Origin of the sequence: Pseudomonas sp. NPDC089392, assembly GCF_044749595.1 — a bacterium.
Classification (GTDB): domain Bacteria; phylum Pseudomonadota; class Gammaproteobacteria; order Pseudomonadales; family Pseudomonadaceae; genus Aquipseudomonas.
Genome location: NZ_JBIVIF010000031.1, coordinates 1 through 56,818 on the forward strand (window position 1 = coordinate 1; position 56,818 = coordinate 56,818).

A 56,818-nucleotide genomic window follows, 5' to 3' on the forward strand; every position below is an offset into this window, starting at 1 on the left:
GGCCCGAAACAAACGTAGGAGCGGCTTTAGCCGCGAAGCGCCGCGCGGGCGGCGCTCGATCTTGCAGGCGCTGAAAATGTTTCGGTGAACACCTGCGGCGCTCGATCTTGCAGGCGCTGAAAATGTTTCGGTGAACACCTGCGGCGCTCGATCTCACAGGCGCTGAAAATGTTTCGGTGGACACCTTGCGGCGCTCGATCTCACAGGCGCTACAAATCTCCAGCCAGGCCCACCCGCCTCACCCCGCAATCAGCTGCCGCAACACATAATGCAGAATCCCCCCCGCCTTGAAGTACTCCACCTCATTCAGGGTATCAATCCGGCACAGCACCTCGATCTGCTCCTGCTGCCCATCCTCGCGGGTGATGCGCAAGGGCAAGCTCATGCCTGGGCGGATTTGCGCGCCGTTCAAACCCAGCACATCGATCTGTTCCTTGCCGGTCAACCCCAGTTGCTTGCGGTTGTGCCCGGCCGTGAACTGCAGCGGCAGCACGCCCATGCCCACCAGGTTGGAACGGTGAATGCGCTCGAAGCTTTCCGCCAGCACCGCCTTGATGCCGAGCAGGTTGGTGCCCTTGGCTGCCCAGTCGCGGCTCGAGCCAGTGCCGTATTCCTGGCCGGCGATCACCACCAGCGGCGTACCTTCCTGCTGGTAACGCATGGCCGCATCGTAGATCGACAGCTTGTCGCCGCTGGGCACGTGCAGGGTGTTGCCGCCTTCTTCACCCGCCAGCATTTCGTTGCGGATACGGATGTTGGCGAAAGTCCCGCGCATCATCACTTCATGGTTGCCACGCCGTGAGCCGTAGGAGTTGAAGTCGCGTGGCTCCACGCCCTGTTCACGCAGGTAGCGCCCGGCGGGGCTGTCGGCCTTGATGTTGCCGGCCGGGGAGATGTGGTCGGTGGTCACCGAGTCGCCCAGTAGCGCCAGGATCCGAGCGCTCTGGATGTCGATGATTTGGGGTGGCGGCCCGTCGATCTCATCGAAGAACGGTGGGTGCTGGATGTAGGTGGAGTCAGCCTGCCACACGTAGGTGGCTGCCTGTGGCACCTCGATGGCCTGCCATTGCGCATCGCCGGCGAATACTTCGGCATATTCCTTGTGGAACATCGCGGTATCGACCTTGGCCACGGCCGCGGCGATTTCCTGCTGGCTGGGCCAGATATCGCGCAGGTATACCGGTTGGCCGTCCTTGCCGGTGCCCAGTGGGTCACAGGTCAGGTCCAGGCGCACGCTACCGGCCAGGGCGTAGGCCACCACCAGCGGCGGCGAGGCCAGCCAGTTGGTCTTGACCAGCGGGTGCACGCGGCCTTCGAAGTTGCGGTTGCCTGACAGCACCGAGGCCACGGTGAGGTCGGCGCTGCCGATGGCTTTCTCGATCGCATCATCCAGCGGGCCGGAGTTGCCGATACAGGTGGTGCAGCCATAGCCGACCAGGTCGAAGCCCAATTGGTCCAGATAAGTGGTGAGCCCGGCTGCCTTGAAGTAGTCGGTGACCACCTTGGAGCCCGGTGCCAGCGAGCTCTTGACCCACGGTTGGCGTTGCAGGCCTTTCTCCAGGGCCTTTTTCGCCACCAGCCCGGCCGCCATCATCACGCTGGGGTTGGAGGTGTTGGTGCACGAGGTAATCGCTGCAATCACCACGGCGCCGTCACGCAGGGTGTGGGTCTGGCCTTGATGGCTGTAGTCGATTTCGCCGGCCTGGTCGGCGTTGCCTACTGCCACGCCGCCACCTCCTTCGCTTTCCAGGCGGCCGACTTCTTTGGCCAGCGGCTTGGGTTGCAGTTCGATGAAGTGGTCAAAAGCCTGGCGAACCTGCCCCAGCGCCACGCGGTCCTGCGGCCGCTTGGGCCCGGCCAGGCTGGCTTCGACCTCGTGCATGTCCAGCGCCAGGCTGTCGCTGAACAAGGGCTCCTGGCCCGGCAGGCGCCACAGGCCCTGGGCCTTGCAGTACTGCTCGACCAGTTGCACCGTTGCCTCGGGGCGGCCCGACAGGCGCAGGTAGTCGAGGGTGACCTGGTCGACCGGGAAGAATCCACAGGTGGCGCCGTATTCGGGGGCCATGTTGGCAATGGTCGCGCGGTCAGCCAAGGGCAGTTCGGCCAGGCCGTCGCCGTAGAACTCGACGAACTTGCCCACCACGCCCTTCTTGCGCAGCATCTGCGTTACGGTCAGCACCAGGTCGGTGGCGGTGATGCCTTCGCGCAGCTTGCCGGTGAGCTTGAAGCCGATCACCTCGGGGATCAGCATCGACACCGGCTGGCCAAGCATGGCCGCCTCTGCCTCGATGCCGCCTACACCCCAGCCGAGCACGCCCAGGCCATTGATCATGGTGGTGTGCGAATCTGTGCCGACCAGGGTGTCGGGGAAGGCGTAGGTGCGGCCATCGGCCTCAGCGGTCCACACCGTGCGGCCCAGGTATTCCAGGTTGACCTGATGGCAGATGCCAGTACCCGGTGGTACCACGCGGAAGTTGTCGAAGGCGCTCTGGCCCCAGCGCAGGAAGGCGTAGCGCTCGCCGTTGCGCTGCATTTCGATGTCGACGTTCTCGTTGAAGGCCTGCGGCGTGCCGTAGCGGTCGACCATCACCGAATGGTCGATCACCAGGTCCACGGGTGACAGCGGGTTGATGCGCTGCGGGTCGCCACCGGCCTTGGCCATCGCCGCACGCATGGCGGCCAGGTCGACCACGGCAGGCACGCCGGTGAAGTCCTGCATCAGCACCCGCGCTGGGCGATACTGGATTTCGCGGTCGGAGCGCCGCTCGCCCAGCCACTGGGCGAGGGCGCGCAGGTCATCGCCGGTGACGGTCTTGCCGTCTTCCCAGCGCAGCAGGTTTTCCAGCAGCACCTTCAGTGACATGGGCAGGCGCTGCAGGTCGCCCAACTGGCGGGCGGCCTCGGTGAGGCTGAAGTAGTGGTAGGTCTGGTCACCGACCTTGAGTGGCTTGAGGGTTTTCAGGCTATCGAGCGAGGGCATTGCCAACTCCTTCTGCACCGGTGCCCGGCAACTACTCACGGTTTGCCGGTGGCACCGCTCTGTATCGGCCCGCACGGCACGGACCTGGCTGAATGGTCAGGTTAGACCGGTTTGCGCCTCCTGACCCTTTTCTGGACCGGCGGGGCATGTCGCTGGTTCCGAACTTCCTTTATCATCGCCGCCCTGCCGGCGCCTGTGGTGCGCCAGCCGTAGTGGAGTGAGAGATGAATACCCTGTTCATGCATTGCCGGCCCGGTTTCGAGGGCGAGGTTTGCGCCGAAATCAGCGAACATGCCGCCCGCCTGGGCGTTGCCGGCTATGCCAAAGGCAAGCCGCACAGTGCCAGCGCCGAGTTTGTCTGTAGCGAGGAGGGCGGTGCCGAGCGGCTGATGGGGGAACTGCGCTTCAACCAGCTGATTTTCCCACGGCAGTGGGCCCGTGGCGGTTATGTCGAACTGCCGGAAAGCGACCGTATCAGTGTGCTGCTGTCGCAGTTGGCCGATTTCCCGGTGTTTGGCAGCCTGTGGCTGGAAGTGCTGGACAGCAACGAAGGCAAGGAATTGTCCACCTTCTGCCGCAAGTTCGAAGTGCCGCTGCGCAAGGCCCTGGAAAAGGCCGGCCGCCTGGTCGACGACGCCAGCCGCCCACGCCTGCTGCTTACCTTCATCAGTGGCCGGCGGGTGTTTGTCGGCGTTGCCCCGGGCAACAACAGCGCGCTGTGGCCGATGGGCATTCCGCGCCTGAAGTTCCCCCGCGAGGCGCCCAGCCGTTCGACCCTCAAGCTGGAGGAGGCCTGGCACCAGTTCATCCCACGCGAGCAGTGGGAGCAGCGCCTGGGTGATGACATGACCGGCGTCGACCTGGGGGCCTCGCCAGGGGGCTGGACCTACCAGCTGGTACGCCGCGGTATGCTGGTCACCGCCATCGACAACGGGCCGATGGCCGAAAGCCTGATGGACACCGGCCTGGTCCAGCACCTGATGGCTGATGGTTTCACCTGGCAGCCGAAGCAGCCAGTGGACTGGATGGTGTGCGACATCGTCGAGAAGCCGGCGCGTACTACCTCGCTGATTGAAACCTGGTTGGGCGAGGGGTTGTGTCGCGAGGCGGTGGTCAACTTGAAGTTGCCGATGAAGCAGCGTTATGCCGAAGTGCGGCGATTGCTTGATCGCATGGAGGCGACGTTCAAGGCGCGCAAGATTCGCGTTTCGATTGCTTGCAAGCAGCTGTATCACGACCGTGAAGAAGTGACTTGTCACCTGCGTAGGTTGGACTTGAAACCGCGTTGAGGTTTTAGCGCAGGGCTTGGGTCCTGTGGGGCTGCTGGTGCATGACTGGAGTTTTGGGTTGGTGTCGAGATCGAGCGCCGCCCGCGCGGCGCTTCGCAGCACAAGGCTGCTCCTACATCTGTTTCGGGCCAGTCACGTCTGTGAGGTCAACGCTGTCCGCCTTGTATGTTCCCTTCGATATTGAAGGGGGCGCCTTTGCTGTTCATCGTTCTCCAGCCATGCACAAAGGCTGCAACCCACCTGGCACAGGAATAACTGGCCCGAAACAGATGTAGGAGCAGCCTTGTGCTGCGAAGCGCCGCGCGGGCGGCGCTCGATCTGTGCATCAACGCAAATCCCAAGGCATGCACCTGGAAGCGCTCGATCTCAATGCACAGACAAACCTCAAGGCATACGTCTGAGTCCCCTTGGTCGAAACCGCACTATGCGCGACAATGTCGATCATTTTTCGGAGCCCCCCATGACCGATTTCACCCCCGACGCCGTCCTCGATGCCACCGGCCTGAACTGCCCGGAACCTGTGATGATGTTGCACCAGCACGTGCGCAACCTGGCCGCCGGCGGCCTGCTCAAGGTCATCGCCACCGACCCGTCGACCCGCCGTGACATCCCCAAGTTCTGCAACTTCCTCGGCCACGAACTGCTGCAGCAGCAAGAGGACGCCGGTACCTTCCTGTACTGGATCCGCAAAAAAGCCGACTGAAACGCTCTGGAACACGCCCGACGTTGCGCCTACACTGCGTTCCCCAGACAGGAGAGCGCCATGCTGATAGTTGCCGACGAGAACATCCCGCTGCTCGATGCCTTCTTCCAGGGTTTCGGTGAAATTCGCCGTTATCCAGGCCGAAGCCTCGATGCCGCCAGCGTCAAGGACGCCGATATCCTGCTGGTGCGTTCGGTAACCAAGGTCGATCGCCAACTGCTCGAAGGCAGCCGTGTGCGCTTTGTCGGCACCTGCACCATTGGCACCGATCACCTGGACCTCGACTACTTTGCCGAAGCTGGCATTCGCTGGAGCAGCGCACCAGGCTGCAATGCCCGTGGCGTGGTCGATTACGTGCTGGGCAGCTTGCTGACCCTGGCCGAGCTGGATGGCGCGGCCCTGCCCGAGCGGGTGTATGGCGTGGTGGGCGCGGGTGAAGTGGGTGGCCGCCTGGTGCGGGTGCTGCACGGCCTGGGCTGGAAGGTGCTGGTGTGCGACCCGCTGCGCCAGGCCGCCGAGGGTGGCGACTACGTCAGCCTTGAGACCATCCTGCAACGGTGCGACGTGATCAGCCTGCATACCCCGTTGCAGCGCGGTGGCGAGCACCCGACCTGGCACCTGCTGGGCCCGCAGCAGCTGGCGCAATTACGCCCGGGTGCCTGGCTGGTCAATGCCAGCCGTGGCCCGGTGGTGGACAACGCTGCCCTGCGCGAGCTGTTGCTGGACCGTGAGGATGTGCATGCGGTGCTGGATGTGTGGGAAGGCGAGCCGCAGGTCGACCTGCAACTGGCCGACCTGTGCACCCTGGCCTCGCCGCATATTGCCGGCTACAGCCTTGACGGCCGCCAGCGTGGCACGGCGCAGATCTACCAGGCGCTGTGCCGTTTCCTTGGTGTGGATGAGCAAGTGCAGTTGGCCGACCTGCTACCCCGGCCATCACTGGCGCAGATCGAGCTGGATGCCAGCACCGAGCCGGCGTGGGCCTTGGCCACCCTGTGCCGCGCGGTGTACGACCCACGCCGGGACGATGCCGATTTCCGCCGCAGCCTCAGCGATGACCCGCAGCTGCAGCGGGCGGCGTTCGACCAGTTGCGCAAACAATACCCGCCACGGCGCGAAATCGAGGGCCTGGCGGTGCGCCTGCGTGGGGACGCGCCGCAGTTGGCGCAACTGGTCAGTGCCTTGGGTGGGGTGCTGGTCTGACAGACTGTTGACAGCTGCACCGGCCTCTTCGCGGGTGAACCCGCTCCCACAGGGACCCCACAGAGCTCAGGACCTGTGCGGTCCCTGTAGGAGCGGGTTCACCCGCGAAGAGGCCGGCACAGGATTCAGGCAAATAAAAACCCGGCGCAAGCGCCGGGTTGCAAGGAATTCGCCGATCAACCTTTGCGCACGCGCTCGACCCGGCTTTCTTCCAGGGCCTTGCAGGCCTGCTGGATCATATGCTCGGTGATCGGTACTTCGCGCCCATGGGCGTCGATGATCGAACCGCATACCTGCGGCTGCGGGGTGGTCCGGGGTTTCTGGTTGTCGCTGCTGTGCTGCAAGCTCATGTATGGTCTCCTCATCAGGTTCAAGCTCAGGGTAACCCTGCGCAGTGACTGGCCTGTGACAAGCTGCGTGTCACGGCAGAATCAGTCCAGCAGAAACCCAGTGAAAGCTCCATAGCCTGGTTAGACCATTAGGCTATAGCCACCTGCAAGCATTCCCCTGGCCTGGATGAGTGGTAGTCTGCGACTTCCCCGCCACGTGGTCGCTGTCATGCCCGAATCGGTTTCCCCGCGTCAACGCCGTGCCTTGCGCCTGGCTTGGCAGTTCGTTCGCCCCTATCGCCGGCAGGTGATGCTGGCCTTGCTGGCACTGGTGGTAACCGCCGCCATTACCCTGTCAATGGGCCAAGGCATCCGCCTGCTGGTGGATCAAGGGTTCATGACCCGTTCGGCGCACCAGCTCAACCAGACCGTCGGGCTGTTCCTGCTGCTGGTGCTGGCACTGGCGGTGGGCACGTTCAGCCGTTTCTACCTGGTGTCGTGGATAGGCGAGCGCTGCGTGGCCGATATCCGTCGTGCCGTGTTCGACCACCTGATCGGCCTGCATCCTGGGTTTTTCGAAGACAACCGCAGCTCTGAGATCCAGTCGCGGCTGACCGCTGACACCACCTTGCTGCAATCGGTTATCGGCTCATCGTTGTCGATGTTCCTGCGCAACGCGCTGATGGTCATCGGTGGCGTGGTGTTGTTGTTCATCACCAACCCCAAACTCACCAGTATCGTGGTGGTGGCCTTGCCCCTGGTGCTGGCCCCGATCCTGCTGTTCGGCCGCCGGGTGCGTAGCCTGTCACGGCAGAGCCAGGACCGGGTGGCGGACGTGGGCAGCTACGTGGCAGAGACCCTGGGCCAGATCAAGACCGTGCAGGCCTACAACCATCAGGCGCATGACCGCGAGCTGTTCGCCCGCACGGTCGAGGCTGCATTTTCCGTGGCCCGGCAGCGTATTGCCCAGCGCGCCTGGTTGATCACCCTGGTGATCGTGCTGGTGCTGGGGGCGGTGGGGGTGATGCTGTGGGTTGGCGGCATGGACGTGATCGCCGGGCGCATTTCTGCGGGCGAGCTGGCCGCCTTTGTGTTCTACAGCCTGATCGTCGGCAGCGCCTTCGGCACCCTCAGCGAGGTGATCGGCGAGCTGCAGCGTGCGGCGGGCGCTGCCGAGCGTATTGCCGAACTGCTGGCGGCGCGCAGCGCGATCCTGCCACCTGCCGTAACGCAGACGTTGCCGCAACAGCGCGCCAGCGGCCGTATCGAACTGCAACAGCTGGTATTCGCCTACCCATCACGGCCCTCGGTGGCAGCTATCGATGGCTTGAGCCTGGCCATAGAGCCAGGGCAGACCGTAGCTCTGGTGGGGCCCTCGGGGGCGGGCAAGTCGACCCTGTTCGATTTGTTGCTGCGCTTTTACGACCCTCAACAAGGGCGCATCCTGCTCGATGGCCAGGCGGTTACCGAATTTGATCCCGATCAGCTGCGCCAGCAGTTCGCCCTGGTGGCGCAAACACCCTCGCTGTTTCGCGGTACGGTCGAGGCCAATATTCGCTATGGCCGGCCCCAGGCAAGCTTGGCCGAGGTCGAGGCGGCGGCCCGTGGTGCCTATGCCGACGAATTTATCCGGCAGCTGCCGCAGGGCTACCAGACGCCATTGGGCGAGGGTGGTGTTGGCTTGTCGGGCGGGCAGCGGCAACGCCTGGCCATTGCCAGGGCGTTGCTGGTCGATGCGCCAATCCTGTTGCTGGACGAAGCCACCAGTGCGCTCGATGCGCAGAGCGAACACCTGATCCAGCAGGCGTTGCCCAGCCTGATGGCCGGGCGTACCACGCTGGTGATCGCCCATCGTCTGGCTACCGTGCAGCATGCCGACCGTATCGCGGTCATTGACAAGGGCCGGCTGGTGGCAGTGGGCACGCATCGCCAATTGATCGAGGAAAGCCCACTGTATGCACGGCTGGCGGCCTTGCAGTTCACTAGTGGGTGACCTGTAGTGGCGTTGTAATATTTTTGTAGTAATTGCTTGAGAGTATCTGCCTCAACTGTTGCGTAAGTGCTCGACCTGGCTGCCATTGCTTGATGGCAGCTTTTTTTTGGCCTGCCAGTAATGGGGCCGACCAGCGGCCCCAGCCTTTTCCCCCTGGTTCCGAGACCCTAGATGTTGCGTAAATCCCTCAGAGTGCAAATTCTCTCGCTGCTCGGCGGCAGCCTGGTGGCCATGTTGCTGATCGCCCTGGTGTGCTTCCAGTTCCTGTCGTCCAGCGTGCGCGGTTACGCCGAACTGGTCGACGGGCCGCTGCGGGCCTCGCAATTGATCGACGAAGCCAACCTGCAGTTCAAGATCCAGGTGCAGGAGTGGAAGAACGTGCTGCTGCGCGGGCGCCAGCCAGCTGACATGGACAAGTACTGGCAGCAGTTCCAGGCCCGTGAGCAGCAGGTGCAGCAACTGCTCGGGCAACTGATCGAAAGCAGTGACGCCAGGCTCAAGGCGCCGCTGCAGCAACTGCGCGACAGCCATCGCCAACTTGGCCAGGCCTATGCGCAGGGTCGCCAGGCCTTCCTTGCTGCAGGTGGCGACCCGGTAGCCGGCGACCTGGCGGTCAAGGGCGTGGACCGCGCCGCCAGCGAGCAGATGAGCGAACTGGTCGAGCAACTGCGTGCCGATGCCCGCCAGCGCGCGGCCAGCATCAACGCCAGTGCCGAGCGCACGGTATGGCTGGGTGTGCTGGTGATGCTGGCGTCGGCGCTGCTGGTGGGGCTGCTCAGCTTGTGGCTGCTCAACCGCAACCTGATCGAGCCGATCCGCCAGTTGATCGAGTACGTTGCGCAGCTTAGCCAGGGCCGTTTTGCCGCCCGGGTCGATAGCCGCCGCGAGGACGAACTGGGGCGCCTGGCGCGGGCAGCCAACACCCTGCGCGACTTCCTTGCCGATACCGTCGGCCGGTTGCAGGACAACGCCCAGGAGCTGGAAGGCGCCAGTGGCCAGCTGCGCAGCATCGCCGGCGACATGGCCCGCGGCACCCACGACCAGTTCCAGCGTACCGACCAGGTGGCGACGGCCATGCACGAGATGTCCGCCACCGCCCAGGAAGTCGCCCGCCATGCTGCCGAAGCCGCTCGCGCGGCGGACGACGCCGACCACAGCGCCCAGGCCGGTGAACTGGTGATGCAGCAGACCATCGACATCATCAGCGTGGTCAACCGTGAAATCGCCGGCACGGCGGCGGTGGTTCGTGACCTGGAGCATGACAGCACGCGCATCGGCAAAGTCCTTGAGGTGATCCGTGGCATTGCCGAGCAGACCAACTTGCTGGCGCTGAATGCGGCCATCGAAGCGGCCCGCGCCGGTGAGGCCGGGCGTGGCTTTGCGGTAGTGGCCGATGAGGTACGCAGCCTGGCCCAGCGCACGGCGGCGTCGATTGCCGAGATCCATCAGATCATCGAAGCGGTACAGTCGGGGGCGGTGGAAGCGGTCAAGGCCATCGAAAGCGGCCAGCAGCGCAGCGAGGAGGGGGCCGAGCAGGTGCAGCAGGCCGGGCAGATGCTGCAACGCATCACCCAGGCGGTGGAGGCGATCCGCGACATGAACCGGCAAATCGCCACGGCAGCCGAAGAGCAGACCAGCGTGGCCGAGGACATCTCGCGCAACCTGATCGAAATTACCCGCATTGCCACGGCCAACCAGGAAGCGGTGCAGCAAACCGAACAGGCCGGCCAGCGCTTGCATGGGTTGTCAGGGCAGCTGGGCGAAGTCACCTCGCGCCTTACCGCCTGACCTTCCCAAGGGGCCGCTGTGCGGCCCCAAAGGGGGAAACCCGCCACCTGGCAGGTACAATTCTTTTCCCTGTGGCGGATTGTCGCCATGCGACCCATCGTCCCCCCCCCAATTCATTGCCCCACCCCCAGTTGGCACATTCCCTGCTCCAGGCCGCGCGCGTGCATACAACAACTGGATAACATCAATGAAGAAATTCCTGCTGACGTTCCTCTGCCTGGGCGTCATCGGCTGCTCCAAACCCGCAGAGCCGGAAAAGACCGTCGACGTGCTGCTGATCGGCGGCGGCATCATGAGTGCCAGCCTGGGCACCTACCTCACCGAGCTGGAACCGTCCTGGAAGGTCGACGTCTACGAGCGCATGGGGCAGGTCGCCGAAGAAAGCTCCAATGCCTGGAACAACGCCGGTACCGGCCACTCCGCCTTCTGCGAGCTGAACTACACCAGCATCGGCAAGGATGGCAGCATCGACATCAGCAAGGCGGTAGGGGTGAACGAGCAGTTCGAGGTGTCCAAGCAGTTCTGGGCTTACCAGGTCGAACAGGGCGTGCTGAGCAACCCGAAGTCGTTCATCAACAACGTACCGCACATGAGTTTTGTCTGGGGTGACGACAACGTCGCCTTCCTGCACAAGCGCGTCGACGCCCTGCAGCACAGCTCGCTGTTCCGCGGCATGGAAATTTCCGAAGACCACGAGCAGATTCGCCAATGGGCACCGCTGGTAATGGAAGGCCGCGACCCAGGGCAGAAAATTGCCGCCACACGCATGGCCATCGGCACCGACGTGAACTTTGGCGAAATCACCCGCCAGCTGTTCGCCTCGATGGCCCGCAACCGCAACGTGTCGCTGAACCTGCGTCACGAAGTACGTGACATCGTGCGCAACGACGACGGTACCTGGCATGTGCGGGTGGCCGACCTGGCCAACGGCGGCAAGGAGAAGGCGGTCAATGCCCGCTTCGTGTTCATTGGCGCCGGTGGTGGTGCCCTGAAACTGCTGCAGAAATCGGGCATCCCCGAGGCCGAAGGCTATGCCGGCTTCCCGGTGGGTGGCCAGTTCCTGATGACCGACAACCCCGACCTTGTCGCCCGCCACCAGGCCAAGCTGTACGGCAAGGCTTCGGTCGGCGCGCCACCGATGTCGGTGCCGCACCTGGACACGCGGATGATCGATGGCAAACAAGTGCTGCTGTTCGGCCCGTTCGCCACCTTCTCCACCAAATACCTCAAGCACGGCTCGCTGCTGGACATGTTCGCCTCGCTGAACAGCCACAACGTGCTGCCGATGCTCAATGCCGGCATCGACAGCATCGACCTCAGCACCTACCTGATGGGCCAGCTGATGCTCAGCTTCGACGACCGCATGAGCGCGCTGCGCGAATACTTCCCCAACGCCAAGAACGAAGACTGGAAGCTGCTTCAGGCCGGGCAGCGGGTGCAGGTGATCAAGAAGGATCCGGTGCTCGGTGGCGTGTTGCAGTTCGGCACTGAAGTGGTGGCGGCGCAGGATGGCAGCATTGCTGCGTTGCTGGGCGCCTCGCCGGGTGCCTCGACTGCGGCACCGATCATGCTGACCGTGCTGGAGAAAACCTTCAAGGACCGCATCCAATCGCCGGCCTGGCAGGCCAGGCTCAAGGAAATTGTGCCGAGCTACGGGCAAAAGCTGAACAACAACCTGGCGCTGACCAACCAGACCCGCGAGTGGAGCAGCGAGCGTTTGCAGCTGCTGTATGTGCCGGTGAAAGCTTACTGATCGGGTGGCGCGGCCCCTTGTAGGAGCGGCCTTGTGTCGCGATCGGGGTGCGAAGCAGCCCCAGGATAGCAGCGTAAGTGCTGAGATTGCCGGGGCCGCTTTGCGGCCCTATCGCGACACAAGGCCGCTCCTACAAGGACCGCGCCATGGCTGGTACATTTCCCAGGCACAACAAAAAGCCCGCGCAAGGCGGGCTTTATGATGAGGATTCTGGTCGGAGAGACAGGATTCGAACCTGCGGCCTTCTCGTCCCGAACGAGACGCGCTACCTGGCTGCGCTACACTCCGATGAAGAAAATCCTACTGCATCCCGTTTTTGCACACAAGCCCTTGTTGTTCAAAGGGTGATTGCCAAAACAGGTGCCCAGATCAGAGCTCTTTGACGGTGCGGATCTGGTCCTTGTTCAGGCGCGTGCGCTTGCCGTCCAGCTGCTCGAATTCGTAGAAGCCGGAGTCTTCATCGTACTTCGGTGTGTCCGTAGCCTGGATTTCACGCCCATCGTTCAGGGTAATGACACTCGGCGATGCGCAACCGGCGAGGGCGCCCAAGCCCAGGGCGAGCAGGAAGGCGGGTAGGGTCCGTTGAATCATCATTTTTCTCCAGTGCGATGGTGCAAGATGACTTTATGACGCAGGGCGTCCACGCAAGTTCCTTGTACAGTTCAGCATAGCGGCAAAGCCTGGGCATTGATGGAGGGCAAGGGCCCACGCTGTGATGGGGGCACGCTGTGTTATAACTGCGGCCATCCCATCTACTTGTGACGGACCCCATGAAAGCCAAGGCAGATACCCCTTTCGTGCCGCTGAACATCGCTGTGCTCACGGTCAGCGACACCCGCACCTTCGACACCGATACGTCCGGCCAGCTGTTCGTCGACCGCCTGAGCGCAGCCGGCCACCGCCTGGCCGAGCGCGTACTGCTGAAGGACGACCTGTACAAGATCCGCGCCCAGGTCGCCACCTGGATCGCTGATGACCACGTGCAGGTGGTGCTGATCACCGGTGGCACGGGCTTTACCGGCCGTGACAGCACGCCCGAGGCGGTGGCCTGCCTGCTGGACAAGCAGGTGGAAGGCTTTGGTGAGCTGTTCCGGCAGATTTCCGTGGCCGATATCGGCACCTCCACAGTGCAGTCGCGTGCCCTGGCCGGGTTGGCCAACGGTACCCTGGTGTGCTGCCTGCCGGGTTCGACCAACGCGGTGCGCACCGGTTGGGACGGTATCCTCGCCGAGCAGCTCGATGCCCGTCATCGCCCGTGCAACTTCGTGCCACACCTGAAGCAGGCAGCGGCCTGTGACAGCCGTGGCTGAGGCCAGCCAGGCCCGGCCACTGATGCCGGTGGAACAGGCGTTGGAACAGCTGCTGGCACTGGCCGAGGCAGCGCCAATCCGAGATACCGAGAACCTGCCGCTGGCCGAGGCCGAGGGCCGCGTGCTTGCAACCGACCTGGTGGCTTCACTCGACCTGCCGCCCTGGCCCAACAGCGCCATGGACGGTTATGCCTTGCGCCTGGCCGACTGGCAGGGTGAGCCACTGCCGGTGAGCCAGCGCATTTTTGCCGGCCATGCGCCGCAGCCGCTGCAACCGGGTACCTGCGCGCGTATCTTCACCGGGGCGCCGGTGCCCGAGGGCGCCGACTGCGTCGAGATGCAGGAAAACACCCAAGTGCTGGACGATGGCCGGGTACGCTTTGTCGAGCCGTTGCATACCCAGCAGAACATTCGTCCCCAAGGCCAGGAAACCCGCAAGGGTGAGCAGGTGATGAGCGCCGGCACCCGGCTTGGGCCGATTGAGCTGGGTTTGGCCGCGACCCTGGGGCATGGCCGCCTGGACGTGGTACGCAAAGTGCGGGTGGCCGTGCTGTCCACTGGTGATGAGCTGGTCGAACCTGGCCTGCCACTGGGGCCAGGGCAGATCTACAACAGCAACCGCCGCCTGCTGGTCAGCTGGTTGCAGCGGTTGGGCTGCGAAGTGGTCGATGCGGGCATCCTGCCGGACGATTTGGCGCGTACGCGCGCCTGCCTGGGCGGGCTCGGCGATGTCGACCTGATCCTGTCCACCGGCGGTGTCTCGGTGGGTGAGGCTGACTACCTCGGCGCCGCCCTGCGCGAGGCCGGCGAGCTGGTGTTGTGGAAGCTGGCGATCAAACCGGGCAAGCCGCTGACCTTCGGCCACTTCCAGGGTGTGCCGGTGATCGGCCTGCCGGGTAATCCGGCGTCAACGTTGGTCACCTTCGGCCTGCTCACCCGGCCTTACCTGTTGCGTCGCCAGGGTGTGGCCGATGTCACGCCGCTGCGTTTCGACATGCCGGCGGGTTTCGACTGGCCCAAGCCTGGCACGCGGCGCGAGTACCTGCGCGCACGTATCGAGCAGGGCCGGGTGCGTATCTACAAGAACCAGAGTTCCGGTGTGCTGCGCAGCGCGGCCTGGGCCGAGGGGCTGGTGGAAGTGCGTGAAGGCAGCACGCCGAAGCAGGGCGACAGTGTGCCGTTCATCCCCTTCAGCGAGCTACTTGGCTGAACGGCCCAGCCAACTGCTGGCCAGCGGCGCGGCTTCGGCCTGCGCCGCCTGGGTCAGGCGCATGTGCACGTGTTCCAGCTGCTGCGCGGCCACGCTCCAATCATGGCGCTGACGGGCAAACTGGCGCCCGGCATCGCTCAATTGGCTCATGCGCCAGGGCTGGTTGAGCAACTGGGTAATCAGCAATGCCAGTTGGTCGCCGTCATCACTGCCCAGGTAGTGCTCGCCGTTGTTCGCCGCCAAACCCGACACGCCTTTGCTGCTAGTGATCACCGGCAAGCCAGCGGCCATCGCTTCAAGGATTTTTACCTTGGAGCCACCGGCATAGCGCAGTGGCGCGAAGAACAATGCCGAGCGCCGCTGTAGCTCACGCAGGTCGGGGCGGTAGCCGAGCCATTCGATACGCGGGTCGTTCCAGTGCAGTTTCCAGCCGGCCGGCATGGCATGCCCGGCAATCGCCAGGCGTACTGCCGGGTTGCTCATCCATACCTGCGGCATGATGTCTTCCAGCGCCCATTCGACGGCCTCCAGGTTGGCGCCATACTCGAAGTTGCCGACGAACAGCAGGCGCTGGCTGTGCAGCGCCGGTTGCACGTGCTGGTAGTAGTCACAGTCCACCCCATTGACCACCACGTTCACCGGGCGCCCGCTGATCTGCGCGATCAGCTCGGCATCGTGGGCGCTGACCGCCACCAGTTCGGTGGGCTGGCGCAGCACCCGCTGTTCCCAACGCCGGTAGCGCCAGCGGTCGAAGGCATTGAGCGGGCGCAGCCACAAGGGCAGGCGATCATGGCAAGCACCGCCCATCACCGATTCCAGGGTGTGTTCGCTGAGCATGTACGGCAGCCCGCGTGCCTGCAGGGCCTTTTCGAAGGGTTGGAAACTGTAGCTGTGCTCGATCTGGATCACGTCCCAGGGTTCGTCCAGCAATTGCTCGAAACGATGCCGCAGGCAAGGGGCCAGGCCATTGATGATCGCCCGCATGGGGTAGTCGATAATCGGTGAGGCCAGCAGGTTGAGCGGGCTGTGCAAGGGCCGGCGGGGCAGCACGATCAAGTGTTCGAGCAGTGGCTCAAGGGCCTCGCGGGCGGCATCGCTGAGGGGGATTTTCGATTGCACCAGCAGGGTAATGCGGTGGCCGCGTTGTGCCAGTGTGCGTATCAAGTTGTATTGCCGGGTCTTGCTACCACTAGTGGTCGGCCATGGCAGGTAAGGCAGTGTCCAGAGAATGCGCATGACCCGAAATCCTCGCTAAAAGCTGCGGATAGCAAAACGCGCCCGAAGGCAGCAGGGGGGTAACCGCTGCCGGGGGCGCGTCCTTGGCAAGATGTGTATTTGCTGAGCATAGCCGCGCATTTTCAAGCGTGGGGAAAATCACTGGCAAACGCGCCAACTTGTGCGGCGGCCTTGATCGCGTTGGGTCGTTATTTTGAGGTGGGCATGCAACGATCCGGGCGTGCCCGTGGTCGAGATCTGGGTTGGTCAACTTCATGGAGACATGCGCATGCAAGGGCGCAAGGCAATGCTGATCCTGCACGGCAAGCAGGCGATGAACGAAGAACTGCGCAGTGCCGTGCACGACCTGCGCGATACCGGCTGGGTGCTGGATGTGCGGGTCACCTGGGAGGCGGGCGACGCCCAGCGCCTGGTCGCCGAGGCGTTGGCGGCTGGCTATGGCCATATTGTCGCCGGTGGCGGTGATGGCACGTTGCGCGATGTGGCCGAAGCCATGGGGCTGGCAGGTACCGAGGCCAGCCTGGCATTGCTGCCGCTGGGTACGGCCAACGATTTCGCCAGGGCCGCTGGTATACCCCTGGAGCCAGCCAGTGCACTGGCCTTGCTGAATGTACCGCCACAGCCAACAGACCTGGGGCAAGCCGGTGACCAGCTGTTCCTCAACATGGCCACGGGCGGTTTTGGCAGCCAGGTTACGGCCAATACCTCCGAAGACTTGAAGAAAGTACTGGGTGCGGCGGCCTACCTGTTCACCGGGTTGTCGCGCTTCAGCGAGCTGCAGGCGGCTTCCGTGGAGCTGCACGGGCCGGGCTTCGACTGGCAGGGGGACTTGCTCGCACTGGGTATCGGCAATGGCCGGCAGGCCGGGGGCGGGCAGGCACTGTGCCCCGAGGCGGTGGTGGACGATGGTCTGCTCGACATTGCCATCCTGCCAGCGCCACAGGAGGTGGTTGGGGCGCTTCGCGACCTGTTGGCCGGTGATGGCCTGTTCGTTCGGGCCAGGTTGCCTTGGGTCGAAATCAAGAGTTCGCAGGGGTTGGATATCAACCTCGATGGCGAGCCCTTGCAGGCCGACAACCTGCGTTTCCAGGCCAAGCCCGCCGCGCTGCGCCTGCATCTGCCGGTCGGGTCGCCGTTGCTCAGTCGTCCAGGCTGATGATTTTCTCGCGTACGGCAAACAGCACCAGGCCAGCTACGTCATGGATCTGCAGGCGTTTCATGATCTGCGAACGGTGGGTTTCCACGGTCTTGATCGACAAGCCCAGGCCCATGGCGATTTCCCGGGTTGACTTGCCACGCACGATCAGGCGCAGGATCTCCAGTTGCCTTGCGGTAAGGTTGTGCCGCTCGCTATTGGGTTGCTTGCCCTGCCTGCTGCGCTGCAGCGCCTGGTTGATGACGGTGTGGGCGATGGCCGGGCTGAGGTAGCGCTCGCCATTGCGGACGGCGCCCAGGGCATGTTCCAGTTCGGTGGCACTGGTGTCCTTCAGCAGGTAGCCGTGGGCGCCGCTTTCCAGGGCCCGCATGATCAGGTCCGGGTCGGTGTGCATCGACAGGATCAGCACCTTGCAGCTGCTGCCGCTGGCACGCAGTTGGGTGAGGGCGTCCAGGCCGCTGGTCGAACGCATGGAGATGTCCAGCAGGACGATGTCCGGCGCCAGCGTGCGCACCTGATCGAGCAGTTGGCTGCCGTCGTCGGCCTCGCCAACCACGCAGTAGCCTGGGATGTCGCAGACCAGCGCACGTACCCCGGCGCGAATCAACGAGTGATCATCAACCAGCAGCAATCTACAGGTCATGGGCGGCAGTACTCCTGGCGCGTTGCTGGGTACGCGGCAACCACGGGAACACCGCCTCGATACGCGTGCCCAGGCCGAGCTGGCTGGTGATGTCGAGCCTGCCCTGCAAGGCGGTTACCCGCTCTTGCATACCGGCCAGGCCGCGCTGGCCGGCCTCGGCGGGGTGCCGGGCAGGGACGAAACCACGGCCATCGTCGAGGATCGACAGTGCCAGCCCGTCGTGGGTGCGCTGCAGGCGAATGATCAGGTTGTGGGCTTGGGCGTGGCGCAGCATGTTGGTCACGGCCTCCTGGGCAATGCGGAACACCGCCATGGCAACGGCCTCGTCGATACCGCCCAGGCGCTGGTTGCACACAAGGCTCCAGTGCACGCCGCTGCTTGCCAGGGTGCGTACCAGGTGCGCGCGCAGGCCGGCTTCGAGGCCAAGGCTGGCCAGCTGCCGCGGGTGGAGCAGGGCGGACACGTCGCGCACATTGCCCAGGGTGTCATCCAGGGTGTTGCGCAGGGCATCGCAGTGGCCTTGCAACTCATCGGGCATGCGCCGTTGCAGCCACTGCAGCTGCAACTTGGCAGCCGTCAGCAATTGGCCGATGTCGTCGTGCAGTTCCCGGCCCAGGTGCTGGCGTTCGTCTTCCTGGACCTTGAGCATGCGTTCGGCCAGCTCAGCCGGGCGCAGGCTGATCGACTTGGCACCTATGCCCAGGTGCAGGGCGGCCCCTAGCGTGGCGGCCAACTGCAGCACCAGCAACGTGGTGGGGATTGCCTGGTTGGCAAGGTACAGCCACAGGTTGGCGACCAGCGAGGCCACGCACAGCGCGATCGTCGCCCAGCGCAACAGGGCAGCGCGAGAGCAGCAATGCAAAGGATTTTTCAAGCGTGGAAACATAGGTAGGGAAGCCACAGAAGTATTGCTGATGGAGGCCTCGAACAATGCATGTCAGAGGCTTTGCTGCAGTACTTTCGATGTTGTTTCGGGCACGTGTTCTTTCGACCTTTTTTCAGGTTGCACGCGTTTGTGGGGGCGCATGTTACCACTTCGCACTGCGTTGGTCGCTGCTGGGTAACGCTTTGAAACGCCTGCCTGCCGGGCGGTTTCGGGTAGCAAAGTGCCACTGCTTATTTGTAGGCCGCTCACGCGCTGTACAACTTGCGGTGCAATGATTCAACTTTGCCCATGGGTGCTTGTAGAACTTTCCTAGTTCGACCTTGGTGGGGCTTGAACAGTCGAGCTTAGTTGTACTTTCCGGTGGGCAAATACGGCGAGTTTGAGCGGCCAGGAAAGTGTTGGGCAGTTTCGCCAGGCGGGTGGATGCATGCACTGCCTTGCTCGTCGCAGGATGCACACGCTTGCGCCAAAGGTTGTTCCAGTACCTTGGCCAATTCGCTCAGCAGCACCAACTGCTCGCCGATGTCCAGGTTCAGCCGGCCAGTGCGGGTGTCGACCAGTTCCAGTTGCCAGGCCAGCAGTGTCAGGCAGGCCCCTACTGCGGGCAGGGCTTCACGCTGCAGGCGACCCCCATGGCAGGCTGGGGCAAGCAACTGCTGCAAGGCGCTGGTGTAGTGGGCGACTTCAAGCAGGCCCAGGCCAGTGGCCTGACGGGCGAGGCTTTCGAGGGCGTTGTCCAGGCAATGGCAGGCATCCGGATCGTTGTCGATCAATTCCAGGTGCTGCAGGCATTCCTGGGCCTGGGTGAGAAGTACCTGAGCATCCAGCAGGAAGCCCTGCAGGGCATCATCGAACCATAAGGGGCTGTCCATCAAGAGCCCCCCGCGCGCAAGGCAGGCGCAGGTGACGGGCACGCCGTAACGATAGCTAACAAAAGCCTGACTCCATTCATGCGATGAGAAAGGCGTCACATTAATGGCTAAAGGATATCGCGAACATCAGGTTGCACCCGATTGCTGCTAAGGGTTTCCCTGATATGGCGCTAAGGTGGAGAGCTTTCGGCGCGGTCGGTGAAAAGCCCTGAAGTGCCCGCAGTAAAGCATGATGGTAAAGTGATATCAATTGGCGTTGCGGCATTTTCCCGCAGGGGTCAAGGTGTGCGTGAGGCCGCCGATACAAAGTGGATGATTTCACTTTTTCGACTCAAGCCTGGGGGTTTCCAATGGCTGGCATTCTCGACACGGTAGACCAACGCACGCAACTGGTGGGTGAGAACCGCCTGGAAATTCTGATGTTTCGCCTGGCCGGCCGCCAGCTGTTCGCAATCAACGTGTTCAAGGTGCAGGAGGTGCTGCAGCTGCCCAAGCTGACCTTGATGCCCCAACGCCACGCCTTTGTCTGCGGGGTGGTCAACCTGCGTGGCCAGACCCTGCCGGTAATCGACCTGTCCCAGGCAATCGGCATGCGTCCGCTGCAGCCAGGGCCGGACAGCACCATCATCGTCACCGAATACAACCGTTCGGTGCAGGCCTTCCTGGTGGGAGGGGTCGACCGCATCGTCAACATGAACTGGGAATCGATCATGCCGCCGCCCTCCAGCGCCGGGCGCCAGCACTACCTGACCGCCATCACCAAGGTCGATGAAAAGCTGGTGGAGGTAATCGACGTGGAAAAGGTGCTGGCCGAGATCGTGCCCTATAACGCCCGTGTTTCCGGCGAGAAGCTCGCCGACCCGGTGCTGGCCCGAGCCAGGGGCCGCGAGGTGCTGCTGGTGGACGACTCCAGCGTGGCCTTGGCGCAGTTGCGTGACACTTTGTCCCAACTGGGTGTGAAGCTGCATATGGCCAGTGACGGCCTGAAGGCGCTGCGCATGCTCAAAGGCTGGGCCGATGCTGGCGAAGATGTGTGCGAGAAGCTGCTGATGGTGTTCACTGACGCCGAAATGCCTGAAATGGACGGCTACCGGCTGACCACCGAGATCCGCAACGATGCCCGTTTGCGCCAGCTTTACGTAGTCCTGCACACCTCGCTATCGGGCAGTTTCAACGAGTCCATGGTGAAGAAGGTGGGCTGCGACAACTTCCTGTCCAAGTTCCAGCCCGACCGCTTGGTGGATGTGGTCAAGCAACGCCTGTTGCTGGATAGCGCCACTGCGTGATCGCGAGGCCGGCCGGGTATAAGCTTGGCTTTTGGCATGACGCGAGGCGGCAGGGATGTTTCTCAGTGAGCTGTATCGATACCCGGTGAAGTCGGGCCAGGCGCAAAGCCTGCAGGCATCAAAGGTAGGGTTGTTGGGGTTGCACGGCGACCGGCGCTGGATGGTGGTCGAGGAAGAAAACGGACGCTTCCTGACCCAGCGTGCCTGGCCGCAGCTTGGCCAGCTGAAGGCGAGCGATGACGACAGTGGCCAATTACTGCTGCAAGCGCCCGGGCAAGCACCGCTGCAGGTGCCTGTGCCACCCGCCGATGACGCCTTGCGCGGCGTGACCATCTGGCGTGACACCTTGCGCGTGCCGGACGCTGGCGATGCCGCGGCGGCCTGGCTGAGTGAGCTGTTGGGCAAGGCCGTGCGGCTGGTGCATTGCCCGGAGCAGCGCGCGCGTTACCTGCCCAACGGCTATGGCTTCAACAGTGACCGGGCGGCGTTCCCGGACGGCTTCCCCTTCCTGCTGGCCGGGCAAGGCTCGCTGGACGAGCTCAATCGGCGCATCGGCCGGCCCATGGAGATGCTGCGCTTCAGGCCCAACCTGGTGGTGCAAGGGGCTGAAGCGTTCGCCGAAGATGGCTGGAAGCGCATTCGCATCGGCAGCCTGGAGTTTCGCGTGCTCAAGCCCAGTGTGCGGTGCATCTTCACCACTATCGATCCGGCTACCGGGGAGCGCAGTGCCGACCGTGAGCCGATGGCTACGCTCAAGACCTTCCGCGAGAAGGAGGGGGATGTGTTGTTTGGGCAGAACCTGGCGGTGGATGGCAGTGGCTGGCTTGAGGTAGGGATGAAGGTGGAAATCCTGGAATAGATGTGTTGCCTGTGCTGGCCTATTCGCGGCGGTTCGACGCCTCGATGAACCCGCTCCTACAAGGGTTATGTGATCGTTGTAGGAGCGGGTTTACCCGCGAATAGGCCGGTACAGGCTCAGCAAACCTCACATGTCATCAAAATACCGCTCATGCCAATCCACCAACGGCTGCGGCGAGTTCAGCTTCTGCCCATAGATCACCGAATACGACAGCACGTTCTGCACATACTGGCGTGTTTCGTCGAACGGGATCGACTCCACCCACACATCGAAGCTCAGGTGCTTGGCGCCTTTCAGCCACTGCCGCACACGCCCGGGCCCGGCGTTGTAAGCCGCGGAAGCCAGCACCCGGTTGCCGTTGAACTGGCTGTGCACCTGGCTCAGGTAGGCCGCGCCCAGCTGGATGTTCTTGTCCGGGTTCAGCACCTGTGCCGGTGATGCCAGCGGAATGCTGAACTTGCGCGCGGTCTCCTTGGCCGTGGCCGGCATCAGCTGCATCAGGCCGCTGGCGCCCACTGGCGAGCGTGCGTCTTCCATGAAGGCGCTTTCCTGGCGGGTGATGGCGAATACCCAGCTTGAATGCAGGCCGCGCACCTTGGCTTCGCGCACCAGGGTGTCGCGGTGGGCCATCGGGAAGCGGATGTCCAGGTCGTCCCAGTACTGCGCCTGGCTGATGGTGCGAATGGCCGGGAAGTACCAGCGCAGCTCATAGCCCAAGCGTGCCTGGGCAACCATTTCGTCGCGGGTGAAGTGGCGGCTGACGTGGTACCACTCGCGGCGGCCTTCGACGATCTGGCCGCGGGCATGGAACTCCAGCGCGCGCTGGATGCCGGGCGTATTGCGCACCTTCTTGATCAGTTGCGGGCTCAGCAGCAGCGGCTTGTTGTTCAACTGGTACGGCGTCTGTGCCCGGTCGGCAGCGAGGAAGCCATAGAAGTCGCGCTCACGCGCCACGGTCTTGTACAGCAGCGGGATCTGCGGGTTGTTCGGCTGCGCCAGCTCCAGGCTGCGTGCCTGCCAGTATTTCCAGCGGCTGCTGCTGGCCAGGTCCTGGGGCAGGCGCTTGGTCAGTTCGTAGGCATCTTCCCAGCGGCCCAGGCGCAGCAGCAGCCGCAGGCGCCACTCGCTGACGGTGTTGTCACGCAGTTCGGGGTCGTAGCGGGTCATCAGGTCGAGCGCACGTGGGTCGTAGCGGCGCGCCAGGGTCAGGCCGATTTCGCGGGCGATGGCCACCTTTTCGTCGCGGGAAAAGTGCATGCGCTGGGCGTAATCGTCGAGCAGCGCCATGGCCCGCTCCGGGTCCTGGCGGGCCAGGCGGCGCAGGCCGAGGCTGACCACGTCGGACATGGCCTCGGTGACCGGGGTGAAGCGTGATGGCTGGTTGAGCAGCTCGGGCTTTTGTGCCACGTCGATCAGCAGGCGCCCTTGCGGGCCCAGGGTGGTCAGAGTATTGACCAGGTTGCTGGCCAGGCCATAGTTGCGCGCCTGGGCTGCCAGCTTGGTGCGATCCCAGCGCTTGGCCTCGGTCAGTTGGCCCTCGGCTGCCCACATGCCGAACAGTGTGTCGCACGCGGCAGGCTGCGACTTGCCCACGTTCCAGAGCTTTTCCGCGGTGGCGTTGCCTTCGGCACGCAGGCCGTGGCTAAGTTGGTACTGGCCGTTGAGGCAGTCCAGTTCGGTGAAGTTGAGCTTGGGGTCGTAATACTTGACGAAAGTGTCCCATTCGCCGCGCTCGGCCAGCCAGCGCAGCCAGCGCAGTTTCATCCAGTTGGCCTGGGGCAGGTCGCCATGTTTGGCGAGGAAGCCTTCGATCTCCTGGTTGCTGGCGCTTTTCAGGCGGGCGGTGAGTTCGTCGTAGGCCAGGTAGGGCGTAAGTGGGTAGTCGCTCAGGGCTTGGGAATAACGCAGGTACGGGCCTTTGTCGCCTTTGGCCAGCGCACGCTTGGCCTCGTCATAGTACTGGCGTTGCAGGGTCAGGTCGGTGGCCTGCGCCGCGCAGGTGGCAGCGGTAAGCAGCAGGCAGGATGCAATATGTAACAGGCGGCTGCGCATGATACGTCCGGGCAGTTGAACCATGGGGAAGTGACGGCGGTGCCAGCACTGTTGGAAGCAATTGCCTTAGCTTAGCCGTTTGCCGGTAGCGGGTGAAAGCACTGTGCTTGTATCGGGATATTAAGAGCGACCAGATGTCGTAAAGGCTTCGCCGGATACCCTGGCGGATGCCGTCGGGGTCCAAGTCAGGTAGAATGCGCGCCCGATTTATGGAGACCAACATGACCCTGCTCAAATTCAGCGATGTGTCCCTCGCATTCGGCGCCATGCCGCTGCTGGACAAAGTGTCCTGGCAGATCGCTCGTGGCGAGCGGGTGTGCATCATCGGCCGCAACGGTACCGGCAAGTCGAGCATGCTGCGCCTGGTCAAGGGCGAGCAGAAGGGCGACGACGGCGAAATCTGGCGTGCCCCAGGCCTGAAGATCGGCGAGCTGCCTCAAGAGCTGCCGGTGGCTGACGAGCGCACCGTATTCGACGTGGTGGCCGCAGGCCTGGAGGGTGTTGGCGAGCTGCTGGCGCAGTTCCACCACCTGAGCATGAACATTCAGGGCGACGAAGACCTGGAAAAACTCATGCATGTCCAGCACGAGCTGGAAGCCCGTGACGGTTGGCGCCTGCAGCAGGTGGTGGAAAGCACCCTCAGCCGCTTGCAACTGCCAGCCGACAAGACCCTGGCCGAGCTGTCCGGTGGCTGGCGCCGCCGCGTGCTGCTGGCCCAGGCGCTGGTGTCCGAGCCCGACCTGCTGCTGCTCGACGAACCCACCAACCACCTGGACATCGGTGCCATCGCCTGGCTCGAAGAGGCCCTGCGCGGCTTCAACGGTGCGGTGCTGTTCATTACCCACGACCGTTCCTTCCTGCAAAACCTGGCCACCCGCATCCTCGAACTGGACCGCGGCGGCCTGATCGACTGGAACGGCGACTACGCCAGCTTCCTGGTGCACAAAGAGGCCGCGCTGGCCGCCGAGGAAACCGCCAACGCGCTGTTCGACAAGCGCCTAGCCCAGGAAGAAGTGTGGATCCGCCAGGGCATCAAGGCCCGTCGTACCCGTAACGAAGGCCGCGTGCGTGCGCTGAAGGCACTGCGTGTGGAGCGTGGCGAGCGCCGCGAACGCCAGGGCAAAGCCAACATCCAGATCGAAGCGGCAGACAAGTCTGGCAAGCAGGTGATGGTGCTGGAGAACGTCAGCTTCCATCACGCCGACGGGCCGCTGCTGGTCAAGGACTTTTCCATGGTCCTGCAGCGCCAGGACCGTATTGGCCTGCTGGGCGCCAACGGCACCGGCAAGACCACCTTGCTGAAGATGATGCTGGGTGACCTTGAGCCGACTGCGGGCAAGGTCGAACGCGGCACCAAGCTGGAAGTGGCCTATTTTGACCAGATGCGCCACCAGCTCGATCTGGAAAAAACCGTAATCGACAACCTGGCCGAAGGCCGTGACTTCATCGAGATCGACGGCCAGAACCGCCACGTGCTGAGCTACCTGGGCGACTTCCTGTTCAGCCCGCAGCGTGCCCGCACGCCGGTCAAGGCGCTGTCGGGTGGTGAGCGTGCGCGCCTGCTGTTGGCCAAACTGTTCAGCAAGCCGGCCAACCTGCTGGTGCTCGACGAACCGACCAACGACCTGGACGTGGAAACCCTCGAGCTGCTCGAAGAGGTGCTGTCCAATTACAAAGGCACTGTGCTGATGGTCAGCCACGACCGGGCCTTCCTCGACAACGTCGTCACCAGCACCCTGGTGTTCGAAGGCGAGGGCAAGGTGCGTGAGTACGTCGGCGGTTACGAGGACTGGATTCGCCAGGGCGGTTCGCCGAAGCTGCTGGGCGTGACCGAGAGCAAGGGCGGCAAGTCTGCGCTGAACAGCGCGGTGGTGGAGAAGGTTGAGGCCAAGCCTGCACCAGCCGCCGCACCGGTGGCGGAAGAGGCTTCGAAGAAGAAGCTCAGCTACAAGCTGCAGCGGGAGCTGGAGATGCTGCCAGGGCAGATTGACGAAGTCGAACAGCGCATGGCTGAAGCTCAGGAAGAAGTGAATGGGGCGGGCTTCTATCAGCGGCCGATTGCAGAAACCTCGGCAGTGCTGGCCAGGATCGAGAAGCTGCAGGGCGAGCTGGATGCACTGGTAGAGCGCTGGGCTGAGCTGGAAGGCTGATTGGCGTTAGCCTGAACCGGCCTATTCGCGGGTAAACCCGCTCCTACAAGGGATCGCATACCCTTGTAGGAGCGGGTTTACCCGCGAATAGGCCGGCACAGGCTAAATCATTCCTTCTTCTGCAACCGCACCGCCAGCACATCGCACGGCGCGCCATGCAGCACGTCATTGGCCGTGGAGCCAAGCAGCAACGCCAGGCCATGGCGGCCATGGCTGCCGACCACGATCAGGTCGCACTTCTGGTCCTTGGCCAGCTGGTGGATTTCCTGGCGCGGTTGGCCATAGGTCAGGTGCGAGTCGCCGCGGTGGATGTCCGGGTACTTGTTGAACAGGCGTTCCATGCGCTCCTTGGCCTGGTCGAATTGCTGCTGTTGCAGTTGCGACAGGTCCATCGGCACGTCACCGCCAAAGGCCATGGCCATCGGCTCGACGATGTGCACCAGCGACACCTTGGCATTCGACGGTTCGGCCAGCGCCATGGCACGTTTGATCACCGGGTCGCATTCTTCGGTCAGGTCGACGGCGACCAACAAATGTTCGTATTGCATGAGCGGTACTCCTGACAATCGCGATAGAAGAAGTATGGTCGCTTTCGGGCGGGTCTTCCGTGAAAAATGGCTAACCAGCTCATTTGCAACGCTTTATGGGATCTACTGATATGACGGTATTGCTGGTGGTGTCAATCCTTGCGCTGATTCTCAGCCCGCTTTCCTGGTTGCGCAGCTCGCGCAAGCAGAGCGAGCAGATGAAGCTGCGCCTGGAGGCACGGCGCATGGGCCTGGCCATGCAGCTGGCGCCGCAGCAGTGGCCGCACTGGCTGGAAAAGGAGCCGCCAAGCCCTTGTCCGCAGTATCACCGGGCCCGGCGTCGCGGGCATGAGGACAGCTTCAGCTTCTGGCAGGTGACCCCGGGGGTGTGGTGGAACCAGTGGCGTGAACCCTGCGAAGACCCGCGCTTTGTCGAGGCCTTGGCGCGTTTGCCAGCAAGCGTTTACAAGGTCGAGGCCGATGCGCGGATGATCGCCCTGTACTGGACCGAGCGCGGTGATACGGCTGTGTTGCAGGATGTTGCCTATGTCCTCGAAACCTTGGCCTGAGTTCCGCCTTTACACGGTCCCTGTAGGAGCGGCCTTGTGTCGCGATCGGGCTGCGCAGCAGCCCCGGGATTTTTGCGCAGATGCAGCAATTGCCGGGGCTGCTGCGCAGCCCGATCGCGACACAAGGCCGCTCCTACAAGGACATGCGGCGGTTTCTAAACCGGTAAGCGACAAAGCGGCGGCTTGGCATACCCCTGAAGGGGTGGGGTGCCAAGTCGCCGCTTTGCGTTCTGCTGTCGCAGAAAAGGCCAGGCAGGCCGGGTATACATTCAAGCAAGTGGCAGTGTAGCCGGTTGCCAGTAATGTGCTTGGGGATTTTTTTGGGGGCGGGCGAGGGTGGGGCTGCGAGGTGCCTGGCGGGGGATTTGCAGTGTTCTTGAGATCGAGCGCCGCCCGCGCGGCGCTTCGCAGCACAAGGCTGCTCCTACATCTGTTTCGGGCCAGTCACGCCTGTGAGGCCACCGCTGTCCGCTTTGTTTGTTCCATTCGGTATCGAAGGGAACGCTGCTTTTCATCTATCTTCCGCCATGCACCAAGGCTGCCACCCACCTGGCACAGGAATAACTGGCCCGAAACAGATGTAGGAGCAGCCTTGTGCTGCGAAGCGCCGCGCGGGCGGCGCTCGATCTCAATGCCCTCACAACCCCCAAGCCATACACCAAAAACTGCAACGATCCCCCTACGCCATAGTCAATCGCTGACATGAATGCCCGGCGATCACTGTCATCATGTTTTGTACCAAGACGATACAAAATGACCGGAAAGTCGCGTTTTCACCGTGCTCGTGAGCATTTGACAACGCCGATCTTTTCGGAGAATGTGTGCACACCCAAATCAAACGGGCGTATGAATTGAGCGTTTGTATGTCATGACGCCAAGCCATACTTCCGACTAGCGCGCTGACGGGTGTGCCTGGGGCAGGGCAGTTAGGCCTGCTTCTGCTGCAGCGATCGGCGTGTACAGTTCAGCTTCCATATCGTGGAGATCAGTTGATGATTTACGAAGGTAAAGCCATCACGGTTAAGGCTCTTGAAAGTGGCATCGTCGAGCTCAAATTCGACCTCAAGGGTGAGTCCGTCAACAAGTTCAACCGCCTCACCCTGAACGAGCTGCGCCAGGCCGTCGATGCCATCCAGGCCGACACCTCGGTCAAGGGCGTGATCGTCAGCAGTGGCAAGGACGTGTTCATCGTCGGCGCCGACATCACCGAGTTCGTCGACAACTTCAAGCTGCCCGAGGCCGAACTGGTCGCCGGCAACCTGGAAGCCAACCGCATCTTCAGCGCCTTCGAAGACCTCGAAGTGCCGACCGTCGCCGCCATCAATGGCATCGCCCTGGGCGGCGGCCTTGAAATGTGCCTGGCCGCCGACTACCGGGTCATGTCCACCGAGGCCAAGATCGGCCTGCCGGAAGTCAAGCTGGGTATCTATCCGGGCTTTGGCGGTACCGTGCGCCTGCCGCGCCTGATCGGCTCGGACAACGCCATCGAGTGGATTGCCGCCGGCAAGGAAAACCGCGCCGAAGACGCCCTGAAAGTGGGTGCCGTCGACGCCGTGGTCGCCCCTGAGCTGCTGATGGCCGGTGCCCTTGACCTGGTCAAGCGCGCCATCAGCGGCGAGCTGGACTACAAGGCCAAGCGCCAGCCCAAGCTGGAAAAGCTCAAGCTCAACGCCATCGAACAGATGATGGCCTTCGAGACCGCCAAGGGCTTCGTCGCCGGTCAGGCCGGCCCGAACTACCCAGCCCCGGTCGAAGCCATCAAGACCATCCAGAAGGCCGCCAACTTCGGCCGTGACAAGGCTCTGGAAGTCGAAGCTGCAGGCTTTGCCAAGCTGGCCAAGACCTCGGTCGCAGAAAGCCTGATTGGCCTGTTCCTGAACGACCAGGAGCTCAAGCGCAAGGCCAAGGCTCATGACGAAATCGCTCACGACGTGAAGCAGGCCGCCGTGCTCGGCGCCGGCATCATGGGTGGCGGCATCGCCTACCAGTCGGCGGTCAAGGGCACCCCGATCCTGATGAAGGACATCCGCGAGGAAGCCATCCAGCTGGGCCTGAACGAAGCTTCCAAGCTGCTCGGCAACCGCGTCGAGAAGGGCCGCCTGACCCCGGCCAAGATGGCCGAGGCACTCAACGCCATTCGCCCGACCCTGTCCTATGGCGATTTCGCCAATGTCGACATCGTCGTCGAAGCGGTGGTCGAGAACCCGAAGGTCAAGCAGGCTGTGCTGGCCGAAGTGGAAGGCCAGGTGAAGGACGATGCAATCCTCGCCTCCAACACCTCGACCATCTCCATCAACCTGCTGGCAAAGGCGCTGAAACGCCCGGAAAACTTCGTCGGCATGCACTTCTTCAACCCGGTGCACATGATGCCGCTGGTAGAAGTGATCCGTGGCGAGAAGTCCAGTGAAGTGGCAGTTGCCACCACCGTGGCCTACGCCAAGAAAATGGGCAAGAACCCGATCGTGGTCAACGACTGCCCGGGCTTCTTGGTCAACCGCGTGCTGTTCCCGTACTTCGGCGGTTTCGCCAAGCTGGTCAGCGCCGGTGTCGACTTCGTGCGTATCGACAAGGTCATGGAAAAGTTCGGCTGGCCGATGGGCCCGGCCTACCTGATGGACGTGGTCGGGATCGACACCGGCCACCACGGCCGCGACGTGATGGCTGAAGGCTTCCCGGAGCGCATGAAGGACGAGCGTCGCTCGGCAGTCGACGCGCTGTACGAGGCCAACCGCCTGGGCCAGAAGAACGGCAAGGGCTTCTACGCCTACGAAACCGACAAGCGCGGCAAGCCGAAGAAAGTCTTCGACGCCACCGTACTGGACGTGCTCAAGCCGATCGTCTTCGAACAGCGTGAAGTCAGCGACGAAGACATCATCAACTGGATGATGGTGCCGCTGTGCCTGGAGACCGTGCGCTGCCTGGAAGACGGCATCGTCGAAACCGCTGCCGAAGCCGACATGGGTCTGGTGTACGGCATTGGTTTCCCTCCTTTCCGCGGTGGTGCACTGCGTTACATCGACTCGATCGGTGTCGCCGAATTCGTTGCCCTGGCTGATCAGTACGCCGACCTGGGGCCGCTGTACCACCCGACCGCCAAGCTGCGTGAAATGGCCAAGAACGGCCAGCGCTTCTTCAACTGAGCGGTCAACGAGCTAGAGCGAGAGATTTGATATGAGCCTGAATCCAAGAGACGTGGTGATTGTCGACTTCGGTCGCACGCCAATGGGCCGCTCCAAGGGTGGCATGCACCGCAATACCCGCGCCGAAGACATGTCGGCGCACCTGATCAGCAAGCTGCTGGAACGCAACGGCAAGGTCGACCCGAAAGAAGTCGAGGACGTGATCTGGGGCTGCGTCAACCAGACCCTGGAGCAGGGCTGGAACATCGCCCGCATGGCCTCGCTGATGACCCAGATCCCGCACACCTCCGCGGCGCAGACCGTCAGCCGCCTGTGCGGCTCGTCGATGAGCGCGCTGCACACGGCCGCCCAGGCGATCATGACCGGTAACGGCGATGTGTTCGTGGTGGGTGGCGTGGAGCACATGGGCCACGTCAGCATGATGCACGGCGTCGACCCTAACCCGCACCTGTCCTTGCATGCCGCCAAGGCTTCCGGGATGATGGGCCTGACTGCGGAAATGCTCGGCAAGATGCACGGCATCAGCCGTGAGCAGCAAGACCTGTTCGGCTTGCGTTCGCACCAGTTGGCCCACAAGGCCACGGTCGAAGGCAAGTTCAAGGACGAGATCATCCCGATGCAGGGCTATGACGAGAACGGCTTCCTGAAGGTGTTCGATTTCGACGAAACCATTCGCCCGGAAACCACCCTTGAAGGCCTGGCGTCGCTCAAACCGGCGTTCAACCCGAAAGGCGGTACCGTCACTGCCGGTACCTCGTCGCAGATCACCGACGGCGCTTCGTGCATGATCGTCATGTCCGGCCAGCGTGCCATGGACCTCGGTATCCAGCCATTGGCGGTCATCCGCTCCATGGCGGTAGCCGGTGTCGACCCGGCGATCATGGGTTACGGCCCAGTGCCATCGACCCAGAAAGCCCTCAAGCGTGCCGGCTTGACCATGGCCGACATCGACTTCATCGAGCTCAATGAAGCCTTTGCCGCACAGGCCTTGCCGGTGCTGAAAGACTTGAAAGTGCTCGACAAGATGAATGAGAAGGTTAACCTGCACGGCGGCGCCATTGCATTGGGCCACCCGTTCGGTTGCTCCGGGGCACGGATTTCCGGCACCCTGCTCAACGTCATGAAGCAGAATGGCGGTACCCTGGGGGTGGCGACCATGTGCGTCGGCCTTGGCCAAGGTATCACCACTGTCTTTGAACGCGTCTGATCGCGTAGCGGGACAGCAGCCGGGGCCTTGTGCCCCGGTTTTGTTTTTTTCAGGTTTTATTCAAGAGGGTGTGCAGCATGCAGATACAACCAGGCGTATACCGGCATTACAAAGGGCCTGAGTACCGTGTCTTCAGTGTTGCGCGGCACTCCGAGAACGAAGAGTGGATGGTGTTCTACCAATGCCTGTATGGTGATTACAGCTTCTGGGTACGCCCCCTTTCGATGTTCCAGGAGTCCGTCGAGGTTGACGGCGAGCAGGTGCCACGCTTTGCTTTGGTCAAGGCTGAAGAGGGGCTGCCTGGGTTGCTAGGCAAGTCGCACGAGTGATCGTTCGAGCTTGACCTCACACTTTTGCCACTATATATAGCGGTGCCGCGTCTGGCACCTGACGCGTTTTTCATCTTCAGATTCAGGAATACTCCGATCCATGGGCAAATCGCTGGTCATTGTGGAATCCCCGGCCAAGGCCAAGACCATCAACAAGTATCTGGGCAACCAGTACGTGGTGAAGTCGAGTATCGGCCATATCCGAGACCTCCCCACCAGCGGTTCGGCCAGCGCGAGCAAAGAGCCAGCCGCCAAACGGGGCAAGGCTGCGGGTGAGGCTCCGGCCCTTTCGCCGAAAGAAAAGGCCCGTCGCCAACTGGTGGCACGCATGGGCGTCGACCCGGACCACGGCTGGAAGGCCAAGTACGAGATCCTGCCCGGCAAGGAAAAGGTGATCGAAGAGCTGCGCCGCCTGGCCAAGGATGCCGACACCATCTACCTCGCAACCGACTTGGACCGCGAAGGGGAAGCCATTGCCTGGCACCTGCGCGAGGCCATCGGCGGCGACGACACCCGCTACAAGCGCGTGGTGTTCAACGAAATTACCAAGAAGGCCATCCAGGAAGCTTTTTCGCAGCCGGGTGAGCTGGATATCGACCGGGTCAATGCCCAGCAGGCGCGGCGCTTCCTCGACCGCGTGGTCGGTTACATGGTTTCGCCGCTGCTGTGGGCCAAGATCGCCCGTGGCCTGTCTGCCGGCCGTGTGCAGTCGGTGGCGGTGAAGCTGGTGGTGGAGCGCGAGCGTGAAATTCGCGCGTTCATCCCGGAAGAGTACTGGGAAATTCACGCCGACCTCGGTACTGCCAAGAACGCCAAGGTGCGTTTCGAGGTGGCGCGCGAGAAGGGCGAGGCTTTCAAGCCGCTGAACGAAGCCCAGGCCATGGCTGCGCTGGAAAAGCTCAAGGCTTCCAGCTACAGCGTGGTCAAGCGCGAAGACCGCCCGACCAGCAGCAAGCCGTCGGCGCCGTTCATTACCTCCACCCTGCAGCAGGCGGCCAGTAACCGCCTGGGCTTCGGCGTGAAGAAAACCATGATGATGGCCCAGCGCTTGTACGAAGCCGGCTACATCACTTACATGCGTACCGACTCGACCAACCTGTCGGCCGACGCCCTGGACATGGCGCGCAGCTACATCGAGCGCGAGTTCGGCAAGCAGTACCTGCCGGAAGCACCTTTGGTATACGGCAGCAAGGAAGGCGCCCAGGAGGCGCACGAAGCGATTCGTCCTTCTGACGTGAATACCCACCCGACCAAGCTCAGCGGCATGGAGCGCGACGCCGAGCGCCTGTACGAGCTGATCTGGCGCCAGTTCCTGGCCTGCCAGATGCCGCCGGCGCAGTACCTGTCCACCAGCGTCACCGTGGCGGCTGGCGACTTTGAGCTGCGTGCCAAGGGCCGTATCCTCAAGTTTGACGGTTACACCCGTGTGCTGCCGCAGCAGAGCAAGCCTGGCGAAGACGATGTGCTGCCAGAGATGGTTCAGGGTGAAGCGCTGAAGCTGCTGCAGATCGACCCGAGCCAGCACTTCACCAAGCCACCGGCGCGTTTCACTGAAGCCAGCCTGGTCAAGGAAATGGAAAAACGCGGCATTGGTCGCCCGTCGACCTATGCGGCGATCATTTCCACCATCCAGGACCGTGGCTATGTGACCTTGCACAACCGCCGCTTCTACTCCGAGAAGATGGGCGACATCGTCACCGAGCGCCTGTCCGAGAGCTTCTCCAACCTGATGGACTACGGCTTCACCGCGGGCATGGAAGAGAACCTCGACGACGTGGCCCAGGGTGAGCGTGACTGGAAAAACGTGCTGGACGAGTTCTACGGCGACTTCAGCAAGAAGCTGCAGACCGCCGAGTCCAGCGAAGACGGCATGCGCGCCAACCAGCCGACCATGACCAACATTCCGTGCAAGGAATGTGGCCGGCCGATGATGATCCGCACCGCCTCCACCGGCGTGTTCCTGGGTTGCTCGGGCTACAGCCTGCCGCCGAAAGAGCGCTGCAAGGCCACCGTCAACCTGGTGCCGGGCGACGAGATTGCTGCGGATGACGAGGGTGAGTCGGAGTCCCGCGTACTGTTGGGCAAGCACCGCTGCCCAATCTGCGCCACGGCGATGGACGCCTACCTGCTTGACGAGAAGCATAAGCTGCACATCTGCGGTAACAACCCGGATTGCGCCGGCTACGAGATCGAGGAAGGCAGCTATCGTATCAAGGGCTACGAAGGGCCGAGCCTGGAGTGCGACAAGTGCGGTAGCGAGATGCAGCTCAAGACTGGCCGTTTCGGCAAGTTCTTCGGTTGCACCAACCCGGCGTGCAAGAACACCCGCAAGCTGCTCAAGAGCGGCGAAGCAGCGCCACCGAAGATGGACAAGGTGGACATGCCGGAGCTCAAGTGCGAGAAGGTCGACGACACCTACGTGTTGCGTGACGGCGCTTCGGGGCTGTTCCTGGCGGCCAGCCAGTTCCCCAAGAACCGCGAAACCCGCGCACCACTGGTAATGGAGATCGTGCCGCACAAGCATGAGATCGACCCGAAGTACCACTTCCTGTGCGATGCGCCGCAGAAAGACCCGGATGGCCGCCCGGCAGTGATCCGCTACAGCCGCAAGACCAAGGAGCAGTACGTGCAGTCCGAGGTTGATGGCAAGCCGACCGGCTGGAAGGCGTTTTACGACGGTGGTGCTTGGAAGGTTGAAGACAAGCGCTGATCTGACAGTGCTGTAATTGGGGCCGCTTCGCAGCCCTTCGCGGCGGTTCGGCGCCCCGATGAACCCGCTCCTACAAGGCCTGCGCCGCATTCAAGGGCGACGCGATCCTTGTAGGAGCGGGTTCATCGGGGCGCCGAACCGCCGCGAAGGGCCGCAAAGCGGCCCCAATCATTTATGATGCAGGAACTTGCCTCGCAGCCTCATGGGAGGGCCCAGAAATGGCCCAGGAAACCTACACCCGCACCAACCAGAAACTGTTCTTCGCCGGCCTCGCCCTGGAGTCCATGGCCAAGGCCGAGCAAAGCCAGGCCATGAACGCCCAGGGCCTGGTCCAGGCCGAGCGCGAGTCGGCGCTGTTCCATCTGTACGGCGCGCTGCTGGGCATGTGCCATGAAATCGGTGCCTTCTACCGCCTACCAGTGGTTGCCACGGTCGAGCAGGCCCTGGCCGACGACGCGCTGAACGGCATCGCAATCCCGGAAGTGGCTGAACTGCTGGAGCTGGCCCGCCAGCGCGAAACCTGGCTGGCGCAAATGCTCGGTGCTTATGCCGATTTGTTCCGACCACCTGTCGCGAAGAAAACTGCCAAAACCGATGTTACCCAGCCGCTGATTCAGGCCGTCAATCTCGATGAGCCCGAGCATCCTGCGCTGTCGCGAGCCGAGTTGGAGAGCTGGCGCAACAACCTCAAGGGCTTGGTGAGACGTTTCCGCGACGCGTTGAGTGAGTGCTGATAGCCGCTACGGCTGGTACAATACTGGCCTTTCGCGGAGAACTGCCATTTATGTCTACGTCGTTTCTGGAAATTGTCGAGTTGCCCGATGGCCGCATCGAACTGCGTCGCGCCGAGGATGAGGGCTCTCTGGTAACCCTGGATTTCTCGGAAGACGCCAAGGTATTCCTGCAGGGTCAGCATGTAGAAGTGGCCAAAGCCATGCTCAGCGTGGGCGTGCAGATGGCCGGTCGGCTGATGGATGGCGAGCTGGAGAAAGATGAAGGGCCGCGCGTGCTGCACTAATGATGCAGCAGGGCGTCAGGCTTTTTGAAGTGACAGGCAAAGCCTGAACATCAGCCGAGGCGGATGTTCAGGCTTTGTGCGTTTCCGGCATTGGCAGCGCGCAGCAATTGCTGGCGTATGTTGGCGTTGACGCTGCCCAGCCAGCTGACCACTGTGTGGCTTCGGCCCAGGCGCAAGGCTTCGCAGGCCAGTTGCAGCGGGCTTTGATTGCCGCGAGGTTGCAGCAGCAGGATACGTTCACGGTTGAGCCCGGCATCGCGTAGCCAGGCCTGGGTCAGGCTTGACGGTGGGGCGATCAGGGTCAGCCAGCGGGCCTCGTCCTCTTCGCTCAATTCGCGTAGCACCGGTGCCAGCAGGCTCTGGCAATGCCCGGGGGCGCCGCGCAGCGACAGTTCGCTGAACAGCTCGGGCTGGTGGCTCTTGCGGGCCAGTTCGCTGGCTTTCAAACCCGCTGGTACGGGCTGGGCGAGGAATGCTTCGAACAGGGGCAACTGGACTTGCTCGGGTGCGTGAATGAACTGCTGCATGACGCCTCCTGGATCAGCGGCGAATGACGCCGACGCTCAAGCCCTCGATCACCAGTTCCTGTTTGTTCAGGTCGACTTCGATGGGGGCGAATTCGGGGTTTTCGGCAAGCAGCCAGACCTTGCTGCCTTCGCGCTTGAAGCGCTTGACGGTCACTTCGTCGCCGATGCGGGCGACCACGATCTGGCCGTTGCGGGCTTCGCGGCAGGTGTGTACCGCCAACAGGTCGCCGTCGAAGATGCCGACGTCCTTCATGCTCATGCCGTGTACGCGCAGCAAGTAGTCGGCCTGAGGGTGGAAGAAGGCAGGGTTGATGTTGCAGGATTGCTCGATGTGTTGCTCGGCAAGGATCGGTGCACCGGCAGCCACCCGGCCGATGATCGGCAGGCCGCTTTCTTCGGCCTTGGCTTCCAGGCCGGGGATGCGGATGCCGCGGGAAGCGCCTGGGGTCATCTCGATCGCACCCTTGCGGGCGAGGGCCTTGAGATGCTCCTCGGCGGCGTTGGGCGACTTGAAGCCTAGCTCTTGAGCGATCTCGGCGCGCGTCGGCGGGAAGCCGTTGTCTTCCAGGCAACGCTTGATGAACGCGAGAATTTCGGCTTGGCGTGGCGTCAGTTTCAACATGGGTGAGCGCTCTGTCTTTTTGTACAGTGACTGGGATTATATACAGTACTGGATGCGCTGCAAGCCAAAACCTGCAATAAACAGTCGCAATGGCGCTTGCAGCCGGCCGCTTGGCGCTTTTAAATGGCGACCGCCCGGTCACCGAGCCTTGACAGAAGCAGGGCTGAAACGTATGTTTCAAACACCTGTTTGTCTGGCGGAGTGCTCGGAGTAGTCATGGCCCAATCGGAAACCGTTGAACGCATTCTCGATGCTGCCGAGCAGCTGTTCGCGGAAAGGGGGTTCGCCGAGACCTCGTTGCGGCTGATTACCAGCAAGGCCGGGGTCAACCTGGCGGCGGTCAACTATCACTTCGGTTCCAAGAAGGCCCTGATCCAGGCGGTATTCTCGCGCTTCCTCGGGCCGTTCTGCGCCAGCCTCGAGCGTGAACTGGAGCGGCGTCAGGCCAGGCCGGAGCAAAAGCCCAGCCTGGAAGAGCTGCTGGAAATGCTGGTCGAGCAGGCACTGGCCGTGCAGCCGCGCAGCAACAACGACCTGTCGATCTTCATGCGCCTGCTGGGCCTGGCCTTCAGCCAAAGCCAGGGCCACCTGCGGCGTTACCTGGAGGACATGTACGGCAAGGTGTTCCGCCGCTACATGCTGCTGGTCAACGAGGCCGCGCCACGTATCCCGCCACTGGAGCTGTTCTGGCGCGTGCACTTCATGCTCGGCGCTGCTGCCTTCAGCATGTCCGGTATCAAGGCCCTGCGGGCGATTGCCGAAACCGACTTTGGCATCAACACCTCCATCGAGCAGGTGATGCGCCTGATGGTGCCGTTCCTGGCGGCGGGCATGCGCGCCGACAGTGGTGTTACCGACGACGCCATGGCCACCGCCCAGCTGCGCCCGCGCAGCAAGACCAGCGCGACCACCGCCAAGGCCTGAAGGCTGGGCGGGGCAGGGCGCTTCGGCTAAGCTAGCGCCCATGCCCGACCTCGATTTGTTGCACATTTCCCTTGCCGACCAGTGCCTGTACGGCTTCGCCCGTGGCCAGCTGCGCGTGCGCCTGCCGGTGTCCACTGCGCGTAACGGGGCCGGTGAGCGCAATGGCTCGGGCTGCACGCCACGCGGCCTGCATCAGGTGCGGGCGAAGATCGGCGCCGGCCTGCCCTTGAATGCGGTATTGGCCGGGCGGCGCTGGACCGGTGAAGTCTGGTCGCCGCAACTGCATGCGCAACATCCTGGCCGGGACTGGATCCTTACCCGCATCCTCTGGCTCAGTGGTTGCGAGCCGGGTGTCAATCGCCTGGGTGCGGTCGACACCTTTCGCCGCTATATCTACCTGCACGGCACGCCGGATACGGAACCCATGGGCGTGGCGTTGTCCCATGGCTGCATTCGCCTGCGCAACACCGACTTGCTGAGCTTGTTCGAGCAGGTGCCGGCACATTGCCCGGTGCGCATCGAACAGGCCGCCTGCCCCCAGTGGGCTTTTCTCAGTCTTCAATGAAGGATTACCCATGACCGTCAGCCTGCAAGGCTCCCTGATGGTGGATATCGCCGGTAAATGGCTGACCGCCGAAGACCGTCACCTGCTGCGCCAGCCCGAAGTGGCTGGCCTGATCATTTTTGCCCGCAACATCGACAGCCCGCGCCAGGTGCGTGAGCTGTGTGCGTCGATTCGCGCCATCCGCCCCGAACTGATTCTGGCGGTGGACCAGGAGGGTGGCCGCGTGCAGCGCCTGCGCCAAGGCTTTGTGCGCCTGCCGGCCATGCGTGCGCTGGCTGACAACGACAACGCCGAATACCTGGCCGAGCAGTGCGGCTGGCTGATGGCGACCGAAGTGCTGGCGGTTGGCCTGGACCTGAGCTTTGCCCCGGTACTCGACCTGGATCACCAGCGTAGCGCGGTGGTGGGCAGCCGCGCCTTCGAGGGTGACCCGCTGCGTGCGACGCAGCTGGCCGGGGCGTTCATCCGCGGCATGAATGCGGCGGGCATGGCTGCCTGTGGCAAGCACTTCCCGGGGCATGGCTGGGCCGAGGCCGACTCGCATGTGGCCATCCCCACCGATGAGCGCAGCCTTGAGCAATTACGCCAGGCCGACCTGGTGCCGTTCAGCCGACTGAGCGGGCAACTGGCGGCGGTGATGCCGGCGCATGTCATCTACCCGCAGGTCGACAACCAGCCGGCCGGTTTCTCGCGGCGTTGGCTGCAGGATATTTTGCGTGGTGAGCTGGGCTTTGACGGGGTGATTTTCAGTGATGACCTGTCGATGGCCGGTGCGCATGTGGTGGGTGATGCGGCCAGTCGTATCGAGGCGGCGTTGAGTGCGGGCTGTGACATGGGCCTGGTGTGCAATGACCGGGCGGCGGCGGAGCTGGCGCTGAGTGCGGCGCAGCGGATGAAGGTCAAGCCGTCGCCGCGGATTGCGCGGATGCGTGGGCAGGGCTTTGCGCGGACCGATTATCGCCAGCAGCCGCGGTGGTTGGAGGCGTTGGGGGCGTTGAAAGAGGCGCAGTTGGTCGATTGACCTGGTTGTGTCTGTCTTGAGGTTTATGTCGCCTGTGAGATCGAGCGCCGCCAGGTGTTCACCGAAACATTTTCAGCGCCTATTAAATCGAGCGCCGCCCGCGCGGCGCTTCGCGGCTAAAGCCGCTCCTACGTTTGTTTCGGGCCAGTCTATCCTGTGCCAGGCGCGCGCGACCGCCTTGTTTGTACGACGCGATATCGAGGTGTGCGCCAAGGCGTTCGCGCGCGAATCCCACAGGAATAATTGGCCAGAAACAAACGTAGGAGCGGCTTTAGCCGCGAAGCGCCGCGCGGGCGGCGCTCGATTTAATAGGCGCTGAAAATGTTTCGGCGAACATCTGCGGCGCTCGATCTCACAATCGACAAACCCCTTAAGTCATGCACCCCGAAACAATCACCGCCCACGCTTCCCAGGCAGCGGCGCAAACAGTGCCTCGATCTCTTCATCCCCAAGCCGCCACTGCCCAGCCTGCCCGCCATCCAGCAAGCTCGCCGCCAGCGCCGCCTTCTCCTGCTGCAACAGCTGGATCTTCTCCTCCACCGTCCCCCGGGTAATCAGCTTGAACACAAACACCGGCTTGTCCTGACCAATACGATAAGCGCGGTCAGTAGCCTGGTTTTCACTGGCCGGGTTCCACCACGGGTCGAAGTGAATCACCGTGTCCGCAGCCGTCAGGTTCAAGCCCACGCCACCGGCCTTGAGGCTGATCAGGAACACTTCGCTGTCACCCTGCTGGAACTGCTGCACTGGCGTACGCCGGTCGCGGGTGTCGCCGGTCAGCAGGCTGTAGCGGATCTTGCGCTTTCCCAGCTCCTGCTCGATCAACGCCAGCATCGAGGTGAACTGCGAAAACAGCAGCACCCGGCGCCCTTCGCTAAGCAACTCTTCAAGCATTTCCAGCAGCGCGCCCAGCTTGCCTTTGTCAGCCTGGTTGCCTTTGCTTTCCACGCCTTTGACCAGGCGCAAGTCGCAGCACACCTGGCGCAGCTTGAGCAGGGCGTCGAGGATCACGATCTGGCTGCGCGCAGCACCGTTACGGGCGATTTCGTCGCGGACTTTCTGGTCCATGGCCACCCGCACCGCCTCGTAGGTGTCGCGCTGGGCGTCGCTGAGCTCGACCCAGTGCACCATCTCGGTCTTGGCCGGCAGCTCGGTGGCCACTTGTTCCTTGGTGCGGCGCAGCAGGAACGGGCGGATGCGTGTGACCAGGTGGGCCAGTCGCTCGCTGTCGCCGTGGCGCTCGATCGGTGTGCGGTAATCCTGGTTGAAGCGCTTCAGGTCACCCAGCCAGCCAGGCATGAGGAAGTGGAAGATCGACCACAGCTCGCCCAGGTTGTTCTCCATCGGCGTGCCGGTCAGGCACACGCGCTGGGTGGCTTGCAGCTCGCAGACAGCGAGGGCGGCCTTGCTGGTGCTGCTCTTGATGTTCTGCGCCTCGTCCAGGACCAGCACGTGCCAGGCCTGGGCACGCAGGTGTTCGAGGTCGCGCGGTATCAAGGCGTAGGTGGTCAGGACCAGGTCGTATTCGTGCAGCTTGGCAAAATGTTTGCTGCGCCCCGGCCCGTGCAGTGCCAGCACACGCAGGTTGGGGGCAAAGCGCTGGGCTTCGTCCAGCCAGTTGGGTATCAGGCTGGTAGGCATCACCGCCAGGGCTGGTGTGCCAAGGCGCCCGGACTCTTTCTCCAGCAGCAGGTGGGCCAAGGCCTGCAGGGTCTTGCCCAGGCCCATGTCGTCGCCGAGGATGCCGCCGGTGCCCATCTCGCGCAGCGCTTGCAGCCAGTTCAGGCCCTGCTGCTGATAAGGGCGCAGGCTGGCCTGTAGCCCGGTGGGTGGTGCTACCTGCATGTCACGGGCGTCGCGCAGGCGGCGGCCCAGGTCGCGTACGTGCTCGCCACCTTCCCAGTGCAGCGGCAGGCCTTCGATTTCGTTCAGGCGCGCGGCATCGGCGCGCTCCATGCGCAGGGCCGGGCCTGCGGCGTCTTCGTGCAGGTACAGCTCGCCCAGAGTGCCCATTACCGCCTTGATCCGGCCGTAGGGCAGGGCGACGCGCAAAGCCGGGGCGTCCAGGCGGCCGCGGTTGAGGTCGATCAGCAGGTGTTCGTCGTCACTGCGCCGGGCCAGCTCGCTGGGGCGCAGCAGCTCCGGGTTGCTGCGCAGCAGTTGCAGCACGATCGGCAGCAGGCTGTGGCGCTGGCCGTCGACCACGATACCCAGTTCCAGGTCGAACCACTCATGGCCGGGCGCTTCGTCGATGGTCGCGTACCAGTCGTCCACCTCTTGCAGGTTGAAGGCGAAGTCGCGGTGGATGTCGATCTCCCATCCAGCCTCGCGCAAGCGTGGCAGGCCTTCGCGGGCGAAGCGCAGCCAGGCTTCGTCGTCGGGTAACTGGTACATCTCCCCGGCGCTGTCGGGCAAAGCCTTGCTCTGCCGGGTGGCAGGCTTGAAGCCGAAGTCGCGCAGCATCTTGCGCAGCGCTTGTTCAGCCTGGGGCTGGCGTCGAATGCGCTGGCTGGTACTGCCCGTCAGCCGAGTCAGTGGCTTGTCATCGCCGGCGCTGGCTTGCAGGCCGTCATAATCGAACGCCAATGCGGCGCGGTGTTGCATTTGCCGTTGCATGCGTCCGGTTTTCGGCATGTAGGCGGTGTATTCGAGGCTGCCAAGGGCAAGCAGGGCCTTTGGCTGGATATTCTCGAGCAATTGCTCTTGCACGGGCGTTGGCGTCGGTACCTTGTGGCTAAGGGCATTGAGCTTGTGGCTGAGGGGTACGACCAGATGTTCCGGAACATCGGGGGCGATAGTCAGCTGCACGGCAACGTGCGGGTCAAGGCTGTGTTCGACCTTGCCCACTTCGCTCGTCAGCACATCGAAGTAGTACAACGGCAGCAGTGGGATGACGCAGCGCAGCAGTTCTTCGCCGCTGTGCCAAAGCCCCCGGTAGTTGCCGTTTTCCAGGCGTACCCAGCGAAACTCGGCATGGCGCACTGGGCCTTCGCGCAGCAGCGGCAAGCCGATATCAAAGAACATGCGCCCGGTTTCAAGGGCGCGCTGGAACAGCTCGCCACCTTCCAGGCCCTTGAGTTTGTAGCCGCGATCCTGAGCGCCACCCTGATTCAGGGCCGAAAGCAAGCGCAGAATGCGGGTATCTTCTTCGGTTACGAAGCGCGGTGGCTCATAGAGAAAATCGTAAAGTGACTGAACCCGGCTGAAGCGGATGCCGTCTTCACTGCGCGTGCCCTTGCGGACCAGCAACGAGCAGCCGGCGTCATCGGTCAGTTGCAGCTGATAGCACACCATGCGCCCGCGCTTGTCGTCAGTTGCGACGGCTTTGGGCGGCGCCTGCTCCAGGCCGCTCAACCAGTGTTGCAGCTCGGCAGGCAAGGTGCCTGGGGTGGGTTGCGGGTCCTGATTGCCCGAGTAAGGATCGCTTATGCTGAACAGCACAGCGGCGCAATGCTTGCAGTTCTGCCGTACCGGGCAATCGCACTCACCCTGTACATGGCACCGGCCGCCCGCTATGTGCAGGTCAATGGATTGTTGGTAGGTGTTGTCGCCGCTCCCCTGGCAGCTGGCCGTAATCATCTGGTCGTAAATACCCTCCAGTTCGACCCGGCCTTCCTCGGCATAGCGTTCACCGCGTTGCAGGGTTTCCTTGCTGAACGATTGGGTCCAGTTCGGGTATGCATTGACCAACTCGGCGGCATCTTGCTTCATCCGTTTACTGCTCCATCATCTCCGGGTCCATCACCGGCATTTTCGGCGTACCCGGCGGCGTCACCTTCAGCAGCACGGCCAGATGCCCGCCGTCGAGGAAGGTCAGCTGGCCGCCCTTGACGTTGCTGTTGCTCTGCTTGAACTGCTCGCTTTGCAGCACGCTGCCGTTGCCGTCCAGCTGGTTGACCCAGAAGTTGGCCTCGACTGCGATAAAGCGGCCTTCGGCGATGCTCAGGTTGCCTTCGATGGGGAAGTGGCCGAACTGCTCGGTGCCTTCCCCCAGAGCAATGCGGCTGGGTTCGCTGCCCACTTGCTGCTGCCAGGCCTTGTGCATCAATACGGTGTAGTCGGCGGTGGCCTCCAGGCGGGTGGCCTCGTCGTCCAGCGCCGGGCGGCGCTCGGCGTCTTTGTCCAGGCGCGGGGCGCCGGCGCTCCAGTCTTCTGGGGCGAACGGGCTGGTGAAGGCAGGCACGCTGTTCTGCCGCACCAGGATCATTTCTACCTGATACAGGCCTTCAGCGAAGGCGGCTGGCGCAAACAGCGCCAGCAGCAGGGTCAGGCAACGGATGGCACGCATGGGTCTTCCTTAGGCAGGCTGTGGGGTCAGGCGCTCGAACAGCGCCTCCAGGGTATTGAAGCGTTCGTCGGGGCGTTCCATCGGCACCAGGAAGCGGAACTGGGTAGCGCCTTCGAACTTGTAGCGTTTGGGCTGGCCCTGGATCAGCTTGATCAGGGTCAGCGGGTCGACCGGGGTTTCGCCCTCGAACTCAAGCTTGCCGCCGTTAGGGCCAGCGTCGACTTTCTTGATGCCGAGCTTTTCCGCGTGCAGTTTGAGCGAGGTCAGGCGCATCAGGTTCTTGGTCGGCTCCGGCAACAGGCCGAAGCGGTCGATCATTTCGACCTGCAGGTCCTTCAGGCCTTCTTCGTCGGCGGCCGAGGCAATGCGCTTGTACAGGATCAGCCGCGCATGCACGTCGGGCAGGTAGTCCTCGGGGATCAGCGCCGGCAGGCGCAGGTTGATCTCGGGGCCGCCGCCCAGCGGCTGCTCAAGGTTCGGCTGGGTACCCTTGCGGATCGCCTTGACCGCGCGTTCGAGCATTTCCATGTACAGGGTGAAGCCCACCGCCTGGATTTGCCCGCTCTGGCCTTCGCCCAGCAGCTCGCCGGCACCGCGGATTTCCAGGTCGTTGGTGGCCAGCACAAAGCCCGCGCCCAGGTCCTGGGTGTTGGCGATCGCCTCCAGGCGTTTTTCGGCGTCGGCGCTGACCTTCTGCCGGGTAGGTGTGAGCAGGTAGGCGTAGGCCTGGTGGTGGCTACGGCCAACCCGGCCGCGCAGCTGGTGCAGCTGGGCCAGGCCGAACTTGTCGGCGCGCTCGATGACGATGGTGTTGGCGCTGGGCACGTCGATACCGGTTTCGATGATGGTCGAGGCCACCAGCACGTTGAAGCGCTTGTGGTAGAAGTCGCTCATCACTTGTTCCAGCTCGCGCTCGCGCATCTGCCCGTGGCCGATGCCGATACGCGCCTCGGGTACCAGTTCGGCGAGGTCGGCGGCGCATTTCTCGATGGTTTTCACATCGTTGTGCAGGTAGTACACTTGGCCACCGCGCAGCAGTTCGCGCAGCAGCGCTTCCTTGACCGTGCTCTTGTTCTGCTCCATGACGAAGGTGCGCACCGACAGGCGGCGCGCTGGCGGCGTGGCGATGATCGACAGGTCGCGCATGCCCGCTACCGCCATGTTCAGCGTGCGCGGAATAGGCGTGGCGGTGAGGGTCAGGATGTCCACCTCGCTGCGCAGGGCCTTGAGCTGTTCCTTCTGGCGCACGCCAAAGCGGTGCTCTTCGTCGATGATGGCCAGGCCCAGGTCCTTGAAGCGCACATCGTCCTGCAGCAGCTTGTGGGTGCCGATGAGGATGTCGATCTTGCCTTCGGCCAGCTCGGCGGCAGCGGCGGCCACTTCCTTGGCCGACTTGAAGCGGCTCATCACTTCCACGGTCACCGGCCAGTCGGCAAAGCGGTCGCGGAAGCTGTTGTAGTGCTGCTGGGCGAGCAGGGTGGTGGGCACCAGTACCGCCACCTGGCGGCCGCTGTGCACGGCGATGAACGCCGCGCGCATGGCCACTTCGGTCTTGCCGAAGCCAACGTCGCCGCACACCAGGCGGTCCATCGGCTTGGGCGCCAGCATGTCGGCGCGCACCGCTTCGATGGCGGCTTGCTGGTCGGGGGTTTCCTCGAACGGGAAGCCGGCGCTGAAGGTGGCGTAGTCGGCGGACGGGTCGGCAAACGCATAGCCTTTGCGTGCGGCGCGGCGGGCATAGATGTCGAGCAGTTCGGCCGCCACGTCGCGCACCTGTTCGGCGGCCTTGCGCTTGGCCTTCTGCCAGGCCTCCGAGCCCAGCCTGTGCAGCGGTGCCAGGGCATCGTCGCTGCCGGTGTAGCGGGCGATCAGGTGCAGGTTGGCCACCGGCACGTACAACTTGGCGTTCTCGGCGTATTCCAGGGTGAGGAATTCGGCGGCCTGGCCGTCGATTTCCAGGGTGGCCAGGCCCAGGTAGCGGCCCACGCCATGGTCAATGTGCACCACCGGCGCGCCTTCGCGCAGTTCGGTGAGGTTCTTGATGACCGCGTCGTTGGCGGTTTCGCCACGTTTGTCACGGCGCCGGCGCTGCATCACCCGCTGGCCGAACAATGGGCTTTCGGCGACCAGGGCAATGGCCGGGTCATCCAGCAGCAGGCCGTCGTCCAGCGGGGCGATGGTAATGGCCAGGCGTTCGGCGCCGGTAATGAAGTCGGCCCAGCCGTCGACGGTTTGCGGGCGCAGTTTCAGCCGTTCGAGCAGCTCCAGCAGCACTTCGCGGCGGCCCGCCGATTCGGCGGTAAACAGCACGCGGCCGGGGAACTGGTCGAGGAAATTGGCCAGCTCGGCCAGGGGTTGGTTGGCCTTGGCCTCGATCGCCAGGTTGGGCAGGGCGCGCGCCGGGAAGCGCTCGCGGCCAACACCCGGGTCGAGGTCTTCGCTGCTGACCACCACCCGTGGCCATTGCTTGAGCTGGGCGAAGCAGTCTTCTACCGGCAGGAACAGCTCGGCCGGTGGCAGCAGCGGCCGGCTCAGGTCGCCGCGACGGTCCTCATAACGCCCGCGCACGTCATTCCAGAAATGTTCGGCGGCTTGCTCCACACCGGGCAGCGAGAACACCTGGGTGTCGGCCGGCAGGTAGTCGAACAGGGTCGAGGTTTCTTCGAAGAACAGCGGCAGGTAGTACTCGATGCCGGCGGGGATGATGCCGCTGGCCAGGTCCTGGAAGATCGCGCTGCGGCGGAAGTCGACGTCGAAGCGCTCGCGAAAGCGCGCCTTGAAGCGGGTGACTTCTTCTTTCTGCATCGGAAATTCGCGCGCCGGCAGCAGGCGCACCGAATCCACCTTGTCTATCGAACGCTGGGTCTCGGGGTCGAAGGTGCGCAGCGTCTCGATCTCGTCATCGAACAGGTCGATGCGGTAGGGCAGCTTGCTGCCCATCGGGAAGAGGTCGATCAGCGCGCCGCGTACGGCGAACTCGCCATGCTCGTAGACGGTGTCGACGCAACGGTAGCCGCTGGCCTCCAGGCGCAAGCGCATCTGCTCCACGTCGATGGTCTGGCCCACATCCAGTACCAGGCTGCTGCCCAGCAGGAAACGCGTGGGCGCCAGGCGGTGCAGGGCGGTGGTGACCGGCACCACGAGGATGCCGTGGCTCAGCTCCGGCAGGCGGTAAAGGCTGGCGATGCGCTGCGAGATGATGTCCTGGTGCGGCGAGAACAGGTCGTAAGGCAGCGTTTCCCAATCGGGGAACGGCAGCACCGGCAGGTCTGGGGCGAAGAAGCGCAGCTCCTGCTCCAGACGGTCGGCGGCCTGGCTGTCGGCCGTCAGCAGCAGGGTGAAGCGGCCAGCGCTGCTGGCGGCCTCGGCGATGGCAAGGCTGAGGGCGGCACCGGGCAGGTTGCCCCAGGTTTGTTTGCCGGCCGTGGCCGACATTTGCGGTAGGCGCAGAACTGACACGGGAGATTGCACTCCAAGCGTTGCGGCAAAGAGACCGATTGTACCGGTGACGGTGCCGGCTGTCAGGCTCGAAAGGGCATGAACGCTGGCTTGCGTCACTGCGACAGGCGCTCATTGCCGGTTCCGCGTTGGGGCGTCATAATGTAGCCCCTTTTTTCTGTCCCTACATGTGGAAGGTTCCCGTGACTCAGAAGCCCGACCAGTGTCTTGGTGAGTGGATCGATCGTGAAGCCCTGGCTGAAGCGATGATCCCGCTTATCGGTCAGCTCTACCGCAACAACAACGTGGTGAGCTCGATTTATGGCCGTAGCCTGATCAACCGTTCGGTTATCTCGATCCTCAAGGCGCACCGCTTTGCGCGTCATCGTCAAGCCGACGAAACCGAACTGTCCGTCCACGAGACATTCCCCCTGCTCAAGGCCATGAGCGAGCTGAAACTGGGCGCCGCTTCGGTCGACCTGGGCAAGCTGGCCAACAAGTTCAAGCAGGAAGGCAATGGCCGCACTGCCGAGCAGTTCGTCCGTGAAGAGCTGGCCGAAGTGGTTGGCCAGCAGAACGCTTCGGCGCGCAAAGGCACCGACGTTGTACTGTACGGCTTCGGCCGTATCGGCCGCCTGCTGGCGCGCATCCTGATCGAGAAGACCGGTGGTGGCGACGGCCTGCGCCTGCGCGCCATCGTCGTGCGCAAAGGCGCCGAGAACGACCTGGTCAAGCGTGCCAGCCTGCTGCGCCGTGACTCGGTGCACGGCCCGTTCGATGGCACCATCACCATCGACGAAGCCAACAACACCATCACCGCCAACGGCAACCTGATCCAGGTTATCTACGCCAAGAGCCCGAGCGAAGTCGACTACACCCAGTACGGCATCGACAACGCGCTGATCGTCGACAACACCGGCGTATGGCGTGACGCCGACGGCCTGGGCCAGCACCTGGCCTGCCCAGGCGCTGCCCGCGTGATCCTCACCGCACCTGGCAAGGGCGCGCTGAAGAACATCGTGCACGGCATCAACCACGGTGACATCGCTGCCGATGACAAGATCATCTCGGCGGCTTCCTGCACCACCAACGCCATCGTGCCGGTGCTCAAGGCCATCAACGACAAGTACGGCATCGTCAACGGCCACGTCGAAACCGTTCACTCGTTCACCAACGACCAGAACCTGATCGACAACTTCCACAAGGGCAGCCGCCGTGGCCGTGCCGCGCCGCTGAACATGGTAATCACCGAAACCGGCGCCGCCACCGCTGCCGCCAAGGCACTGCCAGTGCTGAAGGGCAAGCTGACCGGCAACGCCATTCGCGTGCCGACGCCGAACGTTTCGATGGCCATCCTGAACCTGAACCTGGAAAAGGCCACCACTCGCGACGAAATCAACGAGTACCTGCGCCAGACCGCGATGCACTCGGAGCTGCACAAGCAGATCGACTACGTTGCTTCGCAGGAAGTGGTTTCGACCGACTTCGTCGGCTCGCGCCACGCCGGTGTGGTTGACGCTGAAGCGACCATCGCCAACGACAACCGCGTTGTTCTGTACGTCTGGTACGACAACGAATTCGGTTACAGCTGCCAGGTGGTTCGCGTGATGGAAGACATGGCCGGTGTGAACCCGCCAGCGTTTCCACACTGATTCGCTTGTAAGGCAATGAAAAAACGGGAACCTTCGGGTTCCCGTTTTTTTTGCCTGATGAACTGATCGGGCATTAACTGTGTCTGTACTGGCCTCATCGCCGGCACAGGCAATCGAGTACCCGAATCTTGCGCACGGCTCTCCTGCTTATCCTCATGCTGCTCACCGCCTGCAACCAGGGCCCGACCCTGGAGCGCCTGGGCGGCCCGACCATGGGCAGCAGCTACAGCATCCAGTACGTGCGCGAGCCCGGCGGCCCGGCGCCAGCGCAAGTGCAGGCAGCGATCGAAACCATCCTGCACGACATCGACCAGCACTACTCGACCTACCGCGGCGACTCCACCGTGAGCCGTTTCAACCGGTTGCCCGCCAACCAGTGCCTGGCCCTGCCGGCCGATATGCTTGAACTGGTCAGTCTCGGCCAGCACTTGGCCGAACAGAGCGACGGCGCCTTCGACCTCACCGTCGAACCATTGCTCGACCTGTGGGGCTTTGGCCCCCAGGCCCGCCACGAGCAGGTGCCCGATCCGCAGGCCTTGGCCGGGGTGCGTCAGCGCGTCGGCTACCAGCACCTGCACATCGACGGCCAGGCCCTGTGCAAGGACGCCCCAGTGCAGCTCGATTTCAACAGCATCGCCGCCGGCCATGCCGTCGACCTGATCGCCGCACGCCTGCAGGCCATGGGGGTGGCCAGTTTTGTCGCCGAGGCCACTGGCGAGCTCAAGGCCGTTGGCCGCAAGCCCGATGGCAGCCCCTGGCGTATCGCCCTGGAGCTGCCCCGCGAAGATCGCCAGATCGCCCGCCAGATCATCCCGGTCAATGGCCTTTCAGTATCAACCTCGGGTGACTATCGGCACTATTTCGAGGAGAATGGCCGGCGCTATTCGCACACCTTCGATGCCCGCCTCGGGCGCCCGGTACAGCACGACCTGGCTGCGGTCACCGTGCTGGACGCCTCGGCCCTGCAGGCCGATGGCTATTCGACGCTGCTGCTGATCCTCGGCCCGGCACGTGGCTGGGATTTTGCCGTGGCGCATGGCCTGGCCGCGGTATTGGTGACTCGGGCCGAGGGTGGCTTCGTCTCCCGAGCTACGCCCGCGTTCGAACGGGCAATGAAAGGCGAGTGAAAGCACAAGCAGGGATGATCGCCGCCAGGGAATGGGTGAACCATATGTAGTGCGGGCAAAATTGGCCTACGACGCGACCAAGGGTTAATGTGCGCGGCGTTCACGCTTGATTAGACTGCACCCGAATTTTCTCATGACGCCCCGGCGGCATGATCGCGCCCCGCGAGCGACCGTGGCTTGCGGGCCAGTTCTGAAGGAGTACGCATGGCTGTCTACAACTACGACGTAGTGGTGCTGGGTTCCGGCCCGGCCGGTGAGGGCGCGGCAATGAACGCCGCCAAAGCAGGGCGCAAGGTAGCGATGGTTGATGACCGTCGCCAGGTCGGTGGCAACTGCACGCACCTGGGTACCATCCCGTCCAAGGCACTGCGTCACTCGGTGCGGCAGATCATGCAGTTCAACACCAACACGATGTTCCGTGCCATCGGTGAGCCGCGCTGGTTCTCGTTCCCGGATGTGCTGAAAAGCGCCGAGAAGGTCATCGCCAAGCAGGTGGCCTCGCGCACCGGCTACTACGCTCGTAACCGGGTTGACGTGTTCTTCGGCACCGGCAGCTTCGCCGACGAGCAGACCGTCGAAGTGGTGTGCCCGAACGGTGTGGTCGAAAAGCTCAACGCCAAGCACATTATCATCGCTACCGGTTCGCGCCCGTACCGCCCGGCCGACATCGACTTCCACCACCCGCGCGTCTACGACAGCGACACCATCCTCAGCCTCAGCCACACCCCGCGCAAGCTGATCGTGTACGGTGCTGGCGTGATCGGTTGTGAATACGCCTCGATCTTCAGCGGCCTGGGTGTATTGGTGGAGCTGGTCGACAACCGTGGCCAGCTGCTGAGCTTCCTCGACTCGGAAATTTCCCAGGCGCTGAGCTACCACTTCAGCAACAACAACATCACCGTGCGCCACAACGAAGAGTACGAGCGCGTCGAAGGCCTGGACAACGGGGTGATCCTGCACCTGAAGTCGGGCAAGAAGATCAAGGCCGACGCCTTGCTGTGGTGCAACGGCCGTACCGGTAACACCGACAAGCTGGGCCTGGAAAACATCGGCATCAAGGTTAACAGCCGTGGCCAGATCGAAGTCGACGAGGCTTACCGCACCACTGTGCCGAACATCTACGGCGCCGGTGACGTGATCGGCTGGCCAAGCCTGGCCAGTGCCGCCCATGACCAGGGCCGCTCGGCTGCTGGCAGCATCGTCGACAATGGCAGCTGGCGCTTCGTCAATGACGTGCCGACCGGCATCTACACCATTCCGGAGATCAGCTCGATCGGCAAGAACGAGCAGGAGCTGACCCAGGCCAAGGTGCCGTATGAAGTGGGCAAGGCCTTCTTCAAGGGCATGGCGCGTGCACAGATCGCCGGCGAGCCGCAGGGCATGCTGAAGATCCTGTTCCACCGCGAAACCCTGGAAATCCTTGGCGTGCACTGCTTCGGCTACCAGGCTTCGGAGATCGTTCACATCGGCCAGGCGATCATGAACCAGCCGGGTGAGCACAACAACCTGAAGTACTTCGTCAACACCACGTTCAACTACCCGACCATGGCCGAAGCCTATCGGGTAGCTGCCTACGACGGCCTGAACCGGCTTTTTTGAGCGGCTCCGACCGGTGGCCTGAGCCGGTCGGAGAGACCGATTTCAACCCTACCCGAGGGTGGTCTTGGCCAAACCGGGAAAGTCTGTAATCAGGCTGTCCACGCCAAAATCAGCTAGCCGGCGCATCAGTGCCGGTTCGTTGACTGTCCACACTGACACGTGCAAACCCTGGCCCTGTGCTTTCAGCAGGCGCTCGGGGGTGCACAGTGTCCAGTTCAATGCCAGCAGCTCGCAGCCATAGTTCTGTGCCACCTTCAAGGGGTCGAGCCAGGCGTACTCGGCTACCAGACCGCGTTTCACGTCCGGCACCAGTTCCTGGGCGGCACCCAACACTTCGCGTGAGCTGGAGGTGATGGTTACCTTGTCCAGCAGGCCATACTGCTGGGCCAGCTCGCGGATCGCCAGCACGGTGGTGGCGGCGCGCGTGCGCGAGGCGCTTTTCACTTCCAGTTGCCAGTGCTCGAACGGGCATTTTTCGAACAGTTCTTCCAGTTTCGGGATGGGGCAGGGCTGTACATGGCCCGGGCCGCCTTTGCGGGCATCGATCTTGATCAGGTCGGCGGCCGGGTGCTCGACTACTTTGCCGCGTCGGCCAGTGGTGCGTTTGAGAGTAGAGTCGTGGATCACCATCAGCTCGTTGTCGGCCGACAGGTGCAGGTCCAGCTCGCAGCGTGTTACGCCATGGGCCAGGCATTGCTGAAAGCTCTTCAGGGTGTTTTCGGGTGCTTCGCCCTTGGCGCCGCGATGGCCGTAGATCAGGGTCACGTTCGTTCCTTCAAATCAGAGAAATATTGGCTCAGGAGGCGGGGTCGTTCAGTTCCAGCTGCTGGCGCCGTTGTTGTTGCTGGCGCTGCAGGATATAGCGCGCCAGCAGTTGCCGTTGGGCGTCGGTCATGTCGGTGAATTCGGTAACTATTTCATGGGTGCCGTCCGGGCGTGGGCCGCAGCGGGTAACTTTGCCACGCAGCAGCAAGCCATGGGCGCGGGGCATCAGAACCAGTTTTACCTTCACCCGGGTGCCGGGGGCGATTGGCTGGGGCTGGATGCAGTCGAGGCTGCCCTCGGAGATGATCACCGGCTGGGGTTGGCCGATCTCGCCGAGGAGGCTCTGCGCGACCACGGCGCTGAGCAGGTCAAGGCGTTTGTTCTGGACCTTGAGAAAGGCGGCGAGCGTGCGGTCCTTGTCGCTGAGTTGGCGCAGCAAGTGCTGGGATTCAAAGTCGGCCAGGTGCAGCTCGCTGAGCAGGCTGAACAATGGCGAATCATCCTGCAACACTTCTGGGTCAAGGGCTTCGGCCGCGCTCAAGGGGCTGATTTGAAGTGCGATCCGATCTTCGATGCGGTAGTATTCGCGGCGATCTTCTTCGTCTAATGTCGTCATGGCGAACCCAAGGTGGCGGCGGTGGTCCGAGTGTAAAGCCGCCGTAGGCGCCTCGCCACAAGGACGTTCCCTTTCATCCGAACAAGCCCCGACATGTTCAGACCTCTTTTCGCATTCATCGGCACGCGTTATACCCGTGCCAAACGTCGCAATCACTTCGTCTCGTTCATTTCCCTGACCTCGATGATCGGCCTCGCCCTGGGCGTGGTGGTGATGATCGTGGTGCTGTCGGTGATGAACGGTTTCGACCACGAGATGCGCACCCGCGTGTTGGGCATGGTCCCACATGCCACGCTGGAGAGCGGCCAGCCCATTGCCAACTGGCCTGCCCTTGCCCAACAAGTAAAGCAGAATCCGCAGGTGGTGGCGGTTGCGCCCTTCACCCAGATGCAGGGCCTGCTGACCCATGATGGCAAGGTGCAGAAGGTGCTGCTCAACGGCATTGAGCCGGCCCGCGAGCGCGAGGTGTCGATCATCGACAAGTTCGTCCTGCAGGGCCGCCTGGACCAGCTGGCGCCGGGCGAGTGGGGCATCATGATCGGCGACAAGGCCGCGGCCAAGCTGGGTGTGGCCATTGGCGACAAGCTCACCTTCGTCGCCCCTGAGGTCAGCGTGACCCCGGCCGGCATGTTCCCGCGCATGAAGCGCTTCACCGTGGTCGGCACCTTCCACGTGGGCGCGGGCGAAATCGACGGTTACCTGGGCCTGACCAACATCAGCGACCTGTCCCGCCTGCACCGCTGGAAGCCCGACCAGGTACAAGGCCTGCGCCTGAAGTTCGACGACCTGTTCCAGGCGCCGCGCGTTGCCTGGAGCATCGCCCAGCAGCTGGGTGACCAGGAGTACTACAGCCGCGACTGGACCCGTACCCACGGCAACCTGTACCAGGCGATCCGCATGGAAAAGGCCATGATCGGCCTGCTGTTGCTGCTGATCGTGGCGGTGGCGGCGTTCAACATCATTTCCACCCTGGTGATGGTGGTCAACGACAAGCGTGGCGACATCGCCATCTTGCGCACCCTGGGCGCCACGCCCGGGCAGATCATGCTCATTTTCATGGTCCAGGGCACGGTGATCGGGGTGATCGGTACCCTGATCGGCGCGGTGGTCGGCATTCTTGCGGCGCTGAATGTCAGTGCAGCGATCGCCGGCATCGAGAAGCTGATCGGGCACAAGTTCCTCAACGCCGACGTTTATTTCATCGATTACCTGCCATCGCAGATCCAGGCCCAGGACGTGTACATGGTCTGCGGTGCGGCGCTGGTCCTGAGTTTCTTCGCCACCCTGTACCCGGCCTGGCGTGCGGCCCGCACCCAGCCTGCAGAGGCGCTACGTTATGAGTGAGTCGCGCATGAGTGATAAAGCCGTTCTGAGTTGCCGCAACCTGGGCAAGTCCTACGACGAGGGCCCGGAGTCGGTGCAGGTGCTGTCCGGGCTCAACCTGGAGCTGCACGCCGGTGAGCGCATTGCCATTGTCGGTAGCTCTGGCTCGGGCAAGAGTACCTTGCTCAACCTGCTGGGCGGCCTCGACCGGCCAACCCAGGGCAGCGTCTGGCTGGCCGGTGAAGAGCTGTCGGCGCTGGGCGAGCGTGCGCGTGGTCTGCTGCGCAACCGCGAACTGGGCTTTGTCTACCAGTTCCACCACCTGCTGCCGGAGTTCACCGCCATCGAGAACGTGTGCATGCCGCTGCTGATCGGCCGCACGCCCATCCCCGAGGCCCGTGAGCGTGCCGAGGCGCTGCTCAAGCGCGTGGGCCTGGGCCATCGCCTCAACCACAAGCCGGCCGAGCTGTCCGGTGGCGAGCGCCAGCGTGTCGCGATTGCCCGGGCACTGGTCAACCGCCCTGGCCTGGTGATGCTCGACGAGCCTACCGGCAACCTCGACCACCACACCGCCCAAGGCATCCAGGAACTGATGCGGGAGCTGTCCAGCGCCTCGCGCACGGCGTTCCTGGTAGTTACCCACGACCTTAACCTGGCACGCCAGATGGACCGTGTATTGAAGCTCGACGACGGCCACCTGGTGGCGATCTGATCGACTGTACGGGGTGGCAGGTGCTGCCCCGTTTTCCTGTTTTCATTGGGTGATTTCGTACATGTTCAGACCCTTGCCCATCTTCATCGGCGCGCGCTACACCCGAGCCAAGCGCCGCAACCACTTCATCTCGTTCATTTCGATGACCTCGATGATCGGCCTGTCGCTGGGCGTGCTGGCGATGATCGTGGTGCTGTCGGTGATGAACGGCTTCCAGCGCGAAATGAGCTCGCGCATTCTCGGCCTGGTGCCGCATGCCGCCATCCTCGGCGTGCAGCCGCTGGACGACTGGCACAAGGTGGCCGACGTAGCCATGCAGAACCCTGCGGTGATGGCGGCGGCGCCGATTACCGAAATGGAGGGCATGCTGTCGTACAAGGGGGCGATGCAGCCGATCCAGGTGGGCGGTATCGACCCGGCCGAGGAGAGCAAGGTCTCGATCGTTGGCCAGCACATCGTGCAGGGCCGCCTGCAGGACCTGCAGCCGGGTGAGTTCGGCGTGGTCATCGGCGAGCTGACCGCACGGCGCTTCCGCCTGAACACCGGTGACAAGCTGACCCTGATCGTGCCGGAAATCAGCAAGGAGCCGGGCGGCATCACTCCGCGCATGCAGCGCCTGACCGTGGTCGGCATCTTCAAGGTTGGCGCCGAGCTGGATGGCTCGCAGGCCTACATCCATGTGGCCGATGCCGCCGAGATGCAGCGCTGGGCGCCAGGCCAGGTACAGGGCGTGCGCCTGAAGCTGCATGACCTGTATGCCGCACCGCAGGTCTCCAAGGCCATTGCTGCCGGGTTGGGCGACGCCTACCGCGCCGATGACTGGTCGCACACCCAGGGCAGCCTGTTCAGCGCCATGAAGATGGAAAAGACCATGATCGGCCTGCTGCTGATGATGATCATCGCGGTGGCAGCGTTCAACATCATCGCCACCCTGGTGATGGTGGTGAACGACAAGGGGCCGGACATTGCCATCCTGCGTACCCTGGGGGCCACGCCGGCGCAGATCATGGGCACGTTCATGGTCCAGGGCAGCCTGATCGGTATTGTCGGCACGCTGATTGGTGGCGTGCTGGGGGTGATTGCGGCGTTCAACGTCAGCCAGATCGTCGGCTGGCTGGAGCGGGTGAGCGGGCAGCACATCTTTACCTCGGATGTGTACTTCGTCAGCAGCTTGCCGTCGCAGTTGCAGTGGGGCGATGTGGTGATGATCTGCACGGCGGGTTTGGTGATGAGCTTTTTGGCGACCATTTACCCGGCGTATCGGGCATCGCAGGTGCAGCCGGCGATTGGCCTGGCTGTGTAGTTTTGCCTGTGAGATTTTGGGGGGCGCTTTGCGCCCCTATCGCGACACAAGGCCGCTCCTACATCGACCGCGCGCTCCCAGACTGACGCGGTCGCTGTAGGAGCGGCCTTGTGTCGCGATGGGCTGCAAAGCAGCCCCAATTTCACCGATCTTCAGTGAATTCGATCACGAACCGCGTCCACCCACCCTCACACTCCGCCCGAATGCGCCCTCCATGGGCCTGCACGATCGACCGGGTGATCGCCAGCCCCAACCCCGCATGCTCGCTACTGCCTTCACGCCGCGCCGGGTCCATCCGGTAAAAACGGTCAAACAACCGCGGTAAAGCAGCCGGCTCGATGGGCGCCCCGGTATTGGCCACGCTAACCCTCGGCCCTGGCTCCAGCGTCACTCGTATCTGCCCACCCGCCGGAGTAAAGCGCAAGGCGTTATCCAGCAGGTTGGACAGCGCCCGCCGCAGCATATGCCGGTCACCCTGCAGCACGGCTTCGCCCTCGCGCAGCATCTGCACGTCGCTGTCTTCCGCCAGCGGCGTGTAATACTCCAGCAGCGCATCCACCTCTTCATGCAGCGCCAGCGGTGCCTGCCCCGGTACCAGCAGGCCGTGGTCGGCCTTGGCCAGGAACAGCATGTCGTTGATCATCTGCGCCATCCATTGCAGTTCCTCCAGGTTGCCATGCAGGGCCTCGCGGTATTCCTCAAGGCTGCGCGGGCGGGTGAGGGTGACCTGGGTGTGGGTCAGCAGGTTGGACAGCGGCGTGCGTAGCTCGTGGGCGATGTCGGCGGAAAACGCCGACAGGCGCTGGAAGGCATCGTCCAGGCGCTGCAGCATGGCGTTCATGCTGCTGGCCAGCTCGGCCAGTTCTTCGGGCATCTGCGCCACCGGTAGGCGGGTGGTGAGCGAGCGCGCCGAGACGCTGGCGGCCACTTGCCCCATCTGCCGCAGCGGGCGCAGGCCGCTGCGTGCAGCCCAGGCACCGAGCAGCGCGGTGGCCAGCGCCGACAGGCCGACAGTCAGCCAGATCAGCCGTTGCATGCCCTGCAGGAAATGCTGGTGGTGGGTAATGTCGAGGTACAGGGTCAGCTGCGGCGACGGCTGCGTGCCCTGCGCCAGGTGCACGGCCAGGCTGCGGTAGTC

At 63.3% G+C, this 56,818-nt stretch carries 45 protein-coding genes, 1 tRNA gene and 1 pseudogene (1 of these 47 cut by a window edge); 29 read left to right on the forward strand and 18 right to left on the reverse strand.

All coding sequences use genetic code 11. From position 1 onward, the window contains the following. Nucleotides 1-238: 238 nt before the first annotated feature. Nucleotides 239-2,980: an aconitate hydratase AcnA gene (gene acnA / locus ACIP1G_RS22545; protein ID WP_400740916.1), complete on the reverse strand. Its 2,742-nt coding sequence runs from the start codon at nt 2,978-2,980 to the stop codon at nt 239-241. A gap of 224 nt (nt 2,981-3,204) precedes the next feature. Here acnA and rlmM point away from each other — a divergent pair, with 224 nt between their 5' ends. The 3 genes from rlmM to pdxB all read left to right on the forward strand — a co-directional run bounded on the left by rlmM (nt 3,205) and on the right by pdxB (nt 6,175). Continuing rightward, nucleotides 3,205-4,269 carry a 23S rRNA (cytidine(2498)-2'-O)-methyltransferase RlmM gene (gene rlmM, locus ACIP1G_RS22550; protein WP_400740917.1) on the forward strand — a complete coding sequence of 355 codons (1,065 nt, stop codon included), beginning with the start codon at nt 3,205-3,207 and terminating at the stop codon, nt 4,267-4,269. Nucleotides 4,270-4,729: 460 nt separating this feature from the next. Next, the gene (gene tusA / locus ACIP1G_RS22555) at nt 4,730-4,972 is read left to right on the forward strand and encodes a sulfurtransferase TusA (RefSeq protein ID WP_012271322.1); all 243 of its coding nucleotides are present in this window, start codon (nt 4,730-4,732) and stop codon (nt 4,970-4,972) included. A 60-nt stretch (nt 4,973-5,032) separates the two neighbouring features. Further along, the gene (pdxB, locus tag ACIP1G_RS22560) at nt 5,033-6,175 is read left to right on the forward strand and encodes a 4-phosphoerythronate dehydrogenase PdxB (RefSeq protein WP_400740919.1); all 1,143 of its coding nucleotides are present in this window, start codon (nt 5,033-5,035) and stop codon (nt 6,173-6,175) included. Between the two features lie 176 nt (nt 6,176-6,351). Here pdxB and ACIP1G_RS22565 read toward each other — a convergent pair whose 3' ends face one another. Further along, nucleotides 6,352-6,525, reverse strand: coding sequence for a PA1571 family protein (locus ACIP1G_RS22565; protein ID WP_400740921.1), 174 nt, complete (start codon nt 6,523-6,525; stop codon nt 6,352-6,354). Between the two features lie 208 nt (nt 6,526-6,733). Here ACIP1G_RS22565 and ACIP1G_RS22570 point away from each other — a divergent pair, with 208 nt between their 5' ends. From ACIP1G_RS22570 to mqo, 4 genes and pseudogenes are all read left to right on the forward strand, one after another. Beyond that, complete coding sequence (locus ACIP1G_RS22570) at nt 6,734-8,497, forward strand: ABC transporter transmembrane domain-containing protein (RefSeq protein WP_400740922.1); 1,764 nt, start codon at nt 6,734-6,736, stop codon at nt 8,495-8,497. 744 nt (nt 8,498-9,241) lie between these two features. Next, nucleotides 9,242-9,352, forward strand: a pseudogene (locus ACIP1G_RS22575) (hypothetical protein); the annotation flags it as partial. Between the two features lie 228 nt (nt 9,353-9,580). Beyond that, nucleotides 9,581-10,285 (forward strand): methyl-accepting chemotaxis protein, encoded by a 705-nt coding sequence (locus tag ACIP1G_RS22580; RefSeq protein WP_400741016.1) that lies wholly within the window; start codon nt 9,581-9,583, stop codon nt 10,283-10,285. Between the two features lie 187 nt (nt 10,286-10,472). Next, nucleotides 10,473-12,038 carry a malate dehydrogenase (quinone) gene (mqo, locus tag ACIP1G_RS22585; RefSeq protein WP_400740924.1) on the forward strand — a complete coding sequence of 522 codons (1,566 nt, stop codon included), beginning with the start codon at nt 10,473-10,475 and terminating at the stop codon, nt 12,036-12,038. 211 nt (nt 12,039-12,249) lie between these two features. Here mqo and ACIP1G_RS22590 read toward each other — a convergent pair. After that, nucleotides 12,250-12,326, reverse strand: a tRNA-Pro gene (locus ACIP1G_RS22590). 81 nt (nt 12,327-12,407) lie between these two features. Next, entirely contained in the window at nt 12,408-12,629 is a 222-nt protein-coding gene (locus ACIP1G_RS22595; RefSeq protein WP_400740925.1) for a YgdI/YgdR family lipoprotein, read from the reverse strand. Between the two features lie 179 nt (nt 12,630-12,808). On the opposite strand from ACIP1G_RS22595, the gene moaB reads away from it, so the two are divergent. Both moaB and glp read left to right on the forward strand, forming a co-directional pair. Continuing rightward, entirely contained in the window at nt 12,809-13,348 is a 540-nt protein-coding gene (gene moaB, locus ACIP1G_RS22600; RefSeq protein ID WP_400740927.1) for a molybdenum cofactor biosynthesis protein B, read from the forward strand. A gap of 22 nt (nt 13,349-13,370) precedes the next feature. Beyond that, on the forward strand, nt 13,371-14,558 hold the full coding sequence (glp, locus tag ACIP1G_RS22605) for a gephyrin-like molybdotransferase Glp (protein ID WP_400741018.1): 1,188 nt from the start codon (nt 13,371-13,373) through the stop codon (nt 14,556-14,558). Here the strand turns inward: glp and ACIP1G_RS22610 are convergent. Beyond that, on the reverse strand, nt 14,547-15,794 hold the full coding sequence (locus tag ACIP1G_RS22610) for a glycosyltransferase family 4 protein (RefSeq protein WP_400740929.1): 1,248 nt from the start codon (nt 15,792-15,794) through the stop codon (nt 14,547-14,549). The genes glp and ACIP1G_RS22610 overlap by 12 nt on opposite strands. A 268-nt stretch (nt 15,795-16,062) precedes the next feature. On the opposite strand from ACIP1G_RS22610, the gene yegS reads away from it, so the two are divergent. Next, a complete protein-coding gene (gene yegS, locus ACIP1G_RS22615) occupies nt 16,063-16,950 on the forward strand; it encodes a lipid kinase YegS (RefSeq protein WP_400740931.1) in 888 nt (295 codons plus the stop codon). On the opposite strand, the gene ACIP1G_RS22620 is transcribed toward yegS, so the two are convergent. The 3 genes from ACIP1G_RS22620 to ACIP1G_RS22630 all read right to left on the reverse strand — a co-directional run bounded on the left by ACIP1G_RS22620 (nt 16,934) and on the right by ACIP1G_RS22630 (nt 19,351). After that, nucleotides 16,934-17,593, reverse strand: a complete 660-nt coding sequence (locus tag ACIP1G_RS22620; protein ID WP_400740933.1) for a response regulator — start codon at nt 17,591-17,593, stop codon at nt 16,934-16,936. The genes yegS and ACIP1G_RS22620 overlap by 17 nt on opposite strands. After that, a complete protein-coding gene (locus ACIP1G_RS22625; RefSeq protein ID WP_400740934.1) occupies nt 17,583-18,479 on the reverse strand; it encodes a sensor histidine kinase in 897 nt (298 codons plus the stop codon). The genes ACIP1G_RS22620 and ACIP1G_RS22625 overlap by 11 nt, the downstream gene beginning before the upstream one ends. 344 nt (nt 18,480-18,823) lie before the next feature. Continuing rightward, complete coding sequence (locus tag ACIP1G_RS22630; RefSeq protein ID WP_400740936.1) at nt 18,824-19,351, reverse strand: histidine kinase; 528 nt, start codon at nt 19,349-19,351, stop codon at nt 18,824-18,826. Nucleotides 19,352-19,701: 350 nt separating this feature from the next. Between ACIP1G_RS22630 and ACIP1G_RS22635 the strand changes: the two genes are divergently transcribed. Both ACIP1G_RS22635 and ACIP1G_RS22640 read left to right on the forward strand, forming a co-directional pair. Next, complete coding sequence (locus tag ACIP1G_RS22635; RefSeq protein ID WP_400740938.1) at nt 19,702-20,637, forward strand: chemotaxis protein CheV; 936 nt, start codon at nt 19,702-19,704, stop codon at nt 20,635-20,637. A 55-nt stretch (nt 20,638-20,692) separates the two neighbouring features. Then, nucleotides 20,693-21,496, forward strand: coding sequence for an MOSC domain-containing protein (locus ACIP1G_RS22640; protein ID WP_400740940.1), 804 nt, complete (start codon nt 20,693-20,695; stop codon nt 21,494-21,496). A gap of 126 nt (nt 21,497-21,622) precedes the next feature. On the opposite strand, the gene ACIP1G_RS22645 is transcribed toward ACIP1G_RS22640, so the two are convergent. Then, entirely contained in the window at nt 21,623-23,548 is a 1,926-nt protein-coding gene (locus ACIP1G_RS22645; protein WP_400740942.1) for a transglycosylase SLT domain-containing protein, read from the reverse strand. 221 nt (nt 23,549-23,769) lie between these two features. On the opposite strand from ACIP1G_RS22645, the gene ACIP1G_RS22650 reads away from it, so the two are divergent. After that, the gene (locus ACIP1G_RS22650) at nt 23,770-25,698 is read left to right on the forward strand and encodes an ATP-binding cassette domain-containing protein (protein WP_400740944.1); all 1,929 of its coding nucleotides are present in this window, start codon (nt 23,770-23,772) and stop codon (nt 25,696-25,698) included. Nucleotides 25,699-25,805: 107 nt separating this feature from the next. Here the strand turns inward: ACIP1G_RS22650 and ACIP1G_RS22655 are convergent, their stop codons facing one another. After that, complete coding sequence (locus ACIP1G_RS22655) at nt 25,806-26,246, reverse strand: universal stress protein (protein ID WP_400740945.1); 441 nt, start codon at nt 26,244-26,246, stop codon at nt 25,806-25,808. Between the two features lie 110 nt (nt 26,247-26,356). On the opposite strand from ACIP1G_RS22655, the gene ACIP1G_RS22660 reads away from it, so the two are divergent. From ACIP1G_RS22660 to ACIP1G_RS22690, 7 genes are all read left to right on the forward strand, one after another. Continuing rightward, nucleotides 26,357-26,794, forward strand: a complete 438-nt coding sequence (locus ACIP1G_RS22660; RefSeq protein WP_201207177.1) for a hypothetical protein — start codon at nt 26,357-26,359, stop codon at nt 26,792-26,794. 992 nt (nt 26,795-27,786) lie between these two features. After that, nucleotides 27,787-29,934: a fatty acid oxidation complex subunit alpha FadB gene (gene fadB, locus ACIP1G_RS22665; protein WP_400740947.1), complete on the forward strand. Its 2,148-nt coding sequence runs from the start codon at nt 27,787-27,789 to the stop codon at nt 29,932-29,934. A gap of 31 nt (nt 29,935-29,965) precedes the next feature. Continuing rightward, nucleotides 29,966-31,141: an acetyl-CoA C-acyltransferase FadA gene (fadA, locus tag ACIP1G_RS22670; protein WP_400740948.1), complete on the forward strand. Its 1,176-nt coding sequence runs from the start codon at nt 29,966-29,968 to the stop codon at nt 31,139-31,141. 77 nt (nt 31,142-31,218) lie between these two features. After that, entirely contained in the window at nt 31,219-31,470 is a 252-nt protein-coding gene (locus ACIP1G_RS22675) for a DUF1653 domain-containing protein (RefSeq protein ID WP_172225629.1), read from the forward strand. Nucleotides 31,471-31,570: 100 nt separating this feature from the next. Next, on the forward strand, nt 31,571-34,180 hold the full coding sequence (gene topA, locus ACIP1G_RS22680) for a type I DNA topoisomerase (protein WP_400740950.1): 2,610 nt from the start codon (nt 31,571-31,573) through the stop codon (nt 34,178-34,180). 218 nt (nt 34,181-34,398) lie between these two features. Continuing rightward, nucleotides 34,399-34,914, forward strand: a complete 516-nt coding sequence (locus ACIP1G_RS22685; protein ID WP_400740952.1) for a DUF6586 family protein — start codon at nt 34,399-34,401, stop codon at nt 34,912-34,914. A gap of 50 nt (nt 34,915-34,964) precedes the next feature. After that, nucleotides 34,965-35,198: a hypothetical protein gene (locus ACIP1G_RS22690; protein ID WP_201206570.1), complete on the forward strand. Its 234-nt coding sequence runs from the start codon at nt 34,965-34,967 to the stop codon at nt 35,196-35,198. A gap of 50 nt (nt 35,199-35,248) precedes the next feature. Here the strand turns inward: ACIP1G_RS22690 and sulA are convergent, their stop codons facing one another. Then, a complete protein-coding gene (sulA, locus tag ACIP1G_RS22695) occupies nt 35,249-35,725 on the reverse strand; it encodes an SOS-induced cell division inhibitor SulA (RefSeq protein ID WP_400740954.1) in 477 nt (158 codons plus the stop codon). Nucleotides 35,726-35,738: 13 nt separating this feature from the next. Further along, entirely contained in the window at nt 35,739-36,347 is a 609-nt protein-coding gene (gene lexA, locus ACIP1G_RS22700; RefSeq protein ID WP_346645620.1) for a transcriptional repressor LexA, read from the reverse strand. A gap of 216 nt (nt 36,348-36,563) precedes the next feature. Between lexA and ACIP1G_RS22705 the strand changes: the two genes are divergently transcribed. Genes ACIP1G_RS22705 through nagZ form a run of 3 tightly spaced genes read left to right on the forward strand, consistent with a single transcriptional unit; the run spans nt 36,564 to nt 38,857 of the window. After that, entirely contained in the window at nt 36,564-37,271 is a 708-nt protein-coding gene (locus ACIP1G_RS22705) for a TetR/AcrR family transcriptional regulator (RefSeq protein ID WP_400740955.1), read from the forward strand. Nucleotides 37,272-37,311: 40 nt separating this feature from the next. Continuing rightward, nucleotides 37,312-37,836 carry a L,D-transpeptidase family protein gene (locus ACIP1G_RS22710; protein ID WP_400740957.1) on the forward strand — a complete coding sequence of 175 codons (525 nt, stop codon included), beginning with the start codon at nt 37,312-37,314 and terminating at the stop codon, nt 37,834-37,836. 22 nt (nt 37,837-37,858) lie between these two features. Beyond that, nucleotides 37,859-38,857 carry a beta-N-acetylhexosaminidase gene (gene nagZ, locus ACIP1G_RS22715; protein ID WP_201206574.1) on the forward strand — a complete coding sequence of 333 codons (999 nt, stop codon included), beginning with the start codon at nt 37,859-37,861 and terminating at the stop codon, nt 38,855-38,857. A 393-nt stretch (nt 38,858-39,250) separates the two neighbouring features. Here the strand turns inward: nagZ and ACIP1G_RS22720 are convergent, their stop codons facing one another. The 3 genes from ACIP1G_RS22720 to mfd are packed head-to-tail and all read right to left on the reverse strand — an operon-like array spanning nt 39,251 to nt 46,604. Next, nucleotides 39,251-42,568, reverse strand: a complete 3,318-nt coding sequence (locus tag ACIP1G_RS22720; protein ID WP_400740959.1) for an SNF2-related protein — start codon at nt 42,566-42,568, stop codon at nt 39,251-39,253. Between the two features lie 4 nt (nt 42,569-42,572). Further along, nucleotides 42,573-43,145 (reverse strand): CsiV family protein, encoded by a 573-nt coding sequence (locus ACIP1G_RS22725; RefSeq protein WP_400740960.1) that lies wholly within the window; start codon nt 43,143-43,145, stop codon nt 42,573-42,575. 9 nt (nt 43,146-43,154) lie between these two features. Beyond that, nucleotides 43,155-46,604 carry a transcription-repair coupling factor gene (gene mfd / locus ACIP1G_RS22730; RefSeq protein ID WP_400740962.1) on the reverse strand — a complete coding sequence of 1,150 codons (3,450 nt, stop codon included), beginning with the start codon at nt 46,602-46,604 and terminating at the stop codon, nt 43,155-43,157. Nucleotides 46,605-46,771: 167 nt separating this feature from the next. Here mfd and ACIP1G_RS22735 point away from each other — a divergent pair, with 167 nt between their 5' ends. From ACIP1G_RS22735 to sthA, 3 genes are all read left to right on the forward strand, one after another. After that, entirely contained in the window at nt 46,772-48,235 is a 1,464-nt protein-coding gene (locus ACIP1G_RS22735; RefSeq protein ID WP_400740964.1) for a glyceraldehyde-3-phosphate dehydrogenase, read from the forward strand. A gap of 128 nt (nt 48,236-48,363) precedes the next feature. After that, nucleotides 48,364-49,362, forward strand: coding sequence for an FAD:protein FMN transferase (locus ACIP1G_RS22740; RefSeq protein WP_400740966.1), 999 nt, complete (start codon nt 48,364-48,366; stop codon nt 49,360-49,362). Nucleotides 49,363-49,566: 204 nt separating this feature from the next. Continuing rightward, nucleotides 49,567-50,961, forward strand: coding sequence for a Si-specific NAD(P)(+) transhydrogenase (gene sthA, locus ACIP1G_RS22745; protein ID WP_346645628.1), 1,395 nt, complete (start codon nt 49,567-49,569; stop codon nt 50,959-50,961). Between the two features lie 48 nt (nt 50,962-51,009). Here the strand turns inward: sthA and ACIP1G_RS22750 are convergent, their stop codons facing one another. Beyond that, on the reverse strand, nt 51,010-51,726 hold the full coding sequence (locus tag ACIP1G_RS22750; RefSeq protein ID WP_400740969.1) for a glycerophosphodiester phosphodiesterase: 717 nt from the start codon (nt 51,724-51,726) through the stop codon (nt 51,010-51,012). 31 nt (nt 51,727-51,757) lie between these two features. Then, nucleotides 51,758-52,342, reverse strand: coding sequence for a PilZ domain-containing protein (locus ACIP1G_RS22755; RefSeq protein WP_400740971.1), 585 nt, complete (start codon nt 52,340-52,342; stop codon nt 51,758-51,760). A 93-nt stretch (nt 52,343-52,435) separates the two neighbouring features. Here ACIP1G_RS22755 and ACIP1G_RS22760 point away from each other — a divergent pair, with 93 nt between their 5' ends. From ACIP1G_RS22760 to ACIP1G_RS22770, 3 genes are all read left to right on the forward strand, one after another. Next, complete coding sequence (locus ACIP1G_RS22760) at nt 52,436-53,686, forward strand: lipoprotein-releasing ABC transporter permease subunit (protein ID WP_400740973.1); 1,251 nt, start codon at nt 52,436-52,438, stop codon at nt 53,684-53,686. A gap of 7 nt (nt 53,687-53,693) precedes the next feature. After that, on the forward strand, nt 53,694-54,377 hold the full coding sequence (gene lolD / locus ACIP1G_RS22765) for a lipoprotein-releasing ABC transporter ATP-binding protein LolD (RefSeq protein ID WP_391132543.1): 684 nt from the start codon (nt 53,694-53,696) through the stop codon (nt 54,375-54,377). A 61-nt stretch (nt 54,378-54,438) separates the two neighbouring features. Continuing rightward, the gene (locus tag ACIP1G_RS22770; protein WP_400740975.1) at nt 54,439-55,680 is read left to right on the forward strand and encodes a lipoprotein-releasing ABC transporter permease subunit; all 1,242 of its coding nucleotides are present in this window, start codon (nt 54,439-54,441) and stop codon (nt 55,678-55,680) included. 142 nt (nt 55,681-55,822) lie between these two features. Here ACIP1G_RS22770 and ACIP1G_RS22775 read toward each other — a convergent pair whose 3' ends face one another. Next, nucleotides 55,823-56,818 carry the 3' portion of a heavy metal sensor histidine kinase gene (locus ACIP1G_RS22775; RefSeq protein ID WP_400740977.1) on the reverse strand. 357 nt of this gene lie beyond the right edge of the window, so 996 of the gene's 1,353 nt are visible here — the last part of the coding sequence; the start codon falls outside the window, past its right edge; it ends in the stop codon at nt 55,823-55,825.

What these genes read in the sequence shown, in the direction of transcription:
- acnA (WP_400740916.1), bottom strand. Translation starts at nt 2,980, where the DNA reads ATGCCCTCGCTCGATAGCCTGAAAACCCTCAAGCCACTCAAGGTCGGT.
- rlmM (WP_400740917.1), top strand. Translation starts at nt 3,205, where the DNA reads ATGAATACCCTGTTCATGCATTGCCGGCCCGGTTTCGAGGGCGAGGTT.
- tusA (WP_012271322.1), top strand. Translation starts at nt 4,730, where the DNA reads ATGACCGATTTCACCCCCGACGCCGTCCTCGATGCCACCGGCCTGAAC.
- pdxB (WP_400740919.1), top strand. Translation starts at nt 5,033, where the DNA reads ATGCTGATAGTTGCCGACGAGAACATCCCGCTGCTCGATGCCTTCTTC.
- ACIP1G_RS22565 (WP_400740921.1), bottom strand. Translation starts at nt 6,525, where the DNA reads ATGAGCTTGCAGCACAGCAGCGACAACCAGAAACCCCGGACCACCCCG.
- ACIP1G_RS22570 (WP_400740922.1), top strand. Translation starts at nt 6,734, where the DNA reads ATGCCCGAATCGGTTTCCCCGCGTCAACGCCGTGCCTTGCGCCTGGCT.
- ACIP1G_RS22580 (WP_400741016.1), top strand. Translation starts at nt 9,581, where the DNA reads ATGTCCGCCACCGCCCAGGAAGTCGCCCGCCATGCTGCCGAAGCCGCT.
- mqo (WP_400740924.1), top strand. Translation starts at nt 10,473, where the DNA reads ATGAAGAAATTCCTGCTGACGTTCCTCTGCCTGGGCGTCATCGGCTGC.
- ACIP1G_RS22595 (WP_400740925.1), bottom strand. Translation starts at nt 12,629, where the DNA reads ATGATTCAACGGACCCTACCCGCCTTCCTGCTCGCCCTGGGCTTGGGC.
- moaB (WP_400740927.1), top strand. Translation starts at nt 12,809, where the DNA reads ATGAAAGCCAAGGCAGATACCCCTTTCGTGCCGCTGAACATCGCTGTG.
- glp (WP_400741018.1), top strand. Translation starts at nt 13,371, where the DNA reads ATGCCGGTGGAACAGGCGTTGGAACAGCTGCTGGCACTGGCCGAGGCA.
- ACIP1G_RS22610 (WP_400740929.1), bottom strand. Translation starts at nt 15,794, where the DNA reads ATGCGCATTCTCTGGACACTGCCTTACCTGCCATGGCCGACCACTAGT.
- yegS (WP_400740931.1), top strand. Translation starts at nt 16,063, where the DNA reads ATGCAAGGGCGCAAGGCAATGCTGATCCTGCACGGCAAGCAGGCGATG.
- ACIP1G_RS22620 (WP_400740933.1), bottom strand. Translation starts at nt 17,593, where the DNA reads ATGACCTGTAGATTGCTGCTGGTTGATGATCACTCGTTGATTCGCGCC.
- ACIP1G_RS22625 (WP_400740934.1), bottom strand. Translation starts at nt 18,479, where the DNA reads ATGTTTCCACGCTTGAAAAATCCTTTGCATTGCTGCTCTCGCGCTGCC.
- ACIP1G_RS22630 (WP_400740936.1), bottom strand. Translation starts at nt 19,351, where the DNA reads ATGGACAGCCCCTTATGGTTCGATGATGCCCTGCAGGGCTTCCTGCTG.
- ACIP1G_RS22635 (WP_400740938.1), top strand. Translation starts at nt 19,702, where the DNA reads ATGGCTGGCATTCTCGACACGGTAGACCAACGCACGCAACTGGTGGGT.
- ACIP1G_RS22640 (WP_400740940.1), top strand. Translation starts at nt 20,693, where the DNA reads ATGTTTCTCAGTGAGCTGTATCGATACCCGGTGAAGTCGGGCCAGGCG.
- ACIP1G_RS22645 (WP_400740942.1), bottom strand. Translation starts at nt 23,548, where the DNA reads ATGCGCAGCCGCCTGTTACATATTGCATCCTGCCTGCTGCTTACCGCT.
- ACIP1G_RS22650 (WP_400740944.1), top strand. Translation starts at nt 23,770, where the DNA reads ATGACCCTGCTCAAATTCAGCGATGTGTCCCTCGCATTCGGCGCCATG.
- ACIP1G_RS22655 (WP_400740945.1), bottom strand. Translation starts at nt 26,246, where the DNA reads ATGCAATACGAACATTTGTTGGTCGCCGTCGACCTGACCGAAGAATGC.
- ACIP1G_RS22660 (WP_201207177.1), top strand. Translation starts at nt 26,357, where the DNA reads ATGACGGTATTGCTGGTGGTGTCAATCCTTGCGCTGATTCTCAGCCCG.
- fadB (WP_400740947.1), top strand. Translation starts at nt 27,787, where the DNA reads ATGATTTACGAAGGTAAAGCCATCACGGTTAAGGCTCTTGAAAGTGGC.
- fadA (WP_400740948.1), top strand. Translation starts at nt 29,966, where the DNA reads ATGAGCCTGAATCCAAGAGACGTGGTGATTGTCGACTTCGGTCGCACG.
- ACIP1G_RS22675 (WP_172225629.1), top strand. Translation starts at nt 31,219, where the DNA reads ATGCAGATACAACCAGGCGTATACCGGCATTACAAAGGGCCTGAGTAC.
- topA (WP_400740950.1), top strand. Translation starts at nt 31,571, where the DNA reads ATGGGCAAATCGCTGGTCATTGTGGAATCCCCGGCCAAGGCCAAGACC.
- ACIP1G_RS22685 (WP_400740952.1), top strand. Translation starts at nt 34,399, where the DNA reads ATGGCCCAGGAAACCTACACCCGCACCAACCAGAAACTGTTCTTCGCC.
- ACIP1G_RS22690 (WP_201206570.1), top strand. Translation starts at nt 34,965, where the DNA reads ATGTCTACGTCGTTTCTGGAAATTGTCGAGTTGCCCGATGGCCGCATC.
- sulA (WP_400740954.1), bottom strand. Translation starts at nt 35,725, where the DNA reads ATGCAGCAGTTCATTCACGCACCCGAGCAAGTCCAGTTGCCCCTGTTC.
- lexA (WP_346645620.1), bottom strand. Translation starts at nt 36,347, where the DNA reads ATGTTGAAACTGACGCCACGCCAAGCCGAAATTCTCGCGTTCATCAAG.
- ACIP1G_RS22705 (WP_400740955.1), top strand. Translation starts at nt 36,564, where the DNA reads ATGGCCCAATCGGAAACCGTTGAACGCATTCTCGATGCTGCCGAGCAG.
- ACIP1G_RS22710 (WP_400740957.1), top strand. Translation starts at nt 37,312, where the DNA reads ATGCCCGACCTCGATTTGTTGCACATTTCCCTTGCCGACCAGTGCCTG.
- ACIP1G_RS22720 (WP_400740959.1), bottom strand. Translation starts at nt 42,568, where the DNA reads ATGAAGCAAGATGCCGCCGAGTTGGTCAATGCATACCCGAACTGGACC.
- ACIP1G_RS22725 (WP_400740960.1), bottom strand. Translation starts at nt 43,145, where the DNA reads ATGCGTGCCATCCGTTGCCTGACCCTGCTGCTGGCGCTGTTTGCGCCA.
- ACIP1G_RS22735 (WP_400740964.1), top strand. Translation starts at nt 46,772, where the DNA reads ATGTGGAAGGTTCCCGTGACTCAGAAGCCCGACCAGTGTCTTGGTGAG.
- sthA (WP_346645628.1), top strand. Translation starts at nt 49,567, where the DNA reads ATGGCTGTCTACAACTACGACGTAGTGGTGCTGGGTTCCGGCCCGGCC.
- ACIP1G_RS22755 (WP_400740971.1), bottom strand. Translation starts at nt 52,342, where the DNA reads ATGACGACATTAGACGAAGAAGATCGCCGCGAATACTACCGCATCGAA.
- ACIP1G_RS22760 (WP_400740973.1), top strand. Translation starts at nt 52,436, where the DNA reads ATGTTCAGACCTCTTTTCGCATTCATCGGCACGCGTTATACCCGTGCC.
- lolD (WP_391132543.1), top strand. Translation starts at nt 53,694, where the DNA reads ATGAGTGATAAAGCCGTTCTGAGTTGCCGCAACCTGGGCAAGTCCTAC.
- ACIP1G_RS22770 (WP_400740975.1), top strand. Translation starts at nt 54,439, where the DNA reads ATGTTCAGACCCTTGCCCATCTTCATCGGCGCGCGCTACACCCGAGCC.